Source organism: Mammaliicoccus sp. K-M42 (genome assembly GCF_022386375.1).
Taxonomy (GTDB): Bacteria; Bacillota; Bacilli; order Staphylococcales; family Staphylococcaceae; genus Mammaliicoccus; species Mammaliicoccus fleurettii.
The window spans coordinates 1-53,451 of sequence record NZ_JAJNIS010000014.1; the positions used below are offsets into that span (position 1 = coordinate 1).

A 53,451-nucleotide genomic window follows, 5' to 3' on the forward strand; every position below is an offset into this window, starting at 1 on the left:
AAAAACCAAGCATATATATTTTGTTAATACCATAGAAAAACCAATGGTTGATTACATCTAAAGATATTACACAAAATTATGGACTTGACTCGACTAGCAACATATAGCGTCTGAATATTGCAAGACAGGCCCAACATGATAAATAGAGCCCGTGAATTTATCAAGACGGGTCCAACATGATAAATAGAGCCCTTGAACTTATCAAGACGGGCCAAACATGATAAATAGAACGCCCGAACTTATCAAGACAGGCCCAACATGATAAATAGAGCCCGTGAATTTATCAAGACAGGCCCAACATGATAAATAGAACGCCCGAACTTATCAAGTCAATGCGAACTTGATAAATTCGGGCGTTATTCTCAATATAATATTAAGTTGTCATATAGTCGCCACCGTTAACGTGGATGACTTGTCCTGTAACATAAGTGGAATCTTGTGATGCTAAATAAACATATGCCGGGGCATTCTCACTTGGTTGTCCTCGTCTACCAAGTGGCGTATCAGAACCAGCGTTTTCTACTTTGTCTTTATCAAATGTTGCTGGTATTAAAGGTGTGTATATTGGTCCAGGTGCTACTGCATTAACGCGAATACCTTTCTCTGCTAATGATGAAGCAAGTGAACGTGTAAATGATACAATCGCGCCTTTAGTAGCAGAATAATCTATTAAATGTGCTGAACCGCGATACGCAGTAACACTTGTTGTATTAATAATCGTATCTCCTTTATTTAAATGAGGTAGTGCAGCTTGAGATAAATAGAACATTCCGAAAAAGTTCGTTTCAAACGTTTCTTGTAATTGATCTTTCGTAATATCTTCAAAATGATCTTGTGGATATTGAATACCACCATTATTAACTAATATATTCAGTTGACCGAAATCTTCAATAACTTGGTCAACAAGTTCATTGGCATGTTTGTCTTTTTTTAAATCGTGTTTATATGCTTTTGCTTTAACTCCGATTTCTTCAAGTCTTGCTAAAGCATATTTGGCATCTTTATCTTCGTCATAATAAGCAATTGCAACATTTGCACCTTCTTTAGCAAACAGAATTGCAGTTGCTTCACCAATTCCAGAATCTCCACCTGTAATAAGTGCGACTTTGCCTTTTAATTTACCAGCAGCCTTATAATCTTCATCTTCAATAATAGGCTTTGGCTCCATTTCATGTTCTATACCAGGCTGTATGTCTTGGGTATAACCTTGTATTTCTTCATGCTTTTTGTCGAATTTGTCCTTCATAAAAGTTACGCTCCTTCATTTGAAATCATATTAATAAATACCCAAATAAAGGAAAATGAAACAAATTACACTGCGTAAAAATTATTGAAATGTGCTTAAAATTGCATAAGTACTATCGATATGTGGCGTAGATAATTGATGCTTTTGACTAAGTTGATAAATATAACCTTGAATATATTGAGTCTCTAAAGGTCGGTTATTTATCATGTCATAATACATGCTTGTTCCCATGTCATCTGGATAACCATCATATATCTTCATAATGCTATTTTCTAAATCATCATTAAAATATACACCTTCAGCTTCAGCAACACGTTTGCCTTCTACTAACAAGTTGTAACACAGAGTTTTGACTTCAATAGCATTCAATACTTTTGCTGGTTGTCTCGTTAATGCCGTTACTGTATTAATACCTAAATTAACGATCAATTTGTACCAAACCTGTTCGGCATAGTCTTCAAGACACTCAATATTAAGTAAACTTTGTTGAGTAAATTGTTGTAAATCAAGCGTGTAATCATTAATAGGAAGTTTTAAAGTCCAATCTCTAAAATGTGTAACATGATGACCATCTTTTTGACCACTTATATAAACAACTGCTTGATATTTATTAGGATGATCAATTTTTTCTAGCTGTCCATAACCATTTTGAGTTAAAATAATAACGCTATTTGAATGTATGACATTGTTAAGGTAAGGGATGATTGAATCAAGTTGGGTCGTCTTGACAGCAATAAATAAGACATCTACTGTTTCATTTGCTTCTTGTAGCGAATGAACCGTTAGCTCATGTTGTTCATTTTGGTTATATTCTTGAAATTGGACGGTTGAATGAGACCTCCCAAACAGTGAAACTATATGACCAGATTGATTTAATGCGTATGCGATAGCAGTACCAACTGCACCAGGACCGATTATTCCAAACTTTTTCATTTATTATTTTCCTTTCAATGTTAATATATACATAATAACAAAAATGAGAAGGTGGTACGGGATGAAAACAATTAATCAATTGTTGGCCATGAAGGAACAAAAAGAAAAAATATCCATGATTACAGCGTATGATTATCCAAGTGCTAAACAGGCAGAACAAGCTGAAATAGACACAATACTTGTAGGCGACTCATTAGGAATGGTTGTTTTAGGATATGACAGTACAGTAGAAGTAACGATGGAAGATATGATTCATCATACTAAAGCAGTTAGAAGAGGCGCACCAGAAACTTATATCATTGTTGATGTGCCATTTGGTGCAGTAGGTATTGATCATTCAACTGATATGAAAAATGCCGTACGATTATATAAAGATACGAAAGCAAATGCAGTCAAAATTGAAGGACCACATGTGACATTAGTTGAAGGATGTACTCAAATCGGAGTACCAGTCGTTTCACACTTAGGATTAACACCTCAAAGTGTAGGTATTATGGGATATAAATTACAGGCTGGTTCAAGAGCAGAAGCAGAACAATTGATAGCAGATGCGAAAGCTGTAGAACAAGCTGGTGCGGTGATGCTCGTTTTAGAAGCTATTCCTAGCGATTTAGCAGAAGTCATTAGTGAACAATTAACAATTCCAGTAATTGGTATCGGTGCAGGTAAAGGAACAGACGGACAAGTATTGGTATATCATGATTTATTGAATTATGGCTCAGAACATATCGCGAAATTTGTTAAACAATATGGTGACTTTTCAAATGGTGTAGAAGCATTAAAATTATACAATCAAGAAGTGAAAAGTGGCGCATTCCCTTCAGAAGCGCACACATATAAGAAGAAAGTGATGGGAGAGACAGGTAAGTGACACAAGAAGTAACGTTTATTAAAGACATGGTAGGTATTACATCAAAATATATAACACAAGGTAAAACAATTGGATTAGTTCCAACAATGGGTGCGTTACATGATGGACATTTAAAAATGATGAAACAATCAATAGAAGAAAACGATGTAACAGTAGTAAGTATTTTTGTGAATCCATTACAATTTGGTCCTAACGAAGATTTTGATGACTATCCAAGACCATTTGAATCAGATTTAGAAAAGTTAAAACAAATCGGTGTAGACTATGTATTTCATCCTACAGTAGAACAAATGTATCCTGGTAAATTAAGTATGACGATAACAGTAGGTCACTTAGCACAAGTATTAGAAGGCAAAAAACGACCAGGACACTTCGATGGTGTTGTAACGGTCGTTAATAAACTTTTCAATATTATACAACCAACCAATGCATATTTTGGAAAAAAAGATGCACAACAACTAGCAATAATTGAGAAAATGGTAGAAGACTTTAATCATACAGTTAATATCGTGCCAATAGAAATCGTTAGAGAAGAAGACGGATTAGCCAAAAGCTCTAGAAATATTTATTTAACAGAAGTAGAAAGAAGAGAAGCGGTACACCTGTCTAAAAGCTTACAATTAGCAAAACAATTATATGACCAAGGTGAAAGAAAAAGTAATATCTTAATAGAAGAAATTACACAATACCTAGAGAAAAACGTAAGCGGTGAAATCGTAGAAGTAGCGATATATAGTTATCCAGAATTAGAAGAACAACACACAATAAAAGGACAAATATTTATATCACTAGCCGTTAAATTTAGCCAAGCAAGACTTATCGATAACATTATTATTTAAGTTGTAGAGAATAGCACTCCCCGAACGTCGGATATATATAATCCAACGTTCGGGGAGTTTTTATATGTAGGGTAGATTAAGAAATGAGATATATTCTGTTGAGGTTACCTCAATTTTTGAAAAAATGAGTTAAGTTGTAGATTAATTCGGTAGTTAATCGAAGAGATTGGGTAAGTTGTAGATTAATTCGGTAGTTAATCTAAGAGATTGGCTAAGTTGTAGATTAAGTCGGTAGTTAATCGAAGAAATCGACTAAGTTGTAGATTAATTCGGGAGTTAATCGAAGAGATTGACTAAGTTGTAGATTAATTCGGGAGTTAATCGAAGAGATTGACTAAGTTGTAGATTAATTCGGGAGTTAATCGAAGAGTTCCATCAAGACATAGATTAACTCCATCATTAATCTAAGACAACATCCAATTTTATATTCCCAAATTAAAATACCCTCTTAAAATGAATGTCACATTTTAAGAGGGCTCTTTATTTCAATTCTAATATACAATTTCTATCTCATTTTCGCTACAAAATTGTTGTATTTCTTGAGGAGGGTTTTTGTCTGTGATGATTTTGTCTATATCTACCAAGTTACTATATGTTAATAAAGTTGATTGGCCCATTTTACTATAATCTGCTAGTACATATGTTTCTCTAGCTTTTTTTGTAATATGTTGTTTGATTAGATTTTCTTCCATTTCAGAATTGGACAGTCCGTTCTGTATGTTGACGCCTGTAGCTGCCATAAAGCATTTTGTTATATTGAACTTTGTTAACAATAAATTAGAGTCAATTCCTATAAAAGATCTTGTACGTGGTTTGTACTTTTCTCCTATTATAAATAGAGTGACATTTTTAAATTGAGAGGCTTTATTCATAATGTCCAAGCTATTTGTAATAATTGTGAATGATAGATTTTTATCGACGTATTCTAATATATGGATTGTTGTCGTACCGGTATCTATATAGATGATATCGTTCGCTTCAATTTGTTGTGCGGCTATTTTTCCAATATATTTTTTAGCTTGATAATTTTCGACGTTTCTTTCTTGGTAGTCGACTGCTTTATATTGGTCTTCAATGACTTCAATGCCACCATAAACCTTTTTTACGATATTCATCTCTGCTAATAGATTTACATCTCGCCTTATTGTGTTTACAGACACATTGAAAATTTCCTTCAATTCATCTATTGAAGCTGTTTTGTTCTTTTTTATGAAAGATTCGATTTCATAAATGCGTTTAGATTTCATTAGTGATTCCCCCATTTCTTACAATATACCCAAAAATTATAGATTTAACAACTATAAAAATTATAAGTTACTCAAAAGTTGACATATTATTCAGTATATTATAATATTGTCTCAATAAGTAACCAATAGTTAATCAATATATGCTCAAATTTTTTAAATGTTGATGTAAGCGGTTACTTTAAAAATAATAACTGGAGGATTTTAAAATGGCAGAAATCTTAAAGAATTATATTAATGGTGAATGGAAAGCGTCAAAAAGTAAGGAAACAATAGATGTTATAAATCCAGCTACAAAAGAAATTATTGCTAAAGTTCCGGTTTCAACTAGAGAAGAATTAGATGAAGCAGCTCAACTTGCACAAGAAGCTTTTCAAGAATGGAAAGAAGTAGCTGTACCTAAACGTGCGAGATTATTATTTAAACTTCAACAATTATTATTAGACAATAAAGATGAATTAGCTGAAATTATTACGAAAGAAAATGGTAAGAATACGAATGAAGCGTTAGGCGAAGTACAAAGAGGAATTGAAAATGTTGAATTCGCTTCAGGTACGCCTTCGTTGATGATGGGTGATTCATTATCAAGTATTGCAACAAATATAGAAGGTACAAGTTATAAATATCCAGTAGGTGTTGTAGGTGGTATCACACCATTTAACTTCCCAATGATGGTGCCATGTTGGATGTTCCCAATGGCTATTTCAGTAGGTAATACTTTTATCATTAAACCATCTGAAAAGACACCATTATTAGTAAATAAACTTGCAGAGTTAGTTGAAGAAGCAGGTTTCCCTAAAGGTGTATTCAATGTTGTACACGGAGCACACGATGTAGTAAATGGAATTTGTGAAAATGAACATATTAAAGCTGTTTCATTTGTAGGTTCTAAACCAGTCGGCGAATATGTTTACAAAAAAGCTACTGAAAACTTAAAACGTGCACAATGTTTAACAGGTGCTAAAAACCATACGATCATTTTAAATGATGCAAACATTGATGGAGCTGTTAAAGATGTAATCGGTGCAGCATTTGGTTCTGCAGGTGAACGTTGTATGGCAGCAGCAGTCGTAGCTGTACAAGAAGGCGTTTATGATGAATTTAAAGAAAAGCTTGTACAAGCATCTAAAGATATCGTAATCGGTAACGGTTTAGAAGATAACGTATTTTTAGGGCCAGTTATTAGAGAAGAGAATGTAGAGCGTACATTAAATTATGTAGATCAAGGTGTAGCTGAAGGTGCAAAACTTGTACTAGATGGTAGAGAAGATAATAACAAAGAGGGTTACTTTGTTAAACCGACAATTTTTGAAGATGTTACAACTGATATGAAATTGTGGCAAGATGAAATATTTGCACCAGTTTTATCTATTGTAAAAGTTAAAGATTTAAAAGAAGGAATTAAATTAGCGAATCAATCAGAATTTGCAAATGGTGCGTGTTTATTTACAGATAGTGCATCATCAATTAGATACTTCAGAGAAAATATCGATGCAGGTATGTTAGGTATTAACTTAGGTGTACCAGCACCAATGGCGATTTTCCCATTCTCAGGTTGGAAATCTTCATTCTATGGTTCATTACACGCTAACGGTAAAGATAGCATTGAATTCTATACACACCGTAAAGTCGTAACTGCTCGTCATGGTAATCCACAATTTTAAGGAGTGAATATAGAGATGGCTCGATTATTAAATAAACCTGTACATCATCCATTAAGTGATGATGTACAAGTGATACATGATTTACAACCAAATGACATTCATTTAGATTATATAGGATTTAAAGTTCTAGACATTAAATCACAAGGACTTTATGAGGAATCTACAGGTGATTTTGAACTTTGTATTGTAGCTTTAACAGGAAATATTGATGTCTCAGATGGAGATGACACTTATTCAGATTTAGGAACAAGAGATTCTGTATTTGAAAAAATCCCGACTGATAGCATTTATATTTCTAAAAATCATAATGTAAAAATAAAGGCTAATAAAGATTCTAGAGTTGTATTTTGTTATTCACCAGCAGATGAAGAAAGAGCAACACAACTTGTTCCAGCATCAGAAAATTCAGTAGAAGATAGAGGTAAGTATTCAAACAAAAGACATGTACACAATATACTGCCTGATACACATACTGCTAGTGAAAAGTTGCTAGTCGTAGAAGTGTATACAGATCAAGGTAATTGGTCTAGTTATCCACCTCATAAACATGATGTAGACAATTTACCGAATGAATCTTTGCTTGAAGAGACTTACTATCATGAAATGAATCCTAATAAAGGATTTGTCTTTCAACGTGTATTCACAGATGATCTTTCATTAGATGAAACGATGACAGTAGAGCATGGAGATGTTGTAGTTGTACCTGAAGGCTATCATCCAGTAGCCGTTCCAGATGGTTATAATGGATATTATTTAAATGTTATGGCAGGGCCAAAGAAAGTTTGGAAATTCTATAATCAACCAGATCACGAATGGATTATTGATAGAGAATAAGGAGTGCACAAAAATGACAAAGAAAAAACAAATAATAGCAATTGGTCGTGCTGCTATCGATTTAAATGCTAATGAAATTAATAGACCTATGGAAGAGACATCTACTTTTACTAAATATGTAGGTGGTTCACCAGCAAATATAATGATTGGTACTGCTAAATTGGGATTGGACGTTGGCATGATTGCTAACGTTTCAGATGATCAACATGGCAGATTTATTACGAATTATTTTGAAAAAGTAGGCGTAGATACATCACAAATTCATGTAGATGAAAATGGTCATAAAATAGGTCTTACTTTTACAGAAATTAAAAGTCCTAAAGAATCAAGCATATTAATGTATAGAGAAGAAGTAGCAGATTTATATCTAGCGCCTGAACATGTAGATGAATCATATATCAAAAATTCAGAATATTTACTTATTTCGGGCACAGCGTTAGCTAAATCTCCTTCAAGAGAAGCGGTATTAAAAGCACTACAATTAGCAAAAAAGCATAATGTAAAAGTGATTTTTGAACTAGATTATCGACCATATAGTTGGGCTAGTGAAGAAGAAACTTCTATTTATAGTGAATTAGTAGCAAAACAAGCTGATGTAGTAATAGGTACGAGAGATGAGTTTGACATGGTAGAACGTTACAAACCGTTAACTGATAAAGAGATAAGCGAATTACTATTTGAAGCTACACCGAATTTAGTTGTCATTAAACATGGCGTGCAAGGTTCAAATGCCTTTGATAAAGATGGAAACACATATGAGGGTAAAGCATTTAAAGCAAATGTTGTGAAGACTTTTGGAGCAGGTGATTCGTACGCAGCTGCCTTTATTTATGCACTTGTACAAGGTAAATCGGTTGAAGAAGCATTGAAATATGGAGCGGCATCAGCTGCCATAGTTGTTAGTAGTCATAGTTCATCAGAAGCAATGCCTACTGTAGAAAAGATAGAAAACTTAATTAAAGAACAATCTTAAGGTGGTATTAAACATGGTCAATACAGTGAAATTAACAACTGGAGAAGCAATCGTTAAATTTTTAACTAAGCAATATATTTCCATTGATGGCGAAGAAACTAAGTTTGTTGAAGGTGTTATGAACATTTTCGGCCATGGAAACGTACTTGGTATTGGTGAAGGCTTATCAAATTATCAAGATGACTTGAAAATTATTCAAGGAAAAAATGAACAAGGTATGGCACACACTGCAATTGGTTTTAGTAAGCAAAGTTTAAGAAAGAAAATATTCGCAGTAACTACTTCAGTAGGACCCGGTTCAGCAAACTTAGTAACAGCTGCTGGAACTGCTGCTGCAAACCATATACCAGTATTATTTTTACCGGGTGATACATTTGCAACACGTCAACCGGACCCAGTATTACAACAAATCGAGAATCCACAAAGCATTGGCATCACGACTAATGATGCATTAAAACCAGTATCTAGATATTTTGATCGAATTACGAGACCTGAGCAAATAATGTCGGCGCTTATACGTGCATTTGAAGTGATGACAAATCCACAAACTGCTGGACCTGTAACGATAGCGTTAAGTCAAGATGTTCAAGGAGAAGCATTTGATTTTCCTGAATCGTTCTTTGAAAAGCGAGTACATTACGTTGATAGATTAGAGCCTTCAGAACGTGCAATTAAAGCTGCTATTGAAACATTGAAACAAGCTAAGCAACCTCTGTTAATTGTTGGAGGAGGCGCTAAATATTCTGAAGCTCAAGAAATCATTAAAAAGCTAATGGACGAAACAAATATCCCTATGGCGGAAACGCAAGCTGGTAAATCAACAATTGAAGCATCTCATCCATTAAATCTTGGCGGATTAGGCGTAACAGGAAATTTAGCAGCTAACGTTTATGCAAAAGATGCAGATGTGATCATAGGTATTGGTACAAGATACTCAGACTTTACAACGAGTTCTAAGACAGTCATCAATTTTGATAAAGCTAAAGTTATCAATATTAATGTTAACAGAGTAGATGCATATAAATTAGATGCTGTGCAAGTTGTCGGCGATGCTAAAGTATCCGTTAAACAAATAGCAGATAATCTAGAAGGTCATCAATTTAATACGCTTGAAGTTGTTAAACGTGTAAAACAGCAATGGGACGAAGAAAGAACAAGATTATCTCAAATTGATATTCATAAAGATAACTTTGAAGCAGAAATTGCAGGTCATTTTGATCCAAAAAAATTGAATCAGTATACAACTTCACTTAATACAAAATTACCTCAAACGAACGCTTTAATCAAAGTGAATGAAACAATAGATAAAGATGCAATAATTGTTGCAGCTGCTGGTTCATTGCCAGGAGATTTAGAACGATTATGGGATACGGATGTATTCAATACTTACAACATGGAATATGGTTATTCAACAATGGGATACGAAATCGGAGCAGCTGTTGGCGCTAAAATTGCCAATCCTGATCGAGAAGTCTATGCATTAGTTGGAGATGGTAGTTTCCTAATGTTACACACTGAATTAGTAACGGCATTGCAATATAACTACAAAATTAACATCGTTCTTTTTGATAATAGTGGTTTTGGTTGTATTAATAATTTACAGATGGGTAATGGAAGCGCTAGTTTCTGTACAGAGTTTAATGATTATAACGGTAATGTGATGAATATTGATTATAAGAAAATAGCTGAAGGTTATGGAGCTGTTTCATATAGTGTAAACAATCTTGAATCACTTGAAGCAGCGATTAGACAAGCTAAACAAGAAACTAAATCTACATTAATAGAAATTAAAACATTACCTAAAACAATGACAGATGGATACGAATCATTTTGGAATGTAGGCGTATCAGAACATAGTGATAAGCCATCTATTCAAGAAGCATTTAAAGAAAAGACATTATCAATGAAGACTGCAAAACATTACTAAATTGGAGGAAAGAACGATGACAAAAATAAAAATCGGTCAAGTTGGATTAGGAAGACTTGGTCAAGTGCATGCTGAGAATATTGTAAATCACGTTAAAGATGCAGAGTTATACGCTGTAGCAAGTGTTGTTGAACAAGAGTTAGCATATGCAAGAGATACATTAGGCGTAGAAAATTGTTACACATCTTATACAGAAATGATTGAAAATGACGCGTTGGATGCAGTTGTTATCGTTTCACCTAGTGGATTTCATGCTGTTCAAATCACACAAGCTTTAGATAAAGGTTTGCATGTGTTCTCTGAAAAACCAATTGGACTTGAACTAGAAAACATTAAACAAGTTGTTGGAAAAATAGATAACAATAAAGATAAAGTATTCCAATTAGGATTTATGCGTAGATTTGATGATTCATATCAATTTGCGAAAGATGCAGTCGATAATGGTGATTTAGGAAAAATTACAGCTATGCGTTGCTACGGAATTGACCCAAGTGCTGGGTTGGATAGTTTTATCCAATTCGCTAAGAACAGTGCAAGTGGCGGAATATTTTTAGATATGTCGATTCATGATATTGATCTCGTTCGCTGGTTTACAGGTTCAGAATTTAAGACGGTATATTCCCTAGGAAATAATATAGCAGCACCTGAACTTTCAGAATGTGAAGAACTTGAAACCGGTGCATGTTTAGCGGAGTTAGAAGACGGTACAATTGCTTATTTATTAGCAGGAAGAAACGCACAACATGGTTATCATGTTGAAACAGAAATCATTGGTACTGAAGGTATGATCAGAATTGGTAATGCACCAGAGAAGAACTTAGTCACTGTATATGACAAGAACGGTGTCGTAAGGCCAACTTCAGGTCATTTTCCAGAACGCTTTAAATTCGCATTTATTAACGAATTAAATGCTTTTGTAGAATCTATTAAAAAGAAAGAACCTTCTTCAATTACTGGAACAGATGGTTTGAAAAGTACTGAAGTAGCAATAGCAATGCAAGAATCTTTCGAAAAGAAGAATATCATTACTTTATGAGGTGAGTTAAATGACTAAAGATATACGTTTTGCATGTGCACCGATTGCATGGACAAATGATGACATGCCCGAATTAGGTTATGAGAATTCTTTTGAACAATGCATTAGTGAAATGGCACTTTCAGGATATGAAGGAACTGAAATTGGTAATAAATATCCGAAAGATCCAGAAGTATTAAAATCTTTTTTAGAACCTAGAGGATTATCAGTAGCAAGTGCTTGGCTCAGTTTATATTTAACGTCAGAGCCTTTTGAAGTAACTGAAGCTGCATTTATTAAACATAGAGATTTCTTGAGTGCTTTAGGTGCTAAAGTAATCGTTGTTTCTGAACAAGGTAACAGCATTCAAGGAGATTTAACGAAAGCACTATTTAAAGAAAAACCTGTATTCACTGAAAAAGAATGGCAATTATTAGTGGATGGATTAGAGAAATTAGGAAAGTTAGCTCACGAGAAAGATATGGAAATTGTATACCATCATCATATGGGTACAGGTGTACAAACAACTCATGAAATAGATGAATTAATGAAAAAAACAAGTAAAGATAACGTTTCTCTCTTATATGATACAGGACATCTTGTACTATCTGGAGAAGATCCAATAGATATATTCAATAGGCATAAAGATAGAATAAAGCATATACATTTTAAAGATGTTAGACAAAAGGTTAAAGAAGTTGTAGATAAAGACTGTAAATGCTTCTTAGATGGTGTGAAAGATGGCATGTTTACAGTGCCAGGTGATGGCGTAATAGACTTCAAACCGATATTAGATTTAATTTATCAATCAGATTATAAAGGATGGATTGTAGTAGAAGCTGAACAAGATCCAGCAGTTGCCAACCCGTTTATTTATGCTAAAAAAGCAAAAGAATATATTGAACAATATCAATAAAAATAATCATGAAATTGAGAGTGATTTAAACACCTAAGGGGAGAGGGTTATCATGAGTTTATTTGCAGCATTTTCATTTGTATTAGTCGTATTTGCAGTAGGGGTATATGCATTTTTAAGAAGTAGAAAAATAGACACTCAAAATTCTGAAGGTTATTTCATGGGTGGTAGAAGTTTAACTGGATTTACTATCGCTTCAACCATCATTATGACAAACCTTTCTACAGAACAAATAGTAGGTCAAAATGGTCAAAGTTTCATGGCTGGAATGGAAGTAATGGCGTGGGAAGTAACTGCTGCTATTGCAATTGTCATATTGGCACTCGTATTCTTGCCTAGATACTTTAGATATGGTGTAGATACGATATCTGATTTCATTGAAATGAGATTTGATACATTTACGAAACGACTCGTATCATTACTTTTCATATTTACATATGTTGTGTCTTTCTTGCCAGTTGTACTTTATTCAGGTGCACTCGTATTTAATAAAATTTTCAATATAAGTGATATGTTAGAAATTAGTGATATGACAGCTGTGATTCTTATATCAACAGTGATAGGTATAGTGGGTATTATTTACTTGTTTATTGGTGGATTATCATTAAGTGCACACAGTGATTCTATATATGGAATTGGTTTGATTATTGGAGGTCTTGCCATCCCAATTCTTGGTTTAATCATGTTTGGTGATGGAAGTTTCTTAAAAGGTTTCGACAAAGTTATACAGAATACACCAGAGAAATTAAACTCAATAGGTGCAATTGATTCTGATATCGTACCTTGGCCAACATTATTCTTCGGTATGTTCTTTAACAACTTATTCTTCTGGTGTACAAACCAGATGATTGTACAAAAAGCGCTAGCTGGTAAGAATTTAAAAGAAGCTCAAAAAGGTGCAATGTTTGTCGGTGTATTTAAAATATTTGGTGCATTATTCTTAGTGTTCCCAGGTGTTCTAGCATTTAATATGTTAGGTGACAAAGTTTCGAATCCTGATAATGCATATCCAATGTTAGTTAATGAAGTCTTACCTGGATGGGCTTATGGATTATTCGGTGCTGTTATATTTGGTGCCATACTAAGTTCATTTGTTGGATCGTTAAATAGTACAGCAACATTGTTCTCGTTAGACTTTTACAAATCAATTATGAACAAAGAAGCAAGCAACAAACAAGTTTCTAGAGTTGGGAGATTAGTAACAGTAGTTGTCGGTGTGATTGTAGTTATCATTGCACCAATGATTTCATTGTTCCCACAAGGTTTATACGCAGTGGTACAAGAGTTTAATGGTGTGTATAATATGCCACTTTTAGTACTCGTACTTGTTGGATTCTTTGTTAAACGTACATCACAACTTGGTGGTAAAGTGATGTTTATTTTACACATTGTATTGTATGCGCTTTCAAAAGTAGTGTTAACAGAAATTCATTATTTATATGTATTAAGTGTATTATTCTTCATCGATTTACTAGTAGTCATGTTATTCAATAAATGGAAACCATCTGATGAGTTTGATTTCAGTGTTAATTACGCAAAAGTAGATATAACGCCTTGGAAACATAGATATCTAGTAGGCGGTATTATCATATTTGTAGTGATAGGCACTTACATTTTATTCTCACCACTTGGATTAGCATAGGAGGAAAAGTTTATGACACTTACATTTGGCGTAATTGGTGCAGGACGTATTGGCCAATTACATATCAATTATTTAAGAACGCATAAAGACGTTAGAATTAAATGGATTTCAGATATATATTGCGACAAAATGGTGGATTGGATTAAAAAAGCAGGTATAGAAAATAAAACGAAAAACCATATGGATATTATTAATGATCCAGAAGTAGATGTTATTGTCATATGTTCTCCAACAGATACACATGTAGATATCATTAAAGCAGCATGTGCTAAAGGTAAACACATATTCTGTGAGAAACCAATTAGTTTATCTATAGATGAAGCTAAAGAAGCACTAGAAGCGGTTCAGCAATCTAATGTTAAATTACAAATGGGTTTCAATAGAAGATTTGATAAAAACTTCAAAGAACTTCAAACAATTTTAAATAAAGGTGAGCTTGGAAATATCCAAACGTTACGTATTACTTCGAGAGACCCTGAGCCACCACCGATAGAATATATTAAACGTTCTGGCGGATTATTTATGGATATGATGATTCATGACTTTGATATGGCGAGATATTTAATGCAGTCTGAAATAACTGAAGTTTATGCGACAGGTGGAGCACTCGTCAATCCGGAAATAGCTAAATATGACGATATCGATACAGCGCTCGTTACACTTAAATTTGAAAATGGTTCAATGGCTGTAATTGAAAACTGTAGAAGAAGTGTATATGGATACGATCAACGTGTAGAAGTATTAGGTGATAACGGTGCAATAGATATAGGTAATGAGCAAACTACAACTTTAAATTATCACCGTGCAGATGGTATATCTAAAAATAATCCACCGTACTTCTTCTTAGAAAGATATAGTGAAGCTTACAAAATAGAAATCGATGGATTTATAGAAGCTATCTTAAATGATACAGATGTATTATGTTCAATAGAAGATGGTTATAAAGCACAAGAAATCGCAATGAAATGTAAAGAATCATTATTAGCAAATGCACCTCAATCATTATTAACCGGTCAATCAAAAACATTATAACCATAAGGAAGGTGGAACGTTAAATAATGAATACATTTATACGAAAAGCTAAAGAATCACATTATGCCATTCCTCAAATTAATGTTAATGGGTTAATATGGATAGAATGTATTTTAAAAGCTGCAGAGAAAACACGTTCCCCAATTATTTTAGGAACGACAGATAAAGTTATTGAGTTTCTTGGTGGATATGATTTTATATGTAAGACAATTAACCACAAAATAGAGTCAATGGATATAACAGTACCGGTTATTATACATCTTGATCATGGATTGAGTATAGAAGGTTGTAAACAAGCAGTAGATGCTGGTTACGACTCGGTTATGTTTGACGGTTCTAAATTACCAATCGAAGAAAATATAGCAAAGACTAAAGAAATAGTAGACTATGCGCATAAACATAACGTCATAGTTGAAGGCGAAGTCGGAGCAATCGGAGGTAATGAAGATGGCGTAATCGGTAATGTTCAATATGCACGATTAGAAGACTGTATAAGACTTGCGAAAGAAGCCAATCTAGACACACTTGCACCGGCATTAGGATCCGTACATGGTAAATACCAAGGCGAACCAAACTTAGGATTTAAAGAAATGGAAGAAATACAAGAAGCCATCGATATCCCTTTAGTATTACATGGCGCATCAGGAATATCAGACGAAGACCTAGTAAAAGCAATTAAATTAGGACACGCAAAAATAAACTTTAATACCGAAATCAATATCGCATGGAGTAATCAACTTAGACAAACACTAACAGAAGATCAAAATATTTTTAACCCCCAACAAATTTTGAATCCAAGTAAAAAAGTTATGCAAGACACTGTAGAATCAATCATTCATAAATGTTTGTCTAACAATAGAGCATAGAAATACAATTAACACATACCCTATATAAAAACACGAACGTCAGAATAACCAACTGACAACGTTAGAAAAGACTACATCGTATCTCGGACGATGTAGTCTTTTTGTTGAAATATGTTGGGATTGAGGCAGTTAATCTAAGAGATCGGCTAAGTTGTAGATTAATTCGGCAGTTAATCTAAGAGATTGGGTAAGTTGTAGATTAAGTCGGAAGTTAATCGAAGAGATCGACCAAGTTGTAGATTAAGTCTGAAGTTAATCGAAGAAATTGACTAAGTTGTAGATTAATTCGACAGTTAATCTAAGAGATCGACCAAGTTGTAGATTAATTCGGCAGTTAATCTAAGAAATTGACTAAGTTGTAGATTAATTCGACAGTTAATCTAAGAGATCGACCAAGTTGTAGATTAATTCGGCAGTTAATCTAAGAGATTGACTGAGTTGTAGATTAAGTCTGAAGTTAATCTAAGAGATTGACCAAGTTGTAGATTAATTCAGTAGTTAATCGAAGAGATTGGCTAAGTTGTAGATTAAGTCTGAAGTTAATCTAAGAGATCGACCAAGTTGTAGATTAATTCAGTAGTTAATCTAAGAGATCGACCAAGTTGTAGATTAAGTAGGCAGTTAATCTAAGAGATTGACTGAGTTGTAGATTAAGTCTGAAGTTAATCTAAGAGATCGACCAAGTTGTAGATTAATTCAGTAGTTAATCGAAGAGATTGGCTAAGTTGTAGATTAATTCGGGAGTTAATCTAAGAGATCGACCAAGTTGTAGATTAAGTCGGAAGTTAATCTAAGAGATCGACTAAGTTGTAGATTAATTCAGAAGTTAATCGAAGAAATCGGCTAAGTTGTAGATTAATTCGGTAGTTAATCAAAGAGATTGGGTAAGTTGTAGATTAACTCCGTCATTAATCTAAGACATCCTCAAAATCAACACTACACAATGAAAGGCTGGGACAAATTAATTGTCCCAGCCTCAAATCATTATATTTGTATTGGATGACGGGATTGAAATGTACTAAATAAGCACATTTCAATCCCAACCGTTCTACTTCTATACGTTTCTCAATTCTACATGCTCACTTAGTTCTCTTGCTTTGGCATCTTTTATTTCTATGCCTTGTGCTTCTAGTTGTGCGATTGTTTCGGAGAATTGTGGTAAATATGCTTTATGTGCGATGAGTAATTCGTTCATTACTTGTTTGGCTGTTTCACCACTTTGTATTAATGGATTTATGATAAAGGCTTGTAATAATAAGCCATAGTCTCCGGTTACTGCTGCTTCTTCTACACATAGTTCCATATTTTTCATGACTTGTAACCATCCTCGTTCTGCTGGGTGTAATGAGCCGAATGCGATTGGTTGTGCGCCTGTTGCATTGATATATGCTGATACTTCAACTACGTCTTCTGGTGCTAAGTCTGGTACTGCGCCATTATTAACTGTAGAGACAACGACGTGTGTATTTTTATTTGATGCGATTGAAGCGATCGTTTCACAAGCTACGTCTGAATAGTGTGTCCCGCCTCTTTTGCTTAATTGTTCTGGTTTATGGTCCAGATGTTCATCTTTATACAGTTCAAATAATTCTTTCTCAGTTTGTCTAACTTGTTCTGCACGTGTACCGATTTCTGGATCATGATATTCTTTAAGCGTATGTTCTAACATTTCTTCTGCACGGTAATAATATCTATGATAGCCACATGGAATTAAATTCATTTGTTGCAATTGTTCTTCAAAAAATGATACATCAAAAATATTAGAAGGTAATGACGATGCATCTTCTACGAGCTTTTTATTCAATTGTTCTGTTACATCGTTCCCTTGAGCGTCTTTTACCCGATGCCAATGAAAATGATTTAATCCTGCGAAGTGATGCGTAAGTTCTCCTTCTTTAACATTCAACATTTCAGGTTCATTAATTAAACTATTAACCGGTACGTTACATAGACCGAGTACTTTGTCCCATTTCCCATATCGTACAATTGCATCTGTCACCATACCACTAGGGTTTGTAAAATTGATTAACCAAGCGTTTGGACAGAGTTCTTTCATATCCTCAACGATATTTAATAAGACAGGAATTGTTCTTAGCGCTTTAAAAATACCACCCGGTCCATTTGTTTCTTGACCTAAGAATCCGTGAGATAACGGAATACGTTCATCTTTAATTCGAGCATCTAATAATCCTACTCTAAATTGCGTCGTTACAAAATCTGCATCTTTTAATGCTTCTCTTCTATCCAAAGATAAATGTATCGTTACATCATAAGGAGAAGCGTCCCACATTCTTTGCGCCATCTTACCGACAGTTTCTAATTTTTCTCGACCTTCAGGAATATCAACTAACCAAATTTCACTTAATGGCAAAGACTCGTAACGTTTAATAAAACCTTCCATCAACTCAGGTGTATAACTACTACCGCCACCGATTGTCACAATTTTAATACCTTTTTCCATTTAAAATACCCCCTATTGATTTCTTTCTTATACACGTTAAGTATAGAATAGAAGTAACGATTAAAGAGGCGAATGCGCTATTATCAAATGAAATTTACAAATTTCCTTCTAAAAAGATAAATGTTTGTAATTAATTTTTACAAAGGGGAGTTCTAAACATGTTATTAACCGAAAGAATGAAAGAAGATATCTTTTCCGAAGCAGAACAAAGCATCATTAATTATTTGTTTGAAGAACGAGAAAAAGTAAAAACTAAAACATTAGAACATATATCTAAAGTAACGTATACACATCCTTCCACAGTGATTAGAATCGCGAAGAAATTAGGTTATGATGGATGGTTAGAATTAAAAGAACATTTCTTAGAAGAGGTAGAATATTTAAATCGACATTACGAATCAATCGATGCGAATTTCCCGTTTGATGCAACAGATAATAATATGTCCATCAGTCATAAATTAGCATTGTTAAATCAAACGACGATTAATGACACACTACATTTAATTAATAATCAAGCATTAGATTTAGCAGTAGATTATTTAGTAAAAGCAGATACAATCAAAATATTTGGACTCTACCATAATTTAATGATTTGTGAAGAGTTTGAAATGAAGATGAATCAAATAGGCAAAACTGTTAAACTATGCACATTAGAACCGCATTTTGAAATAGAAAAATCTACAAAAGACACATGCGCAATATTTATCTCTTATAGTGGAGAGAATCAAAGCATATTAAAACTATTGCCAATGTTAAAGAAGAAAAAAGTTCCAATAATCGGATTAACGAGTATAGGAGAGAACACAGTAAGTAAATATGCAGACAGTACTTTGCGCATATCAACACGAGAAAAGCTTTATTCAAAAATCAGCAACTTCTCAACAAGAGATTCAATAGGATTTCTAATGGATATACTTTACGCATGTGTATACGGAAAGGATTATGAACAACACACAAACTACAAAATCAATATTGCCAAGAACTTTGATCATCGCGTTACACATAATAAAATGATTCAAGAAAATCAGTAAATGAATATTGTATAAACTGGAAAATCCATAAAATAAGCACATATAAGTTATATACCTCAATATAAATCATAATTTGTATATATTTTTGTATGGAATTATTGTAAAGATGTCAATTTTTGAATAAAATTTTGTAAAATTAAGTTTTGCTTTACTGTAGATTACACAACTTCTCTTTTTTGAAATTAAAAAAATATATACTAAGAATAAATTTTTGTAAAATTATCTTTTTATTTATAATAAAGATGATATAATTATAGCGTGTAAAATGTATGTTTTTAAAATTACTAATGAGATGAGTGAGGTCATAGTTAGTTGTATAAACCATACTAAATAGAATCAAAACATTACAGAATAATTATAAATTGGGATGCAAAAGAAAAGGAAACTAGATAAAATTAATAAAGAGATATACTAATTTGAGAAGAGCGTTCTAAATTTGGTGTATCACTATGGAAAGAATACATATTTATAATTAGAAGTATATTAGTTAAAAACTTTCTGGAAAGGAAACTTAAAATGATAAATAGAAAAATTGATTTAAAAATAAAAAAAGCAATTATACCAGCAGCTGGTTTAGGAACACGTTTCTTACCTGCTACGAAAGCGATGCCTAAAGAGATGTTACCAATTTTAGATAAACCTACAATTCAATATATTGTGGAAGAGGCGTCTAGAGCGGGTATTGAGGATATTATTATTGTTACAGGTAAACATAAACGTGCGATTGAAGATCACTTTGATATTCAAAAAGAACTAGAAACGACATTGTTCGAAAAGGGTAAGCTTGAGTTACTTGATAAAGTTCAGTATTCAACAAATTTGGCCAATATTTTCTATGTGAGACAAAAGGAACAAAAAGGATTAGGACATGCAATTCATACAGCTAAACAATTTATCGGTAATGAACCGTTTGCGGTTCTTCTAGGTGATGATATTGTAGAATCTGATAATCCTGCAATTAAACAATTAATGAATCAATATGAAGAAACAGGTAAATCAGTTATTGGTGTTCAAACTGTACCTGAATCAGAAACACATCGTTACGGTATAATTGAACCGAAATCTCAAGACGAACGCTTATATGAAGTAGAAAAATTTGTTGAAAAGCCTGCGCAAGGAACAGCACCATCTAACCTTGCAATTATGGGTAGATATGTACTTTCACCTAAAATCTTCGACTATTTAGAAACACAAACTGAAGGTAGTGGTGGAGAAATTCAATTAACAGACGCTATAGAGCGTTTAAATAAAGACGATAAAGTTTATGCGTATGACTTTGAAGGCAAGCGCTATGATGTTGGTGAAAAAATTGGATTTGTTAAGACAACGATAGAATATGCTTTGAAAGATGAAGAAATGTGTGATGAAATTCAACGTTACATTCAATCACTAGATATTTAGATAAAGGGGATAGAACTTTGAAATCACAATGGGAAGAGAAAGTTTCTGAAAGCTTAGTAGAACACTTTTATAAACTCCAATCAGATGAAGAAATTGAAGAAGGATTTTCAGATGTATTATCCTTTGGAACAGCAGGTATTAGAAATACTTTTGGTATCGGTCCAGGTCGTTTAAATAAATTTACTATACAAAAGGTTGCTTTAGGGTTAGCCAAATATTTAAAAAATAAAACAGAACAACCTAAAGTAGTCATCCACTTTGATACGAGACATTTATCTAAAGAATTTGCGATTGAGATAGCGAAAGTATTAGGCACAAATGGCGTACATGTTATATTGCCAGAAACATATAAATCAACACCAGAATTATCATTTGCAGTCAGACATTTAAACACAACTGCAGGCATTATGATTACAGCAAGTCATAATCCTAAAAACTATAACGGCATTAAAGTTTATGGCTCAGACGGTGGCCAATTATTAACAGAACCATCGCAAGAACTTAGTCATTATATAGATAAAGTAAAAGATCCTTTGAATATTAAGACGACAGACTTAAAAGCATTACAAGAAGAACAAGTCGTGATGCCATTAAATGAAGTAACAACAATAGCATATAAAGCAGCGATTAAAGAATTAGTCGGTGACTTTTCAACAACATCAACAAAGACTGTTCTAACAAGCTTGCACGGTACAAGTTTACCTTTATTATCCGAAATATTAAATGATTTATCATACACTAATTATATCGTAGAACAAGCACAATCAGCGCCAAATGGCGATTTCCCAACTGTGAAAATAGCGAACCCAGAAGTGGAAGATACTTTTGAATTAGGAAAAGTATTAGCAGAACGAGAAGACGCTCAGTTGATAATCGCAACAGATCCAGATGCAGATAGAATCGGAATTGTAGAAAGATACGAAGATGGCACAACGAAATATTTCAATGGAAATGAAATAGGCTTGTTGCTTATGAAATTAAGAAACGAAGAACTATCAGATGATAAACGGAAATACATCATCAAATCAGTCGTAACAAGTGCATTAAGTGAGAAGTTAGCGAAATCATTAGACATAGGCGTTATAAATGTCCTAACAGGCTTTAAATACATATCAGAACAGTTGATGAACTTAGAAAATAATCCCTCACAACTTGTCCTAGCATATGAAGAAAGCCACGGATATATAGTAGATGATATCTCAAGAGATAAAGATGCAATACAAGTAGCAGCATTACTCATAAAGTATAAAGAACAACTCGCACAAGAAGGTAATACATTTAAAGATATATTAGAAAATATATATCAAGAACACGGACAATATAAAGATAAGACACTATCACCAACATTTGAAGGCGCAGCAGGAAGAACAAAGATTAATCAAATCATGAGCAACTTCAAACAATTAAATACAATAGAACTAACAAACTTAACACCATTGATCATAGAGAACTATGTAACACAAGAAGCGTATAGTGTTAGAAGCGGCAATAAAGAAAGCATCCACTTACCACAAACAGATCTAATCAAATTTATTTTTAAAGAAGGATTTATAGCAGTAAGACCATCAGGAACAGAACCTAAGATGAAACTTTATTTTTCTTTAGATGTAGATGATTTAGGAGAAGTAATTGATGAGTTTAAAGAGAAGTATGAGTTGGGGTAGAAGATAGAATTTAAATAAAATTTATTACAAATGAAATAAGCTAACTGTATTTAGGTATTTATATACAGTCAGCTTATTTTTTTATGATTTTTTAATAGTGGTAAATTGATGAGCTTCGGTATCATATAACTTGATAAATGGGTTATAAATTTTGAAAATTTAATGTTTAAATTCAATTTTTATTTTTTCTATATAAGAAATACAAGAGTTTTTTCTTAATATTAAAACAATTTAAAAAGACGTTTAGCAAAAGTCATATTGAGTGTTTTACTCAATAAGGCTTTCTTATATGTGATTAATGTAAATTAATGTAATTTTTAATGTAATAAGAAAATTAATGATGTGATATTAAACATATATATAAATGAATATTAGAATAATTTTATTTAAAATAAGGTCGTAATTAAATATAATAAATATAAATAAAGCTCAGTTTAATAGTGTATCAGTATAAAAATTATTTCTAGAATATTTATAAATACAATTGTAAATACAAGTAATTGTTGTATAATTAAATTGCATTAAATATATGAGTGGAGGATTTTATGGAAGAGACAATTGACTTAAGTAAACTATTTGCAATTTTAAAGAAAAACATAAAATATTTAATTATTTTACCAGTCGTTTTTCTAATTTTGAGCATGGTGCTCACGTTCGTATTAATGACGCCGAAATACTCAACTTCTACACAAGTACTTGTAAATCAAAAAGAAACGGATAGCCAACTGATGGCTCAACAAGTGCAATCAGATTTACAACTCGTAAATACATACTCTGAAATTTTGAAAAGTCCAAGAATATTAGACAAAGTATCTAAAAATTTAAAGGGCAAATATTCAAGCGGTGAAATTGCTGGGATGCTCACGGTAAGTAATCATGCAGAATCAAAAATATTAAATATAACTGTTGAGAATGAAAGTCGTGAAAATGCAGGTAAAGTTGCAAACGAAATTGCGAACGTTTTTAGTAAAGAAGTAAGTGACATTATGAATGTAGATAACGTTTCTATACTTTCTAAGGCAGATAATAATGGAAGTAAAGTATCACCTAAACCGCTTCTAAATGCAATAGTTGGTGTATTTTTAGGTTTAATTATCGCATTAATTATAATATTCTTGAAAGAAATATTAGATAAGAGAATTAAAACAGAAGAAGATGTTGAGGAACAACTGGATTTACCAGTATTAGGAACTATACAAAGATTTGATCAATAAAGGAGGTTTAATAAAATGGTTAAAATTAAGAAATCAGATAAAGAAATAACAACATTAATAACTCATAAAAAACCTAAAGCAGTCGTAAGTGAGAAGTTTAGAGGAATTAGATCTAATATTTTATTTTCAACTGCAGATGATGATATCCAGACATTGTTAGTGACATCTGATAAACCAGCTTCAGGTAAATCAACTGTATCAGCAAATATTGCAGTAACTTATGCACAAGCAGGCTTTAAAACATTATTAATTGATGGTGATATGAGAAAACCAACTCAACATTATATATTTAATCAAAATAATATTACAGGGTTGTCTAATTTAATTATAAACAAGAGTACATTTGAAGAAGCCGTGCATGCTACAGAGGTTTTAAATTTGGATGTCTTAACTTCAGGACCGATTCCGCCAAATCCGTCTGAATTAATTGGTTCAACTAACATGTTAGAAATATTTGAAGAACTTAAAAAACAATATGATTTCATTCTTGTTGATACACCACCTGTTAATACAGTTACGGATGCTCAATTAATTGGTGAATTGACCAAAAATGCAGTCTACATAATAGATGTTGAAAATAATAATAAAGAATCAGTTAAGAAAGGCAAAGAATTATTAGAGAAATCAGGAACTAAAATTCTTGGCGCTATTTTAAATAAAGCTCCTTTAGATAAATCATCAAGTTCTTACTATTATTATGGGGAAAATGAATAATGATTGATATTCATAATCATTTATTAGTTGGACTTGATGATGGCCCCCAAGCGTTAGAAGAAACTATTGATTTATTAGCACAAGCTAAAGAACAAGGTATCACGGGTATTGTTGTGACACCTCATCATCTGCATCCGAGGTATAACAACATATTTAGTGATGTTGATAGCGCAATTAATGAACTAACAAGTAATCAACAAATCAAAGATTTTAATATTCAGTTATATCCTGGTCAAGAAATAAGAATAACTGACAAAGTATTAGAGGATATAGATCAACATCAAATTCAGGGAATTAATCACTCTAAATATCTTCTAATAGAGTTACCTTCTAATGCTGTACCACATTACACCAAGAGTCTTCTTTATGAAATTCAAACTAAAGGTTTTATACCTATTATAGCTCATCCTGAACGTAATAAAGCTGTTGCTCAAGATATTAATTTGCTTTATGAATTAATAAATAAAGGTGCATTGAGCCAAATAACAGCTTCATCTTTAACCGGGAAACTTGGAAAAAATATACAAAAGTTATCTATTCAAATGATAGAACATAACTTAATACATTTTATTGCTTCAGATGCACATCATCCAGAGAATAGACCGTTTGGTCTGGATGAATTGTTCACTACACCAAAATTGAAAAATATGGAGCCTACTATAAAAGGCTTATTAAATAACAACGAAGCAATGATACAGAATAAAGATGTAGTAAAAGAAAGACCAATTGAATTTAAGAAAAACAAATTTTTTGGTCTATTTTAAATAAGAAATAGGGGAATGAGAATTGGAATATATATCAACTAAGCAAAGGCTCGTGATGTTATTAGTTATAGACTCATTGATTGTTACTTTTTCAGTATTTTTAGGATATTACATCTTAGAGCCATATTTTGAGAGCTACTCTATTAAAACGTTAATTTTATCATCACTTATTTTGCTTGTATCACATCATGTATTCGCTCAAATCTTCGATTTATATCATAGAGCGTGGGAATATGCGAGTGTTAGTGAATTAATATTAATTGTTAAAGCAGTTACGGGATCGATTATAACTACTGGGATAATTGTCCCAATTGTTACACAGCAACCACCATTTTTAAGATTATATTTTATAACTTGGATGATGCACTTATTACTAATAGGTGGTTCAAGGTTATCATGGAGAATATTTAGAAAAGCATTCATAAGTACTGAAGGTAAGAGAAAACCAACACTTATAGTGGGTGGAGGTCGAGGTGGCTCTTTACTAATTCGCCAAATGTTAAATACACCATATATGGGAATGGAACCAGTTCTTGTCGTAGATGATGATCCAAATAAACAAAAGATGTCTATAACATCAGGTGTAAAGGTACAAGGTTACATTTCAGATATACCTGATTTAGTTAAAAAATTTAATATAAAAAAAATTATTATTGCCATTCCAACACTTTCACAAAATAGATTAAGAGAAATTAATGAGTTATGTGAAGGCGCAAGAGTTGAAGTATTTAAAATGCCTAACATAGAAAATGTCATGTCAGGTGAAATAGAAGTTAATCAATTGAAAAAAGTAGAAGTCGAAGACTTACTAGGAAGAGACCCAGTTGAGCTCGATATGGCATCTATCTCAAAAGAATTAACAGAAAAAACAATACTTGTAACTGGAGCAGGTGGATCAATCGGTTCTGAAATATGCAGACAAGTTTGTAAGTTTACACCAGATAAAATTGTACTACTCGGGCATGGTGAGAATAGTATATATCACATACATCAAGAACTAACTAAAATATATAAAGAAAAAATCGAAGTAGTACCTATTATTGCGGATGTGCAGGACAAAAAGCGAATGAAAGAAGTTCTGCAAGAGTATAGACCATATGTTGTTTATCACGCAGCAGCACATAAGCATGTCCCGTTAATGGAATATAATCCACTAGAAGCAATCAAGAACAATGTTTTAGGTACAAGAAATACTGCAGAAGCTGCGAAATTAGCAGAAGTTAGTAAATTTGTTATGGTATCTACAGATAAAGCTGTAAATCCTCCTAATGTTATGGGAGCTTCTAAACGAGTAGCTGAAATGGTTATTCAAAGTATGAATAATGAAACTAGTAAGACTGATTTTGTAGCAGTCAGGTTTGGAAACGTACTTGGATCAAGAGGTTCTGTAATACCACTCTTCAAAAAACAAATCGAGGCTGGTGGACCAGTAACAGTTACTCATCCAGAAATGACAAGATACTTCATGACAATACCAGAAGCATCAAGACTAGTCCTTCAAGCTGGTGCTTTAGCAACAGGTGGAGAAGTATTCGTACTAGATATGGGTAAACCCGTTAAGATTGTTGATTTAGCTAAAAATCTTATCAGATTAAGTGGTTATAAAGAAGAAGATATAGGTATTGAGTTTAGTGGTATTAGGCCAGGGGAAAAATTATTCGAAGAATTGCTCAATAAGAACGAAATACATCCAGAACAAGTATATGAGAAAATATATCGTGGGAAAGTGAAATTACCAGAAAAAGAAATTCTAGAGGAAAAACTTAATAAAATATATAGTCTAGATATTAGTGTTAGTGAACTTCTGACCTTAACTAATAAAAAAGAAGGAAATGTTAAAAATGAGTAGTGTTAAGTCAAATATTATTTATAATGTTTTGACAACCGTAATGAACACATTATTGCAACTCATTATATTAGTTATATTATCTAAATTCGTTGGTACTAGTAGTGTAGGATTGCTAACTTTAGGATTAGCAATTACCGCACCAATTCTATTGTTTTCTAGATTGAATTTAAGATCAGCATACTCTTCTGATTACAAAAATGAGTATTCATTTAACCAATATTACACATTGCGATTCTTTTCAACCATAATATATATTGCTATTTCAATTATTTTAATACAAACTTTTGACTTGAATTTTTATGAGGAAATATTTGTTATATTAATTGTGTTTTGGAAGGGCTTTGAATCTATATCCGATATAATAAATGCACACTTTCAAAAAACAAATAGTATGAGAATAATATTCTTTATAAATTTATGGAAAGTGATTTTATCAATAATTGGTTTTATAATATTTATCAGTATTTTTCAAAATGTGATATATTCATTTTTATGTTTAACTATAATACACGGTATCTTTATAATTTTAGAACAGAGAAAAGTTCAAACTTTAATAGAACAAAAAATTAAATTTGAATTTAATTTTAAGTATTTATTACTTCTAACTGTACCACTTGGAATAGCGCATTTTTTAACTAGTATGAATGTAAATGTTCCAAGATATATACTCCAATATTTAGGTAACACTGAACAATTAGGTGTATATGGTTCATTGTTTTATTTAGTTACAGCAGGTTCTTATATAATAATTTCAATAAATAATGCGGTTTTACCTGAGCAGGCAAAAAAAAGATACCAATGGAACTTTGATGAAGTTTATAAAATTAAAAAGAAATTAGATATTATAATTTTCATTATAATGACACCTACGATATTAGTATGCTTCTTTTTTGGAGATATAATTATAGAAATCATATTTAATAAAGAGATAGCTAGTTATAAAATAGAGTTAATAATAGTCATATTAGTTGGATTGATGAAGTATTTAAATATTAATATGGACAATATTTTCTTAACCTATCAAATGTATAAAGTGCAACTAAAATTAAATGTAATTTATCTAGTAATAGTAACAATATTATCTATTATACTTATTTCTAATTTAAATATTTTAGGTGCAATACTTGCAGTTCTAGTTGCAGAAATAATTATTTACTGCAGTAAATATATCTTAATAATAAAAAAAAGAGGTGAATAGGGTGAAAAATTTAGAAGTAGTTATTGCTCCTGCTAATACAGATTTAAATAGAGGAGACCAAGCATTGGTTTGGGAGACTGCAAGAATTATAAAAGATTCAAAGGAAGATACAAATATTACCTTAATATCATATGGGAATACGAAAAAAGAAAAATATTTGCAAAATAGACAATCAAAAAAAAATGGATTTAAATTTATAGATCCACTAATTCCTCACCCAAGTAGAGTACTAAATGGAAGGATTAAAAATAATTTATTAAAAGCAATTGTTTGGACTTTAGTATCAGTAAAAGACATTATTCCTAGGTTAATGATTTTATCAAAAAGTAAATTAATTGCCAAAATTGGTGGAGCTATACTTTCAGACAAAGAAAAAGCAATTATTAATGAGTACTATAAGTTTGACGTAATTGTATATAAAGGCGGAGGCTTTATACATAGCTATGGAAAAATTTCTGATATCTATGTATTTATATACCAACTTTACTATGCAATTTTTGCGAAAAGAAATAACAAAAAAGTGATTTTTTTACCAAACTCTTTTGGTCCTTTTAAAAATTCATTAGCTAGAAAAATATATATCAACATTATGAATAAAACTGACTTAATTACTGTAAGAGAGAATATTTCTAAAGAGCAAAATGATAATATATTAAAGAATCAAAGTTTTTATTATCCGGATTTGGGATTTTTTATTTATAAAAATCAAAATTTCGATTTTTATAAATATCTAAATCAAAATAATATACTATATGATAAATCAAATAAAAATATAGGTGTTACAGTAAGGCCATACAATTTTTCGGGTCATAAAAATAAAGACGAATTATATACTAAATATATAAAATCTGTTTCGAAATTCATTGAAAATTATCAAGGGAATTATAATATATTCTTGATTGCTCAAACAATGGGTCCAAGTGATCATGAAAATGATGAATTAGCTATTGAAGAAGTACAAAAATGTTTAAAAAATAAAGTCAGTGTAATTTCAGATATTGAGTTAAATGCAAATGATTTAGTTTCTATATATGGACATATGGATTATATTATTGGAACTAGATTTCACTCAGTGATTTTTGCCTTTACCCAATGTGTTCCTTGTATAGCTATATCTTATGGTGGAAACAAAGGTGAAGGTATTATGAAAGATTTTTCATTAGGGAAATATGAAATTAAAATTGATGAAATTAACGAAAATAATTTAATTCAATTATTTGACGATTTAATAAACGATAGTAGTGTCCAAGAAAAAATTAGTGGGAAATTAGATGAATATAATATTCAAAGAAATGAGCTTATTATTAAAATCAATGAAGTTCTTGAAAAATAATTAATATGAAAAGTAACCAAATTAAATTCATATTATACATTCTTTTTTTCACACTAATAATTTTTTTGTTGAATTCAATTTTTTATTTATATAGTAAAAGTATTGGTTTAGACGGTTTTGATACTAAATTATTTGGTGGAGGTTCAGATGGATCATTTTATGCTGAACAAGCAATAAAATTTGCGGAGAACTCCTCATATAAATATACCTCTGTACATATACCAATATTAGGAATAATTTTAAAAATATTTGGCACTGATAATTTATTTGTTTTAAAATTATTTAATCAAATGGGGAATATATTATTAGTTTTGGCAACTATTTATCTTTCAACATTAATTACGGGTAAAATTAAGTATAATAATCTTTGTTTAATAATTTTAATAAATATCATTTATCCTTCATTATTGATTTTGTCAACAACATCAATTTATAGGGATACCTGGATATTGTTTTATTATATATTAGGTCTTTGTTTCCTTATAAAATATATTAAATCTAAAAATATTATTTATAATTTCTTATTTATAGTGACGCTAGTACCTTTGTTTTTATATCGAGAATATGCAATTCTTCCATTATTGACAATTTATATCTTTTATTTTTTGAGAAAGTTTATATCTTTAAAATGGATGTTATTTTCCTTATTCATTCTATTAAATTTAGCAATAATCTTTGCAAAAGATTATAAATTCCCATTAATAAATATGTCGATATCAGATGCTCTGCTATTTAGACAAACAGGTATGGAAGCTATGACAGGTGGATCACAATTAAATATTCATCTAGATACAACAAATTTGATTAGTTTCTATATAAACTATTTCTATGCGTTTATATCATCAGTGTTTGGTCCTTTGATTTGGCAAGCAAACAGCTTCTCATCACTTATGCTTATGTGTTGTGAAGGAATTCCATTTCTGTTCATTGCTTATTATATAATTAAAAATATAAAGAAAATGTCAGTAAGTGAAATAATTATAATAATATCTTCTTTAGTTTTGTTTTTAGAAATTAGCTTAATCAATGATAATTTAGGCACAGCCACAAGAGTTAGAATATTAGGATGGTTACCATTAATTGTAATGATAATAAGTAGATTAGGAGAGAAAAAAAATGAAAATTCTGTTTAGTGCTTCAGTCTATAGACATTTAGTTGCTTTTCATAAACCATATATTCAATACTTCTTAAATCAAGGTCATGAAGTATTTGCTATAGCCAAAGATGATGGTAATAAAGACCAAATCGAAAATATGGGAGTCACATGTCTAGAAATTGACATAGAAAGGTCACCCTTTAAAATTAAAAATTTTAAAGCATATAATCAATTAAAAAATATATTGAGAGAACATAATTTTGATCTAATTACAACACATACACCATTTATTTCATTTATTATTAGAATTATCAATGCTAATAAATCTAAATTGATTTATACGGCACATGGGTTTCATTTTTATAAAAATGGTAATTTTTTAAAGAATTTATTATATAAAAGCATGGAAATGTATGCAGCAAAATATACAGATGAACTTATTGTAATGAACCAAGAAGATTATACAAATGCTAAAACATTTTTCAAAGAGGAAAATTTGCATTTAATAAACGGAATAGGTGTTGATTTAGATTTATATAATCCTCGAAATATAAAAGATAGTTCTGATATTAGAAACGAACTTGATTTTGATAATAATGATATTCTTATAAGCTATATTGGAGAAATGAGCAAACGTAAAAATCAAATGTATTTGCTTGAAAATTGGGAAAATATTCAATTAAAATGCCCCCAGGCAAAATTATTACTTATAGGAAATGGTGAATTAGAAAAAGAATATAGAAAATATGTAAAAAGTAAAAATCTAGGTAGTGTATATTTTTTAGGCTATAGAACAGATATAAAAGAAATAATTTATCAGTCTGATATAGTAACTTTACTTTCAGTACAAGAAGGCCTTCCAAGATGTATTCTTGAAGCAATAGCTTTACATAAGCCAATTGTAGTAAGTGATATTCGAGGTAATACTGATTTAGTACAAAATGGATTTAATGGTTTTACAGTTAATTTAGCTAGTAATAACGAGTTAGTTGATAAATTTATTTCATTAATTCAAAATAAAAAATTACAAAATAGAATGGGTAGTAATAATAAAAGTTTAAAAGAAAAATATTCCGAAAAAACTGTTTTAGAACAAATGGATAAAATATATAATAAAGTTTTAAACGAGGAGGGATAAAGTGATAAAAAGATTGTTTGATTTTATCATATCAACAATAGTATTACTATTATCATTACCTCTATTGCTATTTACTATATTTGGGATAATGTATAGCTTAGACAAGCCTATATTCTTTAGACAGATAAGACCTGGTAAGGATGAAAAACCATTTCAAATTTTAAAGTTTAGAACTATGACAGATGAAAAAGATAGTAATGGTGAGTTATTACCAGATGAAAAAAGAATGACAAAAACTGGTGACTTTATTCGTAAAACAAGCATAGATGAATTACCACAGTTAATAAATGTATTAAAGGGAGATTTAAGTTTAGTAGGTCCTAGACCATTACTAATGGAATATCTACCTTTGTACACAGAAGAACAAAGAAAAAGACATCTTGTTAAACCAGGTATTACAGGATGGGCTCAGATAAATGGTAGAAATGCTATTTCATGGGAAGATAAATTTAAATTAGATGTTTGGTATGTAGAAAATCAATCTTTCACTCTAGATATGTTTATACTATATAAAACATTTTATAATGTTGTTAAACGTAAGGACATAAGTGCAAGTGATCATGTAACAATAGAAAGATTTAAAGGAAGTTTAAAATGAAGCCAATATTACTAATAGGTAATGGCGGACATGCAAAAGTGATAAAAGATATTATTAAACAAAGTGAGCATTATACTTTCGAGGGATATTTGGATGATAATATTAATGAATTCCATGTAGAGAATAATATTATATATGACCGTTTAGAAAATATTGGTAAATATGCGAATAAGTATCACTTTATTATAGCTATTGGCAATAATGAAGTTAGAGAAACCATTTATAATAAGGTGAATTTAGCTATTGAACGGTATCCTATATTAATACATCCTACAGCAAGTATAGGTTCAAACGTGGTTATCGGAAATGGTACAGTTGTAATGGCCAACACTGTAATAAATGCAGATACTATAATAGGTAGGCACAGCATTGTTAATACTGGTGCTATTGTAGAGCATGATAATATCATTTCAGATTTTGTTCATGTCTCACCTAACTCAACTTTAACAGGTGGAGTTTCCGTTGGTATTAAATCTCAAATAGGTGCTAGTGCAACAGTCATACCACAGATTAAAATTGGGCAGAATACGATGGTTGGAGCTGGTTCAACTGTTGTTAATGATATTGGTGATAACCAGATTGTAGTAGGTACCCCTGCTAAACCGATTAGGAGATGAATTTTTATGTCAAAGAGGATATTATTATCTTCACCTCATATGGGAGGTAATGAACAAAAATATATTAATGATGCATTTGAACAAAACTGGATTGCACCACTTGGTGAGAATGTTACTGAGTTTGAAAAAACTGTACGTGAATATGTACAAGTTGATCACAGTTTAGCACTTGGTAGTGGTACGTTTGCTATACACCTTGCATTGATTGAATGTGGTGTTACTGAAGGAGATATAGTATTTTGTTCATCATTAACATTTTGTGCTACATCTAATCCAATATTGTATCAGAATGCTAAACCTGTATTTATTGATTCTGATAACGATACTTGGAATATGTCCCCATATGCATTAAGAAAAGCATTAGAAAAATATGATGAACTTGGTAAGTTGCCTAAAGCAGTTTTAGTAGTAAACTTGTACGGTCAATCTGCTAAAATGGATGAAATTAAAGCACTATGTGAGAAATTTAATGTTAAGTTAATTGAAGATGCTGCTGAATCACTAGGCTCTGAATATAAAGGTAGAAAAAGCGGTAGTTTCGGTGACTATGGTATTTTCTCCTTTAATGGGAATAAAATTATTACCACTAGTGGCGGAGGTATGTTAGTTTCAAATAACAAAGAAAATGTTGAACATGCTTTATTCTTATCTACCCAAGCTCGTGATCAAGCAGTTCATTATCAGCATAGTGAATTAGGCTACAATTATAGATTAAGTAATATTTCAGCTGGAATTGGTAGAGGTCAAATGGAAGTATTAGAAGATAGAGTAGATAGAAGAAGAGAAATATTCGATACTTATTATAAAGAATTAGACCATATTGATGGAATTAATTTTCAACCAGAATTAAGTAATACTAAATCTAACAGATGGTTAACAGCATTAACAATTGATTCTGAACAAGTTGGAATTGATGCATCTGAGTTAATTAGACAATTACAAGAGAATAATATAGAAGCAAGACCAGTTTGGAAACCAATGCATTTACAACCATTATATGAAGAATATGATTATATAGCTGAAAATAATGATAATGCAAAAGCATTATTCGAAAATGGCGTATGTTTACCATCTGGTTCAAATATGAGTGATGAAGATATATATATAGTAATTAATACAATGAAAAATATTTTGAATTATAGTGAAAAATAAGTATATTTTTTATTATAGAAAAAATGCCTGCATAAATTCATTTTATATGAATTTATGCAGGCATTTTGTTATTAAAATTTAATTTAATTCGTCATAGCCATTTGGATTTTTTGAATGCCATTGCCATGCTGAATGAATAATATCATTAATATCATCATATTTTGGTTTCCATCCAAGAATTTCATTTGCTTTTTGACTAGATGCAATTAATTTACTAGGATCACCAGCTCTTCTTTCACCAATAATCGCTTTAATAGGCAGTTTAGTTACATTTCTAGCACTTTCTAAAATTTCAAATACTGAATAACCATTACTACTACCAATATTAAATGCACCAGATGCACCATTATTTTGTAAATACTTATAAGCTAAAATATGAGCATCAATTAGATCAACTACATGGATATAGTCACGAATACAAGAACCATCGGGTGTGTCGTAATCATTACCATATATAGTTAAATAATCATTTTGACCTAATGCTGTTTTAAGTACTATTGGAATAAGGTGAGATTCAGGGCGATGATCTTCACCAATTGTACCATCTGGTTTAGCACCTGCCACATTAAAGTACCTTAATGCTGCGTAATTAATATTATAAGCTTTATGACACCATTGCATCATTTTTTCCATCATTAATTTGCTTTCACCGTAAGGGTTAGTTGGTGTTTTGAAATCTTGTTCATTTATAGGTACTGAATTAGGTTCGCCATAAACAGCAGCTGTTGATGAGAAAATTATATTTTCAACACTATATTCTATCATTACTTCCAGTAAAATTTGTAAACCATGTACATTATTATTAAAATATTCTAATGGTTTTCTCATTGATTCTCCAACGAGCGAATATGCACAAAAATGAAAAACGCCTTCAAAATTATGTTTTGAAAATGTAGTTCTCATAAACTCTTTATCTCGCACATCGCCTTTATAAAAGATTGCATCTTTATGTACAGATAATTCGTGTCCAGTACATAAATTATCTATAACAACTACTTTGTATCCTTCTGATATTAATTGATCAACTGCATGACTCCCTACATATCCCGCTCCACCTAAAACAAGTACATCCATTTTATACACTACTCCCTTTTCTATATGTTTGTATTCCATAAAACAACCTAATACTTTAATATAATTATAACCTATAAATCATAAATTTGGCATTTTTAAAAATATTAATACAAATATTTTATTGAGTTCAATAAAAATTTTTAAAAAGTAATAACTAGTTTATTCGTGAAATTCAATCAAATGAATTTAAGGTAGCTGTTTTAAGACAACCAATGATTTATGGTGAATCAGCACCAGGTAATTTTAGTAAGTTAATCAAAATATCTAAAATTTTGCCTCTATACCCTCGAATTGATAATCAAAGAAGTAGTATATATATTGAAAATCTTGAGATTTATATTAATGAACTTATTGAGAATGAAGGTTCAGGCATATTACACCCTCAAAATTATGATTACTTAAATACGAATCATGCAATTTTTAAAATGAGAGAACTGCAAATTAAAAAAGCATGAGTATTAAATTACCAAACAGTTTATTAAAATTATTTGGTAAAATAACAATCTTCAATAAATTATATGGAAATTTAGCATATTCAAAGGATATAGATGAAATAAACTATACTGATAAATTTATTAGTGAAGAGGAAACTTACGTTCGAACATTAAATAAGTAAATTAAATTTTATGAAGTAACAGCAAATTATAAAAGTGTGAGAATCGTAAAATAGCAAGGACCCCATTAAACTCTCTATAATATAGAGGTTTTTTTATTTTTTCTTTGAACAATACAACGCTCTACTACCGTTAATCTATTTTACAAAAAACTATAACTATAGTTTAATTGAAATAGCGATTGATACATAGAAGAGAGGTAACTAAATGAAAAACATCATTCTTGTAGTATTTATTTTTTGCTTAACTATATTTTCTGCTTATTTCATGATCACATCAGACTCTGAACCAGATGATAAAAAAGACAAAAAACAAGAAAAAACTGAGCAAACTAAAAAGTCATCTAATGAAAAGTCTATAAATATTAAGACTCAAGAAGATTTAGAGAAAGTCATAAATAGTGAAAAAGATGAACAGACTAAAATGAATGCTTATAATCAAGCTATCGATAAAGATATTTTACCGAAAAGTAAACATTATCAAGATGCAAAAAGTGCATATAAAGAGTCAGTTGAACTAAAGAAGAATGAAAATAAAGAGAAGTAGTTATAAGATGAAAATTCTTATAACTATTTTTTTATTTTCTTTAAAAATAGGCTAACTACTAGGTTTTTACCATACTAAAATGGTATGTATTTTTAAAAACATGTAGACATTTGTGAAGTTTTTGTTAATATTATTAATATTGAATTAAAAGTTATAGAAAATAAATTAAATACCAAGTCAGATTTTAACTGATTTAATAATTTTTTATTTTCAGAAATAATATACATAACCATAATGATGTTTTTAAAAACTAATTTTTATACAGATAATTTAGTGTAAAAATTCAATAATAAAAGAGGTAAATGCATGAGTACTTTATATAAATTGAAGAATATACTTGTAAGAAGGTTTGACTGTGTTTCTGTAGAGGATAAGACCGATAAGATTGTTATTGAATATAAATATAAGAATTATTTGGTGTTTAATAAGGACCAATTTGAAGTTAGAATTCAAAATAAGACTGTTCCTGTAGCTATTAAAAAGTCGGGTACTAACCATTTGAAGGTTGAAATTAATAAAGATTTATTGACGTTTGAATCAAAGGAAACATTTATTAAGGTTAACTGTTTTTATAATGGTAAAAAATTATGGGTGAGAGATAATACTAAAGGTTCTCTTTATTTAACAATTGACGGTAAGCTTTGCGAAGTTGAATGTACTAAGAATATGTACATTAAGAGTTTAAATGAGGATTATACTTTTGTTAATGAGAAGGTTAAATTGAAACCTTTTATTAATGAGTCTAATTTTACTTTTGAAACGAGCAACAACTATCAGTTCTCTAAAATTTTACTAATTAATGGTTCCAATAAATCTGAAATTCAGTTAAAAGCTATTGGTAAGTCGAATTATACAATTCCAATAGAAAAGATTGAAATGTTAGCTATGGAAGAGTATAAAGCTATGTACTTGGTAAATGAAGATAATGCATATAGAGCGAAGTTTGATAATAAATATAGTTTTAATTTGTATCATTATTATATTGAGATTAATAGGAACAATTTCTTTGTTTATCATAAAATTTTAAAAGCTGAAAATATTATTTTAAAGGAAACACCTGATAAGTATGGTTTTATTATTAATATGAAGAGCAAGGGTAATAAACATATTAAGGAATATTTGAATGTTGTCTTAATGAACTATGAGAATGAAATTATTGCAAAATATCCTGTCAAAACTTACGAAGATATGATTACTTCTAAAATTCCTTATGACATTTTCATTGATAATAGAGCTAAAAAAATATGTATATTGAGGCAGTTGAAGAAGGTACAAGTCGCAATGTTATATACAGTATTTCTGAAAATGTTAAAGAACGTATTATTTCTGAGACTGCTGTTAGCATTAATAATCAATATTATCACATGAGATTTATTTCTAATAATGGTATTTATGTTAAGTATAGAAAGCCATTTTTTAAGAATGGTGTTAATTATATAAATGAGAATAAAATAAACTTTTTTGTAAAAGCTGATGATATATATAGTCATTGTACGTTTACTTTAACCTTCGAAGAACGCTATAGCAAAGAAACAATTGAGTATTATATTGAACCTGGTGAGACTCTATTAGATATTAAATATGATGAAATTGAAAAGATTATATCTAAGCCTAAAACGATTGTCGATCTATTTATAACGGTTAGAGAACAAGATCATATTGTGAGAAAAGAAAAAATTAGATATAGAACAGCTAAATATAAAAAGGATACATATTTTTCAAAAAAAATTATAAAAGATAATAATCAAGAAATAAATTATTTAAGCACAATTACGCCATTTAAAAATATTAAATTAGAGAGATTCTCTATTACAAACAATCAATTAAAGTTAATGAACAACAAGGCTAAAGACCCTAATATTTGGTTGATTGGTGAAAGATTTGATACAGCTCAAGACAACGGTATAGTCTTCTTTAATTGGTTAAGAGCCAATACTTCGATAGATGCTTATTATGTTATAGATGAAAATGCTTTAGATTACCAAAACCTTAAACATAATAAAAAAGTGCTTAAATTTGGTTCTATTGAGCATTTTAAAATAGCTAGTAAAGCTAAAGTACTTGTAAGTACACATGATTTTGAAAACATACTTCCATATAAACCAGCAAAAGGATTCTTTGGTTATGAAGATACATTAAAAGTATTCTTGCAACATGGTGTATTAGGAAGAAAAAGTGTTGAGTATCATAAGGATTATTATGAACAGCCTTTTGATATTTTCAATGTGAGTAGTATGAGTGAAAAGTACGATGTAGTTGTAAATGAAATGGGATACGATAAAGAGCAAGTATATATTTCAGGGTTATCTCGATTTGATAATTTACCGATAGCAAATGATAACAATAATATTAAAAAAATATTGATTATGCCAACTTGGAGAGATTGGCTAAACAGTGATTTTACATTTGAAAATAGCGAGTATTTAGAGAAATATTTAAGCTTGATTAAAAATAAAAAGCTAAATCAATTAATAGAAAGTAATAATGTTGAAATTAATTTTTATCCAAATTATAGAGCTCAAAGTTACTTTAAGTTGTTCTTAATGAATAATGATATAAAAGTACAATATGTTGAGTTAGGGGAGAAGTCCGTTCAATCATTATTGATAGAACATGACTTGTTAATTACGGATTATAGTAGTGTAAGCTTCGACTTTACTTATATGAATAAACCAGTGATCTTTTATCATTTTGATGTAGAAAGATTCTTTAGAAAAGGTATTTTAAGACCTATTCATGAAACGTTCCTAGGTGAAATTATGTACGATGAAAAGAAATTAGTAGATCAAATCTATGACTATGTTGTTAATGATTCATTTAAAAAAGTAGAAGTAGAGAAAGACAGTATTTTCAAATATATTGATAAAAATAATAATGAAAGAATTTACAACAGCATTGTCGAAAATTTAGAGCGACAATAAGATATACAATGCAAAAGGAGTAGTTTATGAATAAGTTTATACCAGTAGTATTCTGGATGAGAGCAATATCTTGTTTAGGAATAGTCATGATTCATTCAATTTCTATAACATTATCTAATAATCCGAATCTCGTTAAAAATGAATGGCCAACATATTTACAAGTATATTTAATGTTCGCAACGCCAATGTTTGTATTCATTACAGAATTCTTGACTGCACATAAATATGGAGACTCGTTGAAAGAAGGATTTTTCAAGAAAAGATTAATGATATTAGGAATACCGTACGTATTACTTAATATATTTTGGACTTTCAGTAAATATGATAGCGCGACTTTTATAGAATTTATAAATAATTTTTTATATGTGTCAATTCGAGGATATTCAGTAACATACTTCATCGTTATTATATTCCAGTTCTATGTATTGCATTATGTGTTTGCAAAATACTTAAAGAACATCAAACCAATACCTATGATAATAGGATCAATCATTATTACTTCAATTTATTGGGCAATGCGATTAAGAATGCAAGCACCTGATAATATATTTGGTCAAATTATCTGGGGAAAAGAAGGACAAACGATCTTTTTCGGTTGGTTAACATATTTCTTATTAGGTTACTATATAGGAAAAAACTATACAGCTTTCAAAAATGCCATACAAAAATATACTGTACCAATAATAGGATTGTTAGTAATCAGTGGGATCTTTGTTTATTATACACATACAAGTGGATATAATAGCGCAATTGGATCTAAAAGAGTTGATACACCAATTTATACAACTTCAGTTATATTAGCATTTTTCCTAATGAGTAGTTGGTTTACGTATGTACCTAAATTTATACTATTTATTAGCAATTTCTCATTTAGTATTTACTTAATGCATTTAATATTCTTAAATAAAATGACAATGTTTAGTGAAGTTGTTTATTTAGATATCTTATATAAGTTTATAGTAGCAGTATGTTTATCAATATGTATATCTTACTTATTCAATTTAAGTAAATATGGAAAGTATTTCGTAGGAAATGTTAATACTTTAACTCACAATAAGTTAAATAAATATGAAAAACCATATAAAGCAACAAATGAAACACTAAATTCAGTAGAATCAAGTAGTGTTTAAATAATTTACACTGCAAACAAAGCCTATCATTCAAACGATAGGCTTTTTTTTTTCTTATTTTTCCTTACTCACTCCACAAATCTACCCAATTTCTCCGTATTTCAATTTATACGCTACATATCCTGATTTATAGAAGTATTTATTTTTTTCCGCTTCTCTCTCATCCAATAATCCTAATGCTTGAATGACGTTAAATGCAAAGTCTACTGCGCTTGATCCGTTTGCTGTAACGAGATTCTTATCTATTACGCTGTCTTCATTTACGAAGTCTATTGAGTTTGTGTATTGTTTAAAGTTATTGTCTGTTGTCCATGTGTTTAAGTCGTTTCCTGTATGCTTGAATCCTGAGAGTAGGCTATTTCTTGCTAAGAAGTCTACTGCGCCACATATTGCACCGACAACGATGCCTTTGTCTAATGATGTCTTAATGAGCTGTACAAGCTGCTCACTTTCTATTGATGGCCAATTGTTTCCGCCTATAACGATTAAAGCGTCATATGGTTCTGAAATTTGTTCAATTGTATAGTCAACGATTGTCTTTATTTGACCGATGGATGTGACTGTTGGTTCTTCTAACGATACAGTATCTATTTTAAACGAATGTGACATAGACAGTTCTGCTGCAACATAGCTTAATTCCCAATCTGCGTATTGTTCAGTAAGTACGACTAATGCTCTTTTCATAATTTAGCCACCTTTTTTTATGATTAACTTTAGATTGCTACAAATGTTGTGGTTATGCAAATGATAACTATATATTTTTATTTTATAAAAATTTAATGCGCTTAAAATACTGATATAATAGGTGCTATGACGTTATGAATAGGATAAATAACCCGAAGAAGTTTGACAAATAACATGTATGATATTATAGTTGATTACACAACTAATCAACCAATCATGTTATAGGATAAGGAGAATGAATATGAAACCTACATTAAATGATGATACACCTATATTTTTGCAAATTGCAGATATGATTAAAGATGATTTAGTTGAAGGACTTTTGTCTGAAGGTGAACAAATACCTTCCACAACAGAACTTTCAAATTTTTATAATATCAATAGAGCGACGGCTCAAAAGGGTATTACTTTGTTGATGGATGAAGGCATCGTGACGAAGCGAAGAGGAATTGGTGTGTTTATAGCTGAAGATGCGCGCGACAAGCTTGTAAATACACGAATGCAAGATTTCTCAAACACTTATATCCAGAACATGGTTAAAGAAGCGAAGAGACTCAATATAAACAAAGAAGAATTAATAAGAAGGGTGGCTCAAGACTATGACAATCATTGATATTAGAAATATGTCGTTTAAGTACAAGGATGAATATGTACTGGAAGATTTAAATTTACAAGAAGACGAGCCTATGATTATCGGATTATGGGGACGTAATGGTTCAGGTAAGACGACGTTAATGAAACTCATGTCAGGTCAAGAAAAACAGAATTCAGGACAAGTGTCCATTTTAGATTTTAATCCATATAATAATGTATCAGCTTCTAAGCAAATCACATATTTAAGGGAAAACCATTTCTTTGGTAAGACATGGAATGTAAATGATGCTATGAAATTTGCTTCAATGTTTAACGATAATTGGGATCAACAAGAAGCAGATTATTTAATTGATTTATTCGAGTTACCAAGAAAGAAAAAAATTAAGACTTTTTCTAAAGGTATGCAATCTATGGTTCAGTCTGTAATTGGATTAGCAAGTCATGCACCAGTTACGATGTTAGATGAGCCAACAAACGGTTTAGATGCTTATATGAGAAAGGTATTTACTAAAGCACTTAGAGAATCATTTGAAGCAGATCCAAGATATATCTTGATTGCTTCTCATCATATTAAAGAAATTGAAAAAATATGTGAAAAACTAGTTGTCATTTCTGAACATCATGTGAAATTAAACGAACCTATAGAATATTTTCAATCTAGAGGAGCAATATTGGTTGGTAAGTTAGAAGATATTCAGCAAGTTGTTTCTAATAATGAAGTAATTGAACAATCTACAATTATGAATCAGCATAAAATTATGGCAGATATACCGTTTAATGAAGAATTGATTAAACAATGTAAAGCATTGAATATTAAAGTGGATAAAGCAAGTATTCAAGATTACTTAGTCAATATAACGATGTCAAAGGAGGCTAATAATGGGTGATTTAAGAGGCTCTCTTTCTATAATAGGTAAAGAATTGAAATTACAATTTTATACATTTAGTATCGTACTTCTAGCATTAGCTGTAATTTATTTTATCATTGGCTTCTATATTGAACCATCTGAGTCTTTCAAACCTTTATTATCTGGACCAATATACGGTATATTAGGATTCTTGCCATTTTTCTTGTATGGTGATCCTTTTAAATCAGCCGTTCAACTCGGTTCTACGAGAAAGCAATATATTTTCAGTTTGTGGTTAAGCTACTTTATATTTATTGTATGTTTGTTAGCAGTGCATGAAATCGTTAGCTACTTATTAGAACTTACTGCAAATATTGCAAATAGTAACGTTACATTAATGAGAGTTGGAGATTTCCTACAACATAACAATAGATTCGATAATATGTGGATAGATATCTTATCAGTTATTTTTATTGCTGGTGTTTGTTTCTTCATCGGTGCAATTATGTATCGTGTTGGTATCATTCCAACTTTAATAGGACTATTTTTAATAGGCGTAATAGTCTTTGTATGGTATGTACTTGGAGATTTCACACCATTGTTCAAATGGATATATCATCATATATATGAAATGTTTCATATATTAGGTGCTATCGGAATTCTTTTAGCATTATTAATTTATCCAATACTCATAAATGTTAAATTAAAATTTTAATAATACAATCGAGTACAGGAAGTAAGCACGTTACTCGTGGTAGTATTATTTAAGAATGATATAACTTATAAATAAAGCACCTCGTTAATTTGATTTTATTAATTAAATTAAACGAAAGTGCTTTATTTTTTTGTAAAAATAGATATTGGTAACAATTTTGTAAAATGCTGACGCCTGAGGGAAGATTTTATTCCACTTCAATCATTATTTTCGTTATATATTCATTTTCATTATTTTTAATAACTGAATCGAATACAAATTCTTCATAGACATATTTACCGATTTTTAAATCCATTTCTTCTATTTTTTGTATCAATTTTGAGTACGTTACTTCTATATTTTTATCTAATCCTAGGTGGTAACCAATTAAGTACTGACCTTTTAACGTAATGGTGTTTGTATAATGATTTTTAGAGTTAGGAATTTTAACATATAGGTAACTATAATTATTGTATTCTCCATTTAAAATATCTTTCATATTGGATATAATGCCAATCGGTTGGCTAGAGAATAGGCCATGTGATTTAAGTTCTACAATAAATTGATTAATAGATATTAAAAAATCAAGTTCTGAAGCATTTGCGATATTATCACTTATATAAAATGTTGTTTCTTCGATTTCTTGTAATGTAATGTCATCAAATGGTGTTTGTATAGCTTCTTTAATGAGCTGAATTTTATCGTTGATAATCATTTCATTATATTCTAAATGTTTCTTCTGTTCTTGAATCGTCTTTTTCTGTTGATACATTAAATTTAAAAAGTGTTCTGGTGATTTGTTTTGTGTATATTCTTTGATTTCTTTTAGTGGCATGCCTAATTCTTTTAGTAATGTGATCACACTAATCAGTTCAATTTGTTTTATAGAATAGTAGCGATAGCCAATTTCATTTTTATAATCAGGTTTGAAAAGATTGATTTTATCGTAGTAAATAAGCGTTTGACGACTAACATTTGTTAAGCTAGCAAACTCACTTATAGGTATTTGATTAATTTTTTGCATAAATTGTTCTCCTTCTATTGACTGTATAGTTACTATACACTATAAATTGTATATATTAAAGATTGCAAAACGTTATGAAAATCCAACTAAATGGATTAGAATATAGTGAAAATCAGATAAAATTTGTGAAAGTATTGAATAAGGAGGTCTAAAATGAAGAGTAAGTTAAATGTTTTATATTTTAATATATTTTTAATGTTTTTAGGAATTAGTATCGTAATTCCAGTTTTACCAACGTTTTTAAAGGATTTAGATTTGAATGGTACAGATTTGGGTGTACTTGTAGCAGTGTTCGCATTATTCCAAATGATTGCTTCACCATTTGGAGGACGATTTGCAGATAAATTTGGTAAAAAAATCATTATCATTATTGGCCTCCTATTATTCTCCATTTCAGAATTTATATTTGCGGTAGGTAATTCATTTTCAATACTTTTATTATCAAGAGTATTAGGTGGGATTAGTGCAGCGTTTGTCATGCCAGGTGTAAATGGTATGATCGGTGATTTATCAACACATGAGACTAGAGCGAAGAACTTTAGTTATATGTCAGCAGTAATAAATACAGGGTTTATAGTTGGACCAGGTGTAGGAGGATTCTTAGCAGAAATTTCGCATAGAATGCCTTTTTATTTTGCAGGTGGACTAGGCATAATAGCTTTATTATTCTCGATATTCTTATTAAAAGAAGCTAGTGATGAAGATGAAACACATGAGACACGTAAGAAAAAAGTTAAAGAACCATTTCCATATAAATTGTTTGTAGTACCTGTTATTATAATGCTCATACTTTCATATGGTTTAGCATCAACAGAAACCATGTTCTCATTATATACAGCAGAAAAAGTAGGTTTCGAACCGAAAGATATATCTATCGCCATTACAGGTGGCGCAATAGTAGGGGTTATATTCCAGCTGTTCTTATTTGAAAAGCTAGTAGGAAAAATAGGTGAAATTAAGTTAACATTATTCTCATTAATATATTCGATATTAGTTTTAGGAGCATTCTTAATGGCTTCAAAATATTTAACGGTAATGCTAGTAAGTTTCATTATATTTATTGGATTTGATTTAATCAGACCATCCATGACGAACTACTTTTCAAAATTAGCCGGTAATAATCAAGGTACAGCAGGTGGATTAAACTCGGCAGCAACAAGTGTCGGTAACTTAATCGGACCTTTAGTAGCCGGCGCAGCATTTGATATTAGTATAGATTTTCCATTGTATATAGCAATGGCATTCTTCCTAGTAGCATCAGTAATTATTGTATTTTACAGACCAGATAAATTGAAATTTTAAAAATTAGAGCTGAGACAAATAAATTGTCTCAGCTCTTTTGGTTGGAAAAGGGTATAAAGTAACTCGAATTTATCAAGACAGGTCCAACATGATAAATAGGGTGGGTGAATGTTGCAAGACAGGGCAGACATGATAAATAGAGCCTGTGAATTTATCAAGACAGGTCCAACATGATAAATAGAGCTCGTGAACTTATCAAGACAAGCACAACATGATAAATAGCACGCCAATTGATACCGATTATTCCATTATAATTCCTACAAAAAAACCCTAGGACGCGTATCTTATCAACACGCGTCCTAGGGTTCTACATTTTATATTTGATTTAATGCGTTATTTAAGTCTGCTACTAAGTCTTCTGTATCTTCTATTCCTATAGATAGTCTGATCATACCGTCTGCGATGCCTTCTTTATGTCTAATTTCAGCTGGTATGGATGCATGTGTCATTAAACTTGGTACTGAAATCAAGCTTTCTACTGCACCTAAACTTTCTGCTAAAGTGAATAGTTTAGTATGTTTTATAACTTCTTTTGCTTTTTCTACGTCTGCTACTTCAAAAGAAATGATACCTGGATATCCTGATGCTTGTTCAAAATGTACATCACGGTTAACATGGTCTTCGTTTAATGGGTGGATAGTTTTAACAACGTTGTCGTGATTTTTCAATAATTCAACAACTTCTTTAACGTTACGGTTAATTTGTTCTAGTCTTAAACCTAGTGTTTTAATACCTCGTGTTAATAAGTAGCTATCTTGTGGTCCAAGTATACCTCCAGTAGAGTTCTGGATGAAACCAATTCTTTCTCCAAGACTTTCATTTGCAGTAACAACGAGTCCTGAAACAACATCACTATGACCGCCTAAATATTTTGTTGCAGAATGAAGTACGATATCTGCTCCTAAATCTAAAGGATTTTGATAATAAGGTGTCATAAATGTATTATCAACAACAGTTAAGATGTTATGCTTTTTAGCAACATTGCTTGCTGCTTTAATATCCGTAACTTGTAATAAAGGATTTGAAGGTGTTTCTACGAATAACATTTTAGTTTCTTTTTTAATAGAAGATTCGATATTTTCGATGTTAGTTGTACTGATAAAATCAAAAGTAATGCCAAAGCGTGTGAACACTTTAGTTAAGGCACGGTAAGTACCACCGTAAACATCTGAGTTTATTAAAATGTGGTCACCTTTATCTAATAACATAATAACAGCAGATATAGCTGCCATTCCTGAGCCAAATGCATAACCATTCGTACCATGTTCTAAATCAGCAATTAAAGTTTCCAATGCTGTACGAGTAGGGTTAGCAGTTCTAGAATATTCATATCCTTGTCTTAATTCACCAATAGCATCTTGTTCGTATGTACTCGTTTGGTATATTGGTGTTGTTACAGCTCCAGTATATGCGTCAGTTGTTTTTCCACCATGTATAAGTAAAGTTTTTTTATTCATTTTATTTTCCTCCGTAGTTAAATATATTTTTAGACATATAACGATCGCTACTATCTGGGAAGACAACAACGATATGTCCTTGTTCTATTTCTTTGGAAACTTGTATTGCTGCTTCCAGTGCTGCACCAGATGAGCTACCAGCAAGAATACCTTCATTTAATGCAAGTCCAGACACATTGTTAAATGCATCTTGATCACTAATGACTTTAATGTCATGAATTAAAGAACGATCTAGAAAAATCGGCCACTTTTCAACACCAATGCCTTCAGTATCATGAGAATGTTCTGCTCCACCAGCTAGAATGCTGCCTTCAGGTTCTACAATGATATTATGGACATCATGTTGTTTCATTACTGAAGCGGTTCCTGCAAAAGTACCTCCTGAACCAGCACCAGCAACAAAGTATTTGATGTCAGGACATTGTTCAAGTATTTCTGATGCTAATGTATTTACATAAGCTTGTGGATTTTCTTTGTTTCCAAATTGATTAATGTAATAAGCATTATGATCTTGAGCGAATTTCTTAGCATATTGTTGAGCACCAATCATGCCTTCAGAACGAGGTGTTCTTCTAACATCAGCACCTAAAGCTTTCATTATACTCATTTTTTCTTCAGAAAATCCTTCAGGTGCATAGATAACACAGTTGATATTGTAATGATTAGCTACAATAGAAAGTCCAATACCAGTATTACCAGCAGTAGCTTCTACTATTGTATCCCCAGATTTAAGTTCACCTTGAGTAATTGCTTGTTCAATTAAATGCTTAGCCAATCTATCTTTGATGCTTCCGCCTATGTTATAGCTTTCTAGTTTGGCATATATTTTTACTTTGTCAGTACTGTAATGTTCTAATAGTACGAGCGGTGTATTTCCAATTAAATCAAAAGCCTTCATCCCATTACCCCAATATTAATTATTATAAAACATAGTATTTCAATAAGGATTATATGTGATTAGTTTTTAAAAAGCAAATAAATTAAATTTATTAGAATATTGAAAAAATAGAACGCCCGAACTTATCAAGACAGGTCCAACATGATAAATAGAGCCCTTGAATTTATCAAGACTGGCACAACATGATAAATAGAGTCCGAGAATTTATCAAGACTGGCACAACATGATAAATAGAGCCCCTAAAATATCCCGATATCACCATATTTTCACATTAGTATATTTTTTATACTCAAAACTGTTGACTTTTATTTTTAGCCGCGTTATAGTTATCTCGAAATCGAAATAATATACAGGTAGGTGATGACATGGACCGAACAGAGGAATCATTAAAAGCTTTAGTAGGTATAAAGCGTACGAATGACACGTTAGACCGTATTGTGAAGCAAGATATGAAGAACTATGGTTTGAATATTACTGAATTTGCTGTGATGGAACTTTTGTATCATAAAGGTGATCAGCCTATTCAAAAGGTTAAACAACGTATTCTAATAGCAAGTAGTAGTACAACTTATGTTATTGACCAATTAGTTAAGAAAGCTTATGTAACACGTCGACAAGATACTGAAGATAAACGTATTACGTATGCTGTACTTACTGAAAAAGGGCATGCGCTCATGGAACAGATTTTTCCACAACATGCTGAAACGATAGAGAAAGCATTCTCTATATTAGATGACGAAGAACTTGCTATATTTCGCAGAGCACTCAAAAAGATAAGCGCATTTTCTACTGAGTAGGATTGGCGCATAATTTTTTACATCAAATTATTTCGAAATCGAAATAAAATCAAATATAAAAATAAAAGAGAGAAGGAATTTATAATGAATAACAATGAACTTTTAGGAATCCACCACGTAACAGCAATGACAAATGATGCAGAAAGAAACTATAAATTTTTCACAGAAATTTTAGGTATGCGTTTAGTTAAGAAAACAGTAAACCAAGATGATATTTATACGTATCATACATTTTTCGCAGATGATCAAGGTTCACCAGGAACAGACATGACATTCTTTGATTTTCCAAACAACCCTCAAGGTAGCAGAGGTACAAACTCAATTAGCCGTGCAGCATTCAGAGTACCTAATGATGCAGCACTAGAATATTACTTGAATCGTTTTGAAGAATTTGGCGTAAAACATGACGGTATACAAGATTTATTTGGTAAAAAAGTATTACCTTTTGAAGAAGAAGATGGTCAAAGATACCAATTAATTTCTGACGAATTAAATAAAGGTGTTAAACCAGGTATTCCTTGGAAAAATGGTCCAGTACCTGAAGATAAAGCAATCTATGGTTTAGGCCCAATTGAGATTACAGTAAGTTATTATGATGACTTTAAATCTGTAATGAAACAAGTCTTCGGTATGACACCAATTATGGAAGAAGATGATGTAACACTTCTTGAAGTTGGAGAAGGCGGTAACGGTGGTCAAGTGATTTTAAGAAAAGATGACCAAAGTACAGAAGCAAGACAAGGTTACGGAGAAGTTCACCACGTATCATTTAGATTGAAAGACCATGATGCAATTAAAGCATGGGAAGAAAAATATAATGAATTACGTATTGGTAACTCAGGTAATGTTGATCGTTTCTATTTTGAAGCTTTATATGCAAGAATTGGACATATATTAATAGAAGTTTCTACAGATGGACCAGGATTTATGGGAGACGAACCTTATGAAACATTAGGTGAAAGCCTAGCATTACCACCATTCTTAGAAGCAAAACGTGACTTCATTGAATCTGAAGTTAAACCATTTGATACTAGCAGAAAATAATAATGACATTAAAAGGAGAGGTTCTAATGAAGAAGTTACGACCTGAAGAACTCACACAAAAAGAAAACTATAAATTATTAATTGGTTCTGTCATTCCACGACCGATAGCACTTGTTACAACACAATCTGACAGTGGATTGTTGAATATAGCACCATTTAGCTTTTTCAACATTGTATCTTCGAACCCTCCAATATTGTCTATAGCAGTACAAAGAGTGAACGGTGAACCGAAAGATACAGCACGTAATATTTTACAGAATAAAGAAGCGGTTGTGCATATCGTTGATACAGATAATGTAGAAGATGCGAACCAAACGGCAGCGTTATTAGGTCCGGATGAAAGTGAAATGGATCGCACTGAATTTGAAACTGTAGATTCTGTTGAAGTTTCAGTTCCAGGTTTAAAACAAAGTAAAGTACGATTTGAAGCTGTGTTAAAAGAAGATGTCGTCATTAAAAATGGTGATCAACCTGTATCAGACTTACTACTTTTAGAAATAAAATATTATCATTTCGATGAAGCGATTTATGATAATGGTTATATTATTAAAGATGAATTAGGCGCAGTAAGCAGACTTGCAGGCAATGATTATGCTGAAATCGGTAAAACATTTACAATCGAAAGACCACAATAAGGATGGAGATGAAAAGAATGAATCATATATTTAAACAAGGTGACCAAGGTAAGCCAGTATTCTTGTTATTACACGGTACAGGTGGAGACGAAAGAGATTTGTTACCATTAGCAGAAATGTTAGACCCTACTTATAGTGTATTAAGTGTTAAAGGTGAAGTATCTGAAAACGGTATGGCAAGATATTTTAGAAGATTAGCTGAAGGTGAATATGACGTAGAAGATTTAGAATATAGAGGGAAAGAACTATATCAATTTATAGAAGAATCTGCAAAAGAATATGAATTTAACTTAGAAGACGTTATACCAGTAGGCTTTTCAAACGGATCGAATATCGCAATCAACATTATTTTAAGAGAAGAAACACCTTTCAAAAAAGCATTACTATTCGCACCATTATATCCAGTAGATTTACAAAATAATAATAAAGATTTATCAGACTTTAATGTCTTTTTATCAATGGGTGAAAGAGACCCAATCGTAACAAAAGAACAAAGCGAACGCGTAATACAAATATTTAAAGAACGTAACGCAACAGTGAGTGAAACGTGGGTAAATAGCCATGAAATCACTCAAGAAGCGGTATTAGCAGCACGCGAAATATTATAGTTAGGAAATTGTAAGACTAACCCTAAGACCTCCCCCTTTAATAAACGATACAAAATAAAAAAAGACCCGCCCATCCGAAAGTAAGTTTATCGGATTGGAGAGGTCTTTTTATTTTTATTAAGATGGTACTTCCGTTCTTTTTGGATTGTGCTTTCTTATGATTGCAGCCGAGATTGTGGAAATGCCTCCGAAGATAATAAATCCGATGTACATCCACATCGTGCTATTAAGCTCTATACTATGATTTAAATACAGTAGTTCTCTTAAAGTGTCAGCGTAATGTCTAAATGGATTCCAACCTATCATATAATCTTGATAGAACTGAGGTAACATTTGTTTAGGTAGCATGATGAGTTGCATACTAAAGAATAACAACACCATAAATAATGGTACTACTTTTATACCTAGCCATGTCATAAATCCAAGTATTAAACTAATGAATGACAATATTGCTATGGATATATATAGTGCGATTCGATTAGGATGATCAATTGTGACGTCTAGTATACCGGTTAAGAAATAAATATATCCGAATCCACCAACTAATGCTGTGGCAATGGCAACGCCTAATTGTCCTAATGAAGCAATTATGCGATTTTTCACTGTAATACTATTACTCGTTCTAAATGAGAAGAATAGTAACACAGATCCAACTAATGATGCTAGCCAAACTGGTGTGAACATGAGGAATGGCATATTTCCATTTCCTTGATGTGATTTTACTTTGTTTATATTATTTTTATCAACCTTTACAGGATTTGTTATCCCTTGAATGTCAGAAGGCGCAACGTCTACTTTCATTTTTTCTAAAGTTTGTATGCTTTGTTTAGAGATTTGCATGTTAAGCTGGTCACCAATTGTTGTAAGTATAGTTGTAGCTAATTGTGATCCTTGCATACTTGCACCTTCATTCACAATGATTTCAACTTGCCCTTGCTTAACTTTTACAGGCTCAACTTTGCTTTGACTTTGCATTTTTTTAGCTTGTTCTGGTGGGATTTCACCACTTTTGATTTTGTTTGTCATTTCTTTCATTTTTGCATCTTGAACAGTTTTTTGTACTTTACTCATTGAATCTTTTGAAAAATTCTCATCTAAAATTAATGCGCCGTAATATTTATTGTCTTTAAAACCTTGTTCTAAATCTTTTTTATTATCGACTGTTATCCATTTCACTTTTTCAGAAAGATCTTTATTGTCTTTAATTTTTTCAAAAAAAGATTCTCCGATATTCAATTGCTTATCTTGCATGGTTGTACCTTTATCTTGATTTACAATCGCAATTGGTACAGATTTAGGTTCTGGATTGTATGCTGGAATAAATGCGATTGCTAAAAGTAAAAGAATCGTGATTGCAATAATAGGTGTTAGCCAAAATAATTTCTTTTTAAAAATATTCATAATTTATCTCCTTTTAATGAACATGGTGTTGATTATTAATAACATTGTTTATTATAATGGAATTCAACATATACACAATGGTCAATTAAGAACAATACGTCTATTAATGAACAAAACTTTAATATATGTTCATTAAAAAAAGGAGATTTTAAAATTATGGCAGAAGATCGACGAGTTAGAAAAAGTAAAAAAGCTATTAAAAATGCATTTATACAGTTATTAAAAGAAAAAAATATCGAATATATTACAATACAACAAATTTCAGATTTAGCTGATGTAAATAGAGGAACATTTTACTTAAATTATGAAGATAAATATGCGCTGCTTGAAGAAATGGAAGACGAACAAATTGAAAAAATAAAGAGCTTTGCAGATTTTAGAAAATTAGATATAAATAATCAAAATGCTGAAACCTTTATCGAAGACTTTTCAGAAAAAATTATAAAAAATGTCGTTAGGCATATAAGTGAAAATCTAGAATTTTATCAAATTATATTTAATTTAGAGAGAAAAAGTAAGATTGAAGAACAAATAGCGGACATAGTGAGAAGTAACTTAATGCATTTAATAGGAAATAAAGAAGATGTCTTCGGTATACCAGTCAATTATTATTTAAGTTATGTAATTGGGTCTATGATGTCGATGATAAAATATTGGGTCTCAGACCATGAACAAGTCTCGATAGATGAATTTGTACAATATATTTCAACAATTGCTTCAACCGGACCATTATCCATAATGAAGAGATTAGTAGATGAGAAAAGGGAGAAATAACACTCGAATTTATCAAGATTGACTCGACATGATAAATAGGACGGCTGAATATTGCAAGATAGGGTCGACTAGCAGTCAAGTTCATAATTTTGTGTAATATCTTTAGATGTAATCAACCATTGGTTTTTCTATGGTATTAACAAAATATATATGCTTGGTTTTTAGCTGATATA

At 31.0% G+C, this 53,451-nt stretch carries 49 protein-coding genes; 39 read left to right on the plus strand and 10 right to left on the minus strand.

Annotation, left to right across the window (positions count from 1 at the left end; all coding sequences use genetic code 11):
- Positions 1–373: 373 nt before the first annotated feature.
- Together LQ668_RS08380 and LQ668_RS08385 are read right to left on the minus strand one after the other, a co-directional pair.
- On the minus strand, positions 374–1,246 hold the full coding sequence (locus tag LQ668_RS08380) for an SDR family oxidoreductase (protein WP_078357940.1): 873 nt from the start codon (positions 1,244–1,246) through the stop codon (positions 374–376).
- An 81-nt stretch (positions 1,247–1,327) separates the two neighbouring features.
- On the minus strand, positions 1,328–2,179 hold the full coding sequence (locus tag LQ668_RS08385) for an oxidoreductase (RefSeq protein WP_078357941.1): 852 nt from the start codon (positions 2,177–2,179) through the stop codon (positions 1,328–1,330).
- Between the two features lie 61 nt (positions 2,180–2,240).
- On the opposite strand from LQ668_RS08385, the gene panB reads away from it, so the two are divergent.
- Positions 2,241–3,050, plus strand: coding sequence for a 3-methyl-2-oxobutanoate hydroxymethyltransferase (gene panB / locus LQ668_RS08390; RefSeq protein WP_239775975.1), 810 nt, complete (start codon positions 2,241–2,243; stop codon positions 3,048–3,050).
- Complete coding sequence (panC, locus tag LQ668_RS08395) at positions 3,047–3,889, plus strand: pantoate--beta-alanine ligase (protein WP_481817219.1); 843 nt, start codon at positions 3,047–3,049, stop codon at positions 3,887–3,889. The genes panB and panC overlap by 4 nt, the downstream gene beginning before the upstream one ends.
- A gap of 491 nt (positions 3,890–4,380) precedes the next feature.
- Here the strand turns inward: panC and LQ668_RS08400 are convergent, their stop codons facing one another.
- Positions 4,381–5,136 (minus strand): DeoR/GlpR family DNA-binding transcription regulator, encoded by a 756-nt coding sequence (locus LQ668_RS08400; protein ID WP_158079036.1) that lies wholly within the window; start codon positions 5,134–5,136, stop codon positions 4,381–4,383.
- Positions 5,137–5,342: 206 nt separating this feature from the next.
- On the opposite strand from LQ668_RS08400, the gene LQ668_RS08405 reads away from it, so the two are divergent.
- Genes LQ668_RS08405 through fba form a run of 9 tightly spaced genes read left to right on the plus strand, consistent with a single transcriptional unit; the run spans position 5,343 to position 16,002 of the window.
- Positions 5,343–6,797, plus strand: coding sequence for a CoA-acylating methylmalonate-semialdehyde dehydrogenase (locus LQ668_RS08405; protein WP_078357945.1), 1,455 nt, complete (start codon positions 5,343–5,345; stop codon positions 6,795–6,797).
- A 15-nt stretch (positions 6,798–6,812) separates the two neighbouring features.
- Positions 6,813–7,631, plus strand: a complete 819-nt coding sequence (gene iolB, locus LQ668_RS08410; protein WP_239701178.1) for a 5-deoxy-glucuronate isomerase — start codon at positions 6,813–6,815, stop codon at positions 7,629–7,631.
- A 13-nt stretch (positions 7,632–7,644) separates the two neighbouring features.
- On the plus strand, positions 7,645–8,604 hold the full coding sequence (iolC, locus tag LQ668_RS08415; RefSeq protein WP_078357947.1) for a 5-dehydro-2-deoxygluconokinase: 960 nt from the start codon (positions 7,645–7,647) through the stop codon (positions 8,602–8,604).
- A gap of 13 nt (positions 8,605–8,617) precedes the next feature.
- The gene (iolD, locus tag LQ668_RS08420) at positions 8,618–10,531 is read left to right on the plus strand and encodes a 3D-(3,5/4)-trihydroxycyclohexane-1,2-dione acylhydrolase (decyclizing) (protein WP_239775976.1); all 1,914 of its coding nucleotides are present in this window, start codon (positions 8,618–8,620) and stop codon (positions 10,529–10,531) included.
- Positions 10,532–10,547: 16 nt separating this feature from the next.
- Complete coding sequence (locus LQ668_RS08425; RefSeq protein ID WP_239775977.1) at positions 10,548–11,567, plus strand: Gfo/Idh/MocA family protein; 1,020 nt, start codon at positions 10,548–10,550, stop codon at positions 11,565–11,567.
- 10 nt (positions 11,568–11,577) lie between these two features.
- A complete protein-coding gene (gene iolE, locus LQ668_RS08430; RefSeq protein WP_078357950.1) occupies positions 11,578–12,462 on the plus strand; it encodes a myo-inosose-2 dehydratase in 885 nt (294 codons plus the stop codon).
- A gap of 52 nt (positions 12,463–12,514) precedes the next feature.
- Entirely contained in the window at positions 12,515–14,104 is a 1,590-nt protein-coding gene (locus LQ668_RS08435) for a solute:sodium symporter family transporter (RefSeq protein WP_078357951.1), read from the plus strand.
- 12 nt (positions 14,105–14,116) lie between these two features.
- Positions 14,117–15,136 carry an inositol 2-dehydrogenase gene (gene iolG / locus LQ668_RS08440; protein ID WP_218702743.1) on the plus strand — a complete coding sequence of 340 codons (1,020 nt, stop codon included), beginning with the start codon at positions 14,117–14,119 and terminating at the stop codon, positions 15,134–15,136.
- A 26-nt stretch (positions 15,137–15,162) separates the two neighbouring features.
- A complete protein-coding gene (gene fba / locus LQ668_RS08445) occupies positions 15,163–16,002 on the plus strand; it encodes a class II fructose-1,6-bisphosphate aldolase (protein ID WP_239775978.1) in 840 nt (279 codons plus the stop codon).
- Between the two features lie 1,054 nt (positions 16,003–17,056).
- Here fba and LQ668_RS08450 read toward each other — a convergent pair.
- Positions 17,057–18,463, minus strand: coding sequence for a 6-phospho-beta-glucosidase (locus tag LQ668_RS08450; RefSeq protein WP_239775979.1), 1,407 nt, complete (start codon positions 18,461–18,463; stop codon positions 17,057–17,059).
- Positions 18,464–18,621: 158 nt separating this feature from the next.
- Between LQ668_RS08450 and LQ668_RS08455 the strand changes: the two genes are divergently transcribed.
- The 14 genes from LQ668_RS08455 (at position 18,622) to LQ668_RS08520 (ending at position 34,233) form a co-directional block, all read left to right on the plus strand.
- A complete protein-coding gene (locus tag LQ668_RS08455; RefSeq protein ID WP_239775980.1) occupies positions 18,622–19,494 on the plus strand; it encodes a MurR/RpiR family transcriptional regulator in 873 nt (290 codons plus the stop codon).
- Positions 19,495–20,010: 516 nt separating this feature from the next.
- Entirely contained in the window at positions 20,011–20,895 is an 885-nt protein-coding gene (galU, locus tag LQ668_RS08460) for a UTP--glucose-1-phosphate uridylyltransferase GalU (RefSeq protein WP_239775981.1), read from the plus strand.
- A gap of 17 nt (positions 20,896–20,912) precedes the next feature.
- Positions 20,913–22,559, plus strand: coding sequence for a phospho-sugar mutase (locus LQ668_RS08465; protein WP_239775982.1), 1,647 nt, complete (start codon positions 20,913–20,915; stop codon positions 22,557–22,559).
- A gap of 545 nt (positions 22,560–23,104) precedes the next feature.
- Positions 23,105–23,773 (plus strand): Wzz/FepE/Etk N-terminal domain-containing protein, encoded by a 669-nt coding sequence (locus LQ668_RS08470; RefSeq protein ID WP_239775983.1) that lies wholly within the window; start codon positions 23,105–23,107, stop codon positions 23,771–23,773.
- 15 nt (positions 23,774–23,788) lie between these two features.
- Entirely contained in the window at positions 23,789–24,487 is a 699-nt protein-coding gene (locus LQ668_RS08475) for a polysaccharide biosynthesis tyrosine autokinase (RefSeq protein WP_239775984.1), read from the plus strand.
- Positions 24,487–25,251, plus strand: a complete 765-nt coding sequence (locus tag LQ668_RS08480) for a tyrosine-protein phosphatase (RefSeq protein ID WP_239775985.1) — start codon at positions 24,487–24,489, stop codon at positions 25,249–25,251. Before LQ668_RS08475 ends, LQ668_RS08480 begins: the two co-directional genes overlap by 1 nt.
- A 22-nt stretch (positions 25,252–25,273) precedes the next feature.
- The gene (locus tag LQ668_RS08485; RefSeq protein ID WP_239775986.1) at positions 25,274–27,100 is read left to right on the plus strand and encodes a polysaccharide biosynthesis protein; all 1,827 of its coding nucleotides are present in this window, start codon (positions 25,274–25,276) and stop codon (positions 27,098–27,100) included.
- Positions 27,093–28,298, plus strand: coding sequence for a lipopolysaccharide biosynthesis protein (locus LQ668_RS08490; protein ID WP_239775987.1), 1,206 nt, complete (start codon positions 27,093–27,095; stop codon positions 28,296–28,298). The genes LQ668_RS08485 and LQ668_RS08490 overlap by 8 nt, the downstream gene beginning before the upstream one ends.
- Before the next feature lies 1 nt (position 28,299).
- Positions 28,300–29,631 (plus strand): polysaccharide pyruvyl transferase family protein, encoded by a 1,332-nt coding sequence (locus tag LQ668_RS08495; RefSeq protein WP_239775988.1) that lies wholly within the window; start codon positions 28,300–28,302, stop codon positions 29,629–29,631.
- Between the two features lie 5 nt (positions 29,632–29,636).
- The gene (locus LQ668_RS08500; RefSeq protein ID WP_239775989.1) at positions 29,637–30,764 is read left to right on the plus strand and encodes a hypothetical protein; all 1,128 of its coding nucleotides are present in this window, start codon (positions 29,637–29,639) and stop codon (positions 30,762–30,764) included.
- Entirely contained in the window at positions 30,748–31,866 is a 1,119-nt protein-coding gene (locus LQ668_RS08505) for a glycosyltransferase family 4 protein (RefSeq protein WP_239775990.1), read from the plus strand. The genes LQ668_RS08500 and LQ668_RS08505 overlap by 17 nt, the downstream gene beginning before the upstream one ends.
- Before the next feature lies 1 nt (position 31,867).
- Positions 31,868–32,464, plus strand: a complete 597-nt coding sequence (locus tag LQ668_RS08510; RefSeq protein WP_239775991.1) for a sugar transferase — start codon at positions 31,868–31,870, stop codon at positions 32,462–32,464.
- Positions 32,461–33,081 carry an acetyltransferase gene (locus LQ668_RS08515; protein WP_239775992.1) on the plus strand — a complete coding sequence of 207 codons (621 nt, stop codon included), beginning with the start codon at positions 32,461–32,463 and terminating at the stop codon, positions 33,079–33,081. The genes LQ668_RS08510 and LQ668_RS08515 overlap by 4 nt, the downstream gene beginning before the upstream one ends.
- A gap of 6 nt (positions 33,082–33,087) precedes the next feature.
- Positions 33,088–34,233: a DegT/DnrJ/EryC1/StrS family aminotransferase gene (locus LQ668_RS08520; RefSeq protein ID WP_239775993.1), complete on the plus strand. Its 1,146-nt coding sequence runs from the start codon at positions 33,088–33,090 to the stop codon at positions 34,231–34,233.
- 78 nt (positions 34,234–34,311) lie between these two features.
- Here the strand turns inward: LQ668_RS08520 and galE are convergent, their stop codons facing one another.
- A complete protein-coding gene (gene galE, locus LQ668_RS08525) occupies positions 34,312–35,307 on the minus strand; it encodes a UDP-glucose 4-epimerase GalE (RefSeq protein WP_239775994.1) in 996 nt (331 codons plus the stop codon).
- Between the two features lie 212 nt (positions 35,308–35,519).
- Here galE and LQ668_RS08530 point away from each other — a divergent pair, with 212 nt between their 5' ends.
- The 5 genes from LQ668_RS08530 (at position 35,520) to LQ668_RS08550 (ending at position 40,518) form a co-directional block, all read left to right on the plus strand.
- A complete protein-coding gene (locus LQ668_RS08530) occupies positions 35,520–35,762 on the plus strand; it encodes a Rossmann-fold NAD(P)-binding domain-containing protein (protein ID WP_239775995.1) in 243 nt (80 codons plus the stop codon).
- Positions 35,763–36,128: 366 nt separating this feature from the next.
- A complete protein-coding gene (locus LQ668_RS08535) occupies positions 36,129–36,467 on the plus strand; it encodes a hypothetical protein (RefSeq protein ID WP_239775996.1) in 339 nt (112 codons plus the stop codon).
- A gap of 306 nt (positions 36,468–36,773) precedes the next feature.
- A complete protein-coding gene (locus LQ668_RS08540; protein ID WP_239775997.1) occupies positions 36,774–37,835 on the plus strand; it encodes a hypothetical protein in 1,062 nt (353 codons plus the stop codon).
- Entirely contained in the window at positions 37,718–39,388 is a 1,671-nt protein-coding gene (locus LQ668_RS08545) for a CDP-glycerol glycerophosphotransferase family protein (protein ID WP_239776001.1), read from the plus strand. Before LQ668_RS08540 ends, LQ668_RS08545 begins: the two co-directional genes overlap by 118 nt.
- Positions 39,389–39,414: 26 nt before the next feature.
- Complete coding sequence (locus LQ668_RS08550) at positions 39,415–40,518, plus strand: acyltransferase family protein (protein WP_208144127.1); 1,104 nt, start codon at positions 39,415–39,417, stop codon at positions 40,516–40,518.
- 81 nt (positions 40,519–40,599) lie between these two features.
- Here the strand turns inward: LQ668_RS08550 and LQ668_RS08555 are convergent, their stop codons facing one another.
- On the minus strand, positions 40,600–41,202 hold the full coding sequence (locus tag LQ668_RS08555) for a DJ-1/PfpI family protein (protein WP_239732881.1): 603 nt from the start codon (positions 41,200–41,202) through the stop codon (positions 40,600–40,602).
- A 241-nt stretch (positions 41,203–41,443) separates the two neighbouring features.
- Between LQ668_RS08555 and LQ668_RS08560 the strand changes: the two genes are divergently transcribed.
- The 3 genes from LQ668_RS08560 to LQ668_RS08570 are packed head-to-tail and all read left to right on the plus strand — an operon-like array spanning position 41,444 to position 43,359.
- Complete coding sequence (locus LQ668_RS08560; RefSeq protein WP_107509751.1) at positions 41,444–41,815, plus strand: GntR family transcriptional regulator; 372 nt, start codon at positions 41,444–41,446, stop codon at positions 41,813–41,815.
- Positions 41,802–42,683 carry an ATP-binding cassette domain-containing protein gene (locus tag LQ668_RS08565; protein ID WP_239749830.1) on the plus strand — a complete coding sequence of 294 codons (882 nt, stop codon included), beginning with the start codon at positions 41,802–41,804 and terminating at the stop codon, positions 42,681–42,683. The genes LQ668_RS08560 and LQ668_RS08565 overlap by 14 nt, the downstream gene beginning before the upstream one ends.
- A complete protein-coding gene (locus tag LQ668_RS08570) occupies positions 42,676–43,359 on the plus strand; it encodes a hypothetical protein (RefSeq protein WP_218703025.1) in 684 nt (227 codons plus the stop codon). The genes LQ668_RS08565 and LQ668_RS08570 overlap by 8 nt, the downstream gene beginning before the upstream one ends.
- 187 nt (positions 43,360–43,546) lie before the next feature.
- On the opposite strand, the gene LQ668_RS08575 is transcribed toward LQ668_RS08570, so the two are convergent.
- Positions 43,547–44,362, minus strand: coding sequence for a MerR family transcriptional regulator (locus LQ668_RS08575; RefSeq protein WP_203154157.1), 816 nt, complete (start codon positions 44,360–44,362; stop codon positions 43,547–43,549).
- Positions 44,363–44,515: 153 nt separating this feature from the next.
- On the opposite strand from LQ668_RS08575, the gene norA reads away from it, so the two are divergent.
- Positions 44,516–45,664 carry a multidrug efflux MFS transporter NorA gene (gene norA, locus LQ668_RS08580; RefSeq protein ID WP_107509747.1) on the plus strand — a complete coding sequence of 383 codons (1,149 nt, stop codon included), beginning with the start codon at positions 44,516–44,518 and terminating at the stop codon, positions 45,662–45,664.
- A gap of 314 nt (positions 45,665–45,978) precedes the next feature.
- Here the strand turns inward: norA and LQ668_RS08585 are convergent, their stop codons facing one another.
- Together LQ668_RS08585 and LQ668_RS08590 are read right to left on the minus strand one after the other, a co-directional pair.
- On the minus strand, positions 45,979–47,121 hold the full coding sequence (locus LQ668_RS08585; protein ID WP_239747798.1) for an aminotransferase class I/II-fold pyridoxal phosphate-dependent enzyme: 1,143 nt from the start codon (positions 47,119–47,121) through the stop codon (positions 45,979–45,981).
- Between the two features lies 1 nt (position 47,122).
- Complete coding sequence (locus LQ668_RS08590) at positions 47,123–48,019, minus strand: PLP-dependent cysteine synthase family protein (protein WP_239775998.1); 897 nt, start codon at positions 48,017–48,019, stop codon at positions 47,123–47,125.
- 365 nt (positions 48,020–48,384) lie between these two features.
- Between LQ668_RS08590 and LQ668_RS08595 the strand changes: the two genes are divergently transcribed.
- The 4 genes from LQ668_RS08595 (at position 48,385) to mhqD (ending at position 51,103) form a co-directional block, all read left to right on the plus strand.
- Entirely contained in the window at positions 48,385–48,816 is a 432-nt protein-coding gene (locus LQ668_RS08595) for a MarR family winged helix-turn-helix transcriptional regulator (RefSeq protein ID WP_078358527.1), read from the plus strand.
- An 84-nt stretch (positions 48,817–48,900) separates the two neighbouring features.
- Positions 48,901–49,860, plus strand: a complete 960-nt coding sequence (gene mhqE, locus LQ668_RS08600) for a ring-cleaving dioxygenase MhqE (protein ID WP_119634420.1) — start codon at positions 48,901–48,903, stop codon at positions 49,858–49,860.
- 26 nt (positions 49,861–49,886) lie between these two features.
- On the plus strand, positions 49,887–50,495 hold the full coding sequence (locus tag LQ668_RS08605) for a flavin reductase family protein (protein WP_115337775.1): 609 nt from the start codon (positions 49,887–49,889) through the stop codon (positions 50,493–50,495).
- Between the two features lie 17 nt (positions 50,496–50,512).
- Entirely contained in the window at positions 50,513–51,103 is a 591-nt protein-coding gene (gene mhqD, locus LQ668_RS08610; RefSeq protein ID WP_239740997.1) for a methylhydroquinone degradation carboxylesterase MhqD, read from the plus strand.
- Between the two features lie 117 nt (positions 51,104–51,220).
- On the opposite strand, the gene LQ668_RS08615 is transcribed toward mhqD, so the two are convergent.
- The gene (locus LQ668_RS08615; RefSeq protein WP_239775999.1) at positions 51,221–52,504 is read right to left on the minus strand and encodes a YhgE/Pip domain-containing protein; all 1,284 of its coding nucleotides are present in this window, start codon (positions 52,502–52,504) and stop codon (positions 51,221–51,223) included.
- A 156-nt stretch (positions 52,505–52,660) separates the two neighbouring features.
- On the opposite strand from LQ668_RS08615, the gene LQ668_RS08620 reads away from it, so the two are divergent.
- Positions 52,661–53,278: a TetR/AcrR family transcriptional regulator gene (locus LQ668_RS08620; protein ID WP_203154162.1), complete on the plus strand. Its 618-nt coding sequence runs from the start codon at positions 52,661–52,663 to the stop codon at positions 53,276–53,278.
- Positions 53,279–53,451: the final 173 nt, after the last annotated feature.

Excerpts from the sequence above, each read along its gene's own strand:
- LQ668_RS08380 (WP_078357940.1), bottom strand. The coding sequence starts at position 1,246 with ATGAAGGACAAATTCGACAAAAAGCATGAAGAAATACAAGGTTATACC.
- LQ668_RS08385 (WP_078357941.1), bottom strand. The coding sequence starts at position 2,179 with ATGAAAAAGTTTGGAATAATCGGTCCTGGTGCAGTTGGTACTGCTATC.
- panB (WP_239775975.1), top strand. The coding sequence starts at position 2,241 with ATGAAAACAATTAATCAATTGTTGGCCATGAAGGAACAAAAAGAAAAA.
- LQ668_RS08400 (WP_158079036.1), bottom strand. The coding sequence starts at position 5,136 with ATGAAATCTAAACGCATTTATGAAATCGAATCTTTCATAAAAAAGAAC.
- LQ668_RS08405 (WP_078357945.1), top strand. The coding sequence starts at position 5,343 with ATGGCAGAAATCTTAAAGAATTATATTAATGGTGAATGGAAAGCGTCA.
- iolB (WP_239701178.1), top strand. The coding sequence starts at position 6,813 with ATGGCTCGATTATTAAATAAACCTGTACATCATCCATTAAGTGATGAT.
- iolC (WP_078357947.1), top strand. The coding sequence starts at position 7,645 with ATGACAAAGAAAAAACAAATAATAGCAATTGGTCGTGCTGCTATCGAT.
- iolD (WP_239775976.1), top strand. The coding sequence starts at position 8,618 with ATGGTCAATACAGTGAAATTAACAACTGGAGAAGCAATCGTTAAATTT.
- LQ668_RS08425 (WP_239775977.1), top strand. The coding sequence starts at position 10,548 with ATGACAAAAATAAAAATCGGTCAAGTTGGATTAGGAAGACTTGGTCAA.
- iolE (WP_078357950.1), top strand. The coding sequence starts at position 11,578 with ATGACTAAAGATATACGTTTTGCATGTGCACCGATTGCATGGACAAAT.
- LQ668_RS08435 (WP_078357951.1), top strand. The coding sequence starts at position 12,515 with ATGAGTTTATTTGCAGCATTTTCATTTGTATTAGTCGTATTTGCAGTA.
- iolG (WP_218702743.1), top strand. The coding sequence starts at position 14,117 with ATGACACTTACATTTGGCGTAATTGGTGCAGGACGTATTGGCCAATTA.
- fba (WP_239775978.1), top strand. The coding sequence starts at position 15,163 with ATGAATACATTTATACGAAAAGCTAAAGAATCACATTATGCCATTCCT.
- LQ668_RS08450 (WP_239775979.1), bottom strand. The coding sequence starts at position 18,463 with ATGGAAAAAGGTATTAAAATTGTGACAATCGGTGGCGGTAGTAGTTAT.
- LQ668_RS08455 (WP_239775980.1), top strand. The coding sequence starts at position 18,622 with ATGTTATTAACCGAAAGAATGAAAGAAGATATCTTTTCCGAAGCAGAA.
- galU (WP_239775981.1), top strand. The coding sequence starts at position 20,011 with ATGATAAATAGAAAAATTGATTTAAAAATAAAAAAAGCAATTATACCA.
- LQ668_RS08470 (WP_239775983.1), top strand. The coding sequence starts at position 23,105 with ATGGAAGAGACAATTGACTTAAGTAAACTATTTGCAATTTTAAAGAAA.
- LQ668_RS08475 (WP_239775984.1), top strand. The coding sequence starts at position 23,789 with ATGGTTAAAATTAAGAAATCAGATAAAGAAATAACAACATTAATAACT.
- LQ668_RS08480 (WP_239775985.1), top strand. The coding sequence starts at position 24,487 with ATGATTGATATTCATAATCATTTATTAGTTGGACTTGATGATGGCCCC.
- LQ668_RS08490 (WP_239775987.1), top strand. The coding sequence starts at position 27,093 with ATGAGTAGTGTTAAGTCAAATATTATTTATAATGTTTTGACAACCGTA.
- LQ668_RS08500 (WP_239775989.1), top strand. The coding sequence starts at position 29,637 with ATGAAAAGTAACCAAATTAAATTCATATTATACATTCTTTTTTTCACA.
- LQ668_RS08505 (WP_239775990.1), top strand. The coding sequence starts at position 30,748 with ATGAAAATTCTGTTTAGTGCTTCAGTCTATAGACATTTAGTTGCTTTT.
- LQ668_RS08515 (WP_239775992.1), top strand. The coding sequence starts at position 32,461 with ATGAAGCCAATATTACTAATAGGTAATGGCGGACATGCAAAAGTGATA.
- LQ668_RS08520 (WP_239775993.1), top strand. The coding sequence starts at position 33,088 with ATGTCAAAGAGGATATTATTATCTTCACCTCATATGGGAGGTAATGAA.
- galE (WP_239775994.1), bottom strand. The coding sequence starts at position 35,307 with ATGGATGTACTTGTTTTAGGTGGAGCGGGATATGTAGGGAGTCATGCA.
- LQ668_RS08530 (WP_239775995.1), top strand. The coding sequence starts at position 35,520 with ATGATTTATGGTGAATCAGCACCAGGTAATTTTAGTAAGTTAATCAAA.
- LQ668_RS08535 (WP_239775996.1), top strand. The coding sequence starts at position 36,129 with ATGAAAAACATCATTCTTGTAGTATTTATTTTTTGCTTAACTATATTT.
- LQ668_RS08540 (WP_239775997.1), top strand. The coding sequence starts at position 36,774 with ATGAGTACTTTATATAAATTGAAGAATATACTTGTAAGAAGGTTTGAC.
- LQ668_RS08550 (WP_208144127.1), top strand. The coding sequence starts at position 39,415 with ATGAATAAGTTTATACCAGTAGTATTCTGGATGAGAGCAATATCTTGT.
- LQ668_RS08555 (WP_239732881.1), bottom strand. The coding sequence starts at position 41,202 with ATGAAAAGAGCATTAGTCGTACTTACTGAACAATACGCAGATTGGGAA.
- LQ668_RS08560 (WP_107509751.1), top strand. The coding sequence starts at position 41,444 with ATGAAACCTACATTAAATGATGATACACCTATATTTTTGCAAATTGCA.
- LQ668_RS08565 (WP_239749830.1), top strand. The coding sequence starts at position 41,802 with ATGACAATCATTGATATTAGAAATATGTCGTTTAAGTACAAGGATGAA.
- LQ668_RS08570 (WP_218703025.1), top strand. The coding sequence starts at position 42,676 with ATGGGTGATTTAAGAGGCTCTCTTTCTATAATAGGTAAAGAATTGAAA.
- LQ668_RS08575 (WP_203154157.1), bottom strand. The coding sequence starts at position 44,362 with ATGCAAAAAATTAATCAAATACCTATAAGTGAGTTTGCTAGCTTAACA.
- norA (WP_107509747.1), top strand. The coding sequence starts at position 44,516 with ATGAAGAGTAAGTTAAATGTTTTATATTTTAATATATTTTTAATGTTT.
- LQ668_RS08585 (WP_239747798.1), bottom strand. The coding sequence starts at position 47,121 with ATGAATAAAAAAACTTTACTTATACATGGTGGAAAAACAACTGACGCA.
- LQ668_RS08590 (WP_239775998.1), bottom strand. The coding sequence starts at position 48,019 with ATGAAGGCTTTTGATTTAATTGGAAATACACCGCTCGTACTATTAGAA.
- LQ668_RS08595 (WP_078358527.1), top strand. The coding sequence starts at position 48,385 with ATGGACCGAACAGAGGAATCATTAAAAGCTTTAGTAGGTATAAAGCGT.
- mhqE (WP_119634420.1), top strand. The coding sequence starts at position 48,901 with ATGAATAACAATGAACTTTTAGGAATCCACCACGTAACAGCAATGACA.
- LQ668_RS08605 (WP_115337775.1), top strand. The coding sequence starts at position 49,887 with ATGAAGAAGTTACGACCTGAAGAACTCACACAAAAAGAAAACTATAAA.
- mhqD (WP_239740997.1), top strand. The coding sequence starts at position 50,513 with ATGAATCATATATTTAAACAAGGTGACCAAGGTAAGCCAGTATTCTTG.
- LQ668_RS08615 (WP_239775999.1), bottom strand. The coding sequence starts at position 52,504 with ATGAATATTTTTAAAAAGAAATTATTTTGGCTAACACCTATTATTGCA.
- LQ668_RS08620 (WP_203154162.1), top strand. The coding sequence starts at position 52,661 with ATGGCAGAAGATCGACGAGTTAGAAAAAGTAAAAAAGCTATTAAAAAT.